Origin of the sequence: Pseudooceanicola nanhaiensis (assembly GCF_020171315.1) — a bacterium.
Classification (GTDB): Bacteria; Pseudomonadota; Alphaproteobacteria; order Rhodobacterales; family Rhodobacteraceae; genus Pseudooceanicola; species Pseudooceanicola nanhaiensis_A.
In genome coordinates, this window is record NZ_JAIUZP010000007.1 from 278,716 (window position 1) to 335,386 (window position 56,671).

General features: G+C 65.6%; 50 protein-coding genes and 1 tRNA gene (2 of these 51 running past the window's edge). 21 read left to right on the forward strand and 30 right to left on the reverse strand.

The window, feature by feature from the left end; all coding sequences use genetic code 11:
• The 5 genes from metH to LCM32_RS13755 all read left to right on the forward strand — a co-directional run.
• A protein-coding gene (gene metH / locus LCM32_RS13735) for a methionine synthase (RefSeq protein WP_224821644.1) crosses the window boundary here: on the forward strand, positions 1–415 show its 3' portion. The gene continues 2,306 nt to the left of window position 1, outside the view; only the last 415 of its 2,721 coding nucleotides appear in the window; the start codon falls outside the window, past its left edge; its stop codon occupies positions 413–415.
• Positions 416–845: 430 nt separating this feature from the next.
• A complete protein-coding gene (locus LCM32_RS13740; protein WP_224821645.1) occupies positions 846–1,148 on the forward strand; it encodes a hypothetical protein in 303 nt (100 codons plus the stop codon).
• An 843-nt stretch (positions 1,149–1,991) separates the two neighbouring features.
• A complete protein-coding gene (locus tag LCM32_RS13745) occupies positions 1,992–4,322 on the forward strand; it encodes an arylsulfatase (RefSeq protein WP_224821646.1) in 2,331 nt (776 codons plus the stop codon).
• A 622-nt stretch (positions 4,323–4,944) separates the two neighbouring features.
• A complete protein-coding gene (locus LCM32_RS13750) occupies positions 4,945–5,346 on the forward strand; it encodes a helix-turn-helix domain-containing protein (RefSeq protein WP_224821647.1) in 402 nt (133 codons plus the stop codon).
• Between the two features lie 799 nt (positions 5,347–6,145).
• Positions 6,146–6,913: a recombinase family protein gene (locus LCM32_RS13755; protein ID WP_224821648.1), complete on the forward strand. Its 768-nt coding sequence runs from the start codon at positions 6,146–6,148 to the stop codon at positions 6,911–6,913.
• 769 nt (positions 6,914–7,682) lie between these two features.
• Here LCM32_RS13755 and LCM32_RS13760 read toward each other — a convergent pair.
• The 9 genes from LCM32_RS13760 to LCM32_RS13800 all read right to left on the reverse strand — a co-directional run bounded on the left by LCM32_RS13760 (position 7,683) and on the right by LCM32_RS13800 (position 15,710).
• A complete protein-coding gene (locus LCM32_RS13760) occupies positions 7,683–8,969 on the reverse strand; it encodes an MFS transporter (RefSeq protein WP_224821649.1) in 1,287 nt (428 codons plus the stop codon).
• Between the two features lie 188 nt (positions 8,970–9,157).
• Positions 9,158–9,991 carry a Pnap_2097 family protein gene (locus tag LCM32_RS13765; RefSeq protein ID WP_224821650.1) on the reverse strand — a complete coding sequence of 278 codons (834 nt, stop codon included), beginning with the start codon at positions 9,989–9,991 and terminating at the stop codon, positions 9,158–9,160.
• Positions 9,988–11,256, reverse strand: coding sequence for an MSMEG_0569 family flavin-dependent oxidoreductase (locus LCM32_RS13770; RefSeq protein WP_224821651.1), 1,269 nt, complete (start codon positions 11,254–11,256; stop codon positions 9,988–9,990). The genes LCM32_RS13765 and LCM32_RS13770 overlap by 4 nt, the downstream gene beginning before the upstream one ends.
• Positions 11,257–11,267: 11 nt before the next feature.
• On the reverse strand, positions 11,268–11,555 hold the full coding sequence (locus LCM32_RS13775) for an MSMEG_0570 family nitrogen starvation response protein (RefSeq protein WP_224821652.1): 288 nt from the start codon (positions 11,553–11,555) through the stop codon (positions 11,268–11,270).
• A complete protein-coding gene (locus LCM32_RS13780) occupies positions 11,548–12,513 on the reverse strand; it encodes a sll0787 family AIR synthase-like protein (protein WP_224821653.1) in 966 nt (321 codons plus the stop codon). The genes LCM32_RS13775 and LCM32_RS13780 overlap by 8 nt, the downstream gene beginning before the upstream one ends.
• A complete protein-coding gene (locus tag LCM32_RS13785; protein WP_224821654.1) occupies positions 12,510–13,061 on the reverse strand; it encodes an MSMEG_0567/Sll0786 family nitrogen starvation N-acetyltransferase in 552 nt (183 codons plus the stop codon). The genes LCM32_RS13780 and LCM32_RS13785 overlap by 4 nt, the downstream gene beginning before the upstream one ends.
• Positions 13,058–14,176 (reverse strand): MSMEG_0568 family radical SAM protein, encoded by a 1,119-nt coding sequence (locus LCM32_RS13790; protein ID WP_224821655.1) that lies wholly within the window; start codon positions 14,174–14,176, stop codon positions 13,058–13,060. Before LCM32_RS13790 ends, LCM32_RS13785 begins: the two co-directional genes overlap by 4 nt.
• Positions 14,169–15,149, reverse strand: coding sequence for a Nit6803 family nitrilase (locus LCM32_RS13795; RefSeq protein ID WP_224821656.1), 981 nt, complete (start codon positions 15,147–15,149; stop codon positions 14,169–14,171). The genes LCM32_RS13790 and LCM32_RS13795 overlap by 8 nt, the downstream gene beginning before the upstream one ends.
• Positions 15,150–15,227: 78 nt before the next feature.
• The gene (locus LCM32_RS13800; protein ID WP_224821657.1) at positions 15,228–15,710 is read right to left on the reverse strand and encodes an MSMEG_0572/Sll0783 family nitrogen starvation response protein; all 483 of its coding nucleotides are present in this window, start codon (positions 15,708–15,710) and stop codon (positions 15,228–15,230) included.
• Between the two features lie 269 nt (positions 15,711–15,979).
• Here LCM32_RS13800 and LCM32_RS13805 point away from each other — a divergent pair, with 269 nt between their 5' ends.
• Positions 15,980–17,347, forward strand: coding sequence for a PLP-dependent aminotransferase family protein (locus LCM32_RS13805; protein WP_224821658.1), 1,368 nt, complete (start codon positions 15,980–15,982; stop codon positions 17,345–17,347).
• A 3-nt stretch (positions 17,348–17,350) separates the two neighbouring features.
• Here the strand turns inward: LCM32_RS13805 and LCM32_RS13810 are convergent, their stop codons facing one another.
• Complete coding sequence (locus LCM32_RS13810) at positions 17,351–18,244, reverse strand: LysR family transcriptional regulator (protein ID WP_224821659.1); 894 nt, start codon at positions 18,242–18,244, stop codon at positions 17,351–17,353.
• 128 nt (positions 18,245–18,372) lie between these two features.
• Between LCM32_RS13810 and LCM32_RS13815 the strand changes: the two genes are divergently transcribed.
• Positions 18,373–19,530 (forward strand): MFS transporter, encoded by a 1,158-nt coding sequence (locus LCM32_RS13815; RefSeq protein ID WP_224821660.1) that lies wholly within the window; start codon positions 18,373–18,375, stop codon positions 19,528–19,530.
• A gap of 71 nt (positions 19,531–19,601) precedes the next feature.
• Here LCM32_RS13815 and LCM32_RS13820 read toward each other — a convergent pair whose 3' ends face one another.
• Genes LCM32_RS13820 through LCM32_RS13840 form a run of 5 tightly spaced genes read right to left on the reverse strand, consistent with a single transcriptional unit; the run spans position 19,602 to position 24,957 of the window.
• Positions 19,602–20,579, reverse strand: coding sequence for a sugar ABC transporter substrate-binding protein (locus LCM32_RS13820; RefSeq protein WP_224821661.1), 978 nt, complete (start codon positions 20,577–20,579; stop codon positions 19,602–19,604).
• Positions 20,580–20,615: 36 nt separating this feature from the next.
• On the reverse strand, positions 20,616–21,572 hold the full coding sequence (locus tag LCM32_RS13825; protein WP_224821662.1) for an ABC transporter permease: 957 nt from the start codon (positions 21,570–21,572) through the stop codon (positions 20,616–20,618).
• A gap of 15 nt (positions 21,573–21,587) precedes the next feature.
• Positions 21,588–22,562, reverse strand: coding sequence for an ABC transporter permease (locus LCM32_RS13830; RefSeq protein ID WP_224821663.1), 975 nt, complete (start codon positions 22,560–22,562; stop codon positions 21,588–21,590).
• Positions 22,559–24,076 carry a sugar ABC transporter ATP-binding protein gene (locus tag LCM32_RS13835; RefSeq protein ID WP_224821664.1) on the reverse strand — a complete coding sequence of 506 codons (1,518 nt, stop codon included), beginning with the start codon at positions 24,074–24,076 and terminating at the stop codon, positions 22,559–22,561. Before LCM32_RS13835 ends, LCM32_RS13830 begins: the two co-directional genes overlap by 4 nt.
• Entirely contained in the window at positions 24,073–24,957 is an 885-nt protein-coding gene (locus tag LCM32_RS13840; RefSeq protein ID WP_412070685.1) for an arginase family protein, read from the reverse strand. Before LCM32_RS13840 ends, LCM32_RS13835 begins: the two co-directional genes overlap by 4 nt.
• Before the next feature lie 297 nt (positions 24,958–25,254).
• Here LCM32_RS13840 and LCM32_RS13845 point away from each other — a divergent pair, with 297 nt between their 5' ends.
• From LCM32_RS13845 to LCM32_RS13860, 4 genes are all read left to right on the forward strand, one after another.
• On the forward strand, positions 25,255–26,181 hold the full coding sequence (locus tag LCM32_RS13845; protein WP_224821666.1) for a helix-turn-helix domain-containing protein: 927 nt from the start codon (positions 25,255–25,257) through the stop codon (positions 26,179–26,181).
• Positions 26,182–26,292: 111 nt separating this feature from the next.
• Positions 26,293–26,637, forward strand: a complete 345-nt coding sequence (locus tag LCM32_RS13850) for an EthD domain-containing protein (RefSeq protein ID WP_224821667.1) — start codon at positions 26,293–26,295, stop codon at positions 26,635–26,637.
• Positions 26,638–26,772: 135 nt separating this feature from the next.
• Positions 26,773–27,702, forward strand: a complete 930-nt coding sequence (locus LCM32_RS13855; RefSeq protein WP_224821668.1) for a LysR family transcriptional regulator — start codon at positions 26,773–26,775, stop codon at positions 27,700–27,702.
• 222 nt (positions 27,703–27,924) lie between these two features.
• Positions 27,925–29,184, forward strand: coding sequence for an alpha-hydroxy-acid oxidizing protein (locus LCM32_RS13860; protein WP_224821669.1), 1,260 nt, complete (start codon positions 27,925–27,927; stop codon positions 29,182–29,184).
• Between the two features lie 174 nt (positions 29,185–29,358).
• Here LCM32_RS13860 and LCM32_RS13865 read toward each other — a convergent pair whose 3' ends face one another.
• From LCM32_RS13865 to LCM32_RS13880, 4 genes are all read right to left on the reverse strand, one after another.
• Entirely contained in the window at positions 29,359–29,859 is a 501-nt protein-coding gene (locus LCM32_RS13865) for a MarR family transcriptional regulator (RefSeq protein WP_224821670.1), read from the reverse strand.
• Positions 29,860–29,931: 72 nt separating this feature from the next.
• Complete coding sequence (locus tag LCM32_RS13870; RefSeq protein WP_224821671.1) at positions 29,932–31,005, reverse strand: carbon-nitrogen hydrolase family protein; 1,074 nt, start codon at positions 31,003–31,005, stop codon at positions 29,932–29,934.
• Positions 31,006–31,138: 133 nt separating this feature from the next.
• The gene (locus LCM32_RS13875) at positions 31,139–32,134 is read right to left on the reverse strand and encodes a TAXI family TRAP transporter solute-binding subunit (protein WP_224821672.1); all 996 of its coding nucleotides are present in this window, start codon (positions 32,132–32,134) and stop codon (positions 31,139–31,141) included.
• A gap of 80 nt (positions 32,135–32,214) precedes the next feature.
• Positions 32,215–34,134 (reverse strand): TRAP transporter permease, encoded by a 1,920-nt coding sequence (locus tag LCM32_RS13880; RefSeq protein WP_224821673.1) that lies wholly within the window; start codon positions 34,132–34,134, stop codon positions 32,215–32,217.
• A 1,461-nt stretch (positions 34,135–35,595) separates the two neighbouring features.
• Here LCM32_RS13880 and LCM32_RS13885 point away from each other — a divergent pair.
• Complete coding sequence (locus tag LCM32_RS13885) at positions 35,596–36,636, forward strand: tyrosine-type recombinase/integrase (protein WP_224821674.1); 1,041 nt, start codon at positions 35,596–35,598, stop codon at positions 36,634–36,636.
• 55 nt (positions 36,637–36,691) lie between these two features.
• Here the strand turns inward: LCM32_RS13885 and LCM32_RS13890 are convergent.
• A tRNA-Met gene (locus LCM32_RS13890) sits at positions 36,692–36,768 on the reverse strand.
• A 137-nt stretch (positions 36,769–36,905) separates the two neighbouring features.
• On the opposite strand from LCM32_RS13890, the gene LCM32_RS13895 reads away from it, so the two are divergent.
• On the forward strand, positions 36,906–38,312 hold the full coding sequence (locus LCM32_RS13895) for an FAD-binding oxidoreductase (protein ID WP_224821675.1): 1,407 nt from the start codon (positions 36,906–36,908) through the stop codon (positions 38,310–38,312).
• A 708-nt stretch (positions 38,313–39,020) separates the two neighbouring features.
• On the opposite strand, the gene LCM32_RS13900 is transcribed toward LCM32_RS13895, so the two are convergent.
• Together LCM32_RS13900 and LCM32_RS13905 are read right to left on the reverse strand one after the other, a co-directional pair.
• Entirely contained in the window at positions 39,021–39,467 is a 447-nt protein-coding gene (locus tag LCM32_RS13900; RefSeq protein ID WP_224821676.1) for an ATP-binding protein, read from the reverse strand.
• A 31-nt stretch (positions 39,468–39,498) separates the two neighbouring features.
• A complete protein-coding gene (locus LCM32_RS13905; RefSeq protein ID WP_224821677.1) occupies positions 39,499–39,837 on the reverse strand; it encodes an STAS domain-containing protein in 339 nt (112 codons plus the stop codon).
• Between the two features lie 155 nt (positions 39,838–39,992).
• On the opposite strand from LCM32_RS13905, the gene LCM32_RS13910 reads away from it, so the two are divergent.
• Both LCM32_RS13910 and LCM32_RS13915 read left to right on the forward strand, forming a co-directional pair.
• Entirely contained in the window at positions 39,993–40,613 is a 621-nt protein-coding gene (locus LCM32_RS13910) for a LysE family translocator (protein WP_224821678.1), read from the forward strand.
• Positions 40,614–40,649: 36 nt separating this feature from the next.
• Entirely contained in the window at positions 40,650–41,333 is a 684-nt protein-coding gene (locus LCM32_RS13915; RefSeq protein WP_263618182.1) for an RluA family pseudouridine synthase, read from the forward strand.
• A gap of 46 nt (positions 41,334–41,379) precedes the next feature.
• Here the strand turns inward: LCM32_RS13915 and LCM32_RS13920 are convergent, their stop codons facing one another.
• Complete coding sequence (locus LCM32_RS13920) at positions 41,380–42,000, reverse strand: hypothetical protein (protein WP_224821679.1); 621 nt, start codon at positions 41,998–42,000, stop codon at positions 41,380–41,382.
• Positions 42,001–42,171: 171 nt separating this feature from the next.
• Positions 42,172–43,611 carry an aldehyde dehydrogenase family protein gene (locus tag LCM32_RS13925; RefSeq protein ID WP_224821680.1) on the reverse strand — a complete coding sequence of 480 codons (1,440 nt, stop codon included), beginning with the start codon at positions 43,609–43,611 and terminating at the stop codon, positions 42,172–42,174.
• Between the two features lie 283 nt (positions 43,612–43,894).
• Between LCM32_RS13925 and LCM32_RS13930 the strand changes: the two genes are divergently transcribed.
• The 3 genes from LCM32_RS13930 to LCM32_RS13940 are packed head-to-tail and all read left to right on the forward strand — an operon-like array spanning position 43,895 to position 46,602.
• Positions 43,895–44,548: a peroxiredoxin gene (locus tag LCM32_RS13930; protein ID WP_224821681.1), complete on the forward strand. Its 654-nt coding sequence runs from the start codon at positions 43,895–43,897 to the stop codon at positions 44,546–44,548.
• Between the two features lie 6 nt (positions 44,549–44,554).
• Positions 44,555–45,433, forward strand: a complete 879-nt coding sequence (locus LCM32_RS13935) for a glycosyl transferase (RefSeq protein ID WP_224821682.1) — start codon at positions 44,555–44,557, stop codon at positions 45,431–45,433.
• Entirely contained in the window at positions 45,430–46,602 is a 1,173-nt protein-coding gene (locus tag LCM32_RS13940; RefSeq protein WP_224821683.1) for a nitrogen fixation protein FixF, read from the forward strand. The genes LCM32_RS13935 and LCM32_RS13940 overlap by 4 nt, the downstream gene beginning before the upstream one ends.
• Before the next feature lie 124 nt (positions 46,603–46,726).
• On the opposite strand, the gene LCM32_RS13945 is transcribed toward LCM32_RS13940, so the two are convergent.
• From LCM32_RS13945 to LCM32_RS13955, 3 genes are all read right to left on the reverse strand, one after another.
• On the reverse strand, positions 46,727–47,929 hold the full coding sequence (locus tag LCM32_RS13945) for an MFS transporter (protein ID WP_224821684.1): 1,203 nt from the start codon (positions 47,927–47,929) through the stop codon (positions 46,727–46,729).
• A gap of 317 nt (positions 47,930–48,246) precedes the next feature.
• On the reverse strand, positions 48,247–48,846 hold the full coding sequence (locus LCM32_RS13950; RefSeq protein WP_224821685.1) for a DUF760 domain-containing protein: 600 nt from the start codon (positions 48,844–48,846) through the stop codon (positions 48,247–48,249).
• A 151-nt stretch (positions 48,847–48,997) separates the two neighbouring features.
• Positions 48,998–50,641: a long-chain fatty acid--CoA ligase gene (locus LCM32_RS13955; protein ID WP_224821686.1), complete on the reverse strand. Its 1,644-nt coding sequence runs from the start codon at positions 50,639–50,641 to the stop codon at positions 48,998–49,000.
• Between the two features lie 199 nt (positions 50,642–50,840).
• On the opposite strand from LCM32_RS13955, the gene LCM32_RS13960 reads away from it, so the two are divergent.
• Positions 50,841–51,809 carry an NADPH:quinone oxidoreductase family protein gene (locus tag LCM32_RS13960; RefSeq protein ID WP_224821687.1) on the forward strand — a complete coding sequence of 323 codons (969 nt, stop codon included), beginning with the start codon at positions 50,841–50,843 and terminating at the stop codon, positions 51,807–51,809.
• Positions 51,810–51,862: 53 nt separating this feature from the next.
• Here LCM32_RS13960 and LCM32_RS13965 read toward each other — a convergent pair whose 3' ends face one another.
• The 3 genes from LCM32_RS13965 to LCM32_RS13975 form a co-directional block, all read right to left on the reverse strand.
• Positions 51,863–52,684 carry an IclR family transcriptional regulator gene (locus LCM32_RS13965; protein ID WP_224821688.1) on the reverse strand — a complete coding sequence of 274 codons (822 nt, stop codon included), beginning with the start codon at positions 52,682–52,684 and terminating at the stop codon, positions 51,863–51,865.
• Positions 52,685–52,805: 121 nt separating this feature from the next.
• A complete protein-coding gene (locus LCM32_RS13970; RefSeq protein ID WP_224821689.1) occupies positions 52,806–53,585 on the reverse strand; it encodes an SDR family NAD(P)-dependent oxidoreductase in 780 nt (259 codons plus the stop codon).
• On the reverse strand, positions 53,582–55,129 hold the full coding sequence (locus LCM32_RS13975; protein WP_224821690.1) for a class I adenylate-forming enzyme family protein: 1,548 nt from the start codon (positions 55,127–55,129) through the stop codon (positions 53,582–53,584). The genes LCM32_RS13970 and LCM32_RS13975 overlap by 4 nt, the downstream gene beginning before the upstream one ends.
• A gap of 160 nt (positions 55,130–55,289) precedes the next feature.
• On the opposite strand from LCM32_RS13975, the gene LCM32_RS13980 reads away from it, so the two are divergent.
• Positions 55,290–56,507: an acyl-CoA dehydrogenase family protein gene (locus LCM32_RS13980; RefSeq protein WP_224821691.1), complete on the forward strand. Its 1,218-nt coding sequence runs from the start codon at positions 55,290–55,292 to the stop codon at positions 56,505–56,507.
• Positions 56,508–56,517: 10 nt separating this feature from the next.
• Positions 56,518–56,671, forward strand: the beginning of a protein-coding gene (locus LCM32_RS13985) for an SDR family NAD(P)-dependent oxidoreductase (protein WP_224821692.1). The gene runs 602 nt beyond the window's last position; 154 of the gene's 756 nt are visible here — the first part of the coding sequence; it begins with the start codon at positions 56,518–56,520; its stop codon lies beyond the right edge, outside the window.

Genomic DNA, 56,671 nt, shown 5'->3' on the forward strand with positions numbered 1-56,671 from the left:
CATGGCCGAGATGATGCACGAGCGGGTGCGCAAGGAGCACTGGGGCTATGCCGCGGACGAGACCTTTGCCCCGGACGAGCTGATCGGCGAACCCTACCGTGGCATCCGCCCGGCACCGGGCTATCCCGCGCAGCCCGATCACACCGAGAAGGTCACCCTGTTCAAGCTGCTGGATGCCGAGGCGAACACCGGTGTCGAACTGACCGAGAGCATGGCCATGTGGCCGGGCTCCTCCGTCTCCGGCATCTACATCGGCCATCCCGATGCCTACTACTTCGGCGTGGCGAAGGTGGAGCGCGACCAGGTCGAGGATTATGCCGCCCGCAAGGGCATGGCGGTCGAGGAGGTCGAGCGGTGGCTCGCCCCGATCCTCAATTACCGCCCCGGCGCGGCCAATGTGATCGCGGCGGAATGACAGAAGCGGCGGCCGATCACTGATCGGTCGCCGTTTTCCGTTCCGGCCAACGTGTCCTCAGCGCGCACGATAGCGGATGGCGCCTCGCGCACGCGCCAATGTGCCTGTGAAAGCGCAACGCGCCACAGAGGCAAACACCCCGCTGCGGGCACCACGAATTTCAGAGATGTGGGGGGGATTTGGTAGCGGAGGAGGGACTTGAACCCCCGACACGCGGATTATGATTCCTGTGGTGCCCTTTGAATTTATTGCGAAAGATGCCCAACCACATCGGTTTTGCCTCTATATCTTTCAATGGGTTAACTTATGTTTCCCAACCTTGTCTTTTCATGCGCCGCTCATTGCACACCCAGTCGAGTGAAAGTGACGCCACGGGCGAACATGCCGTGTTACCTTTGGTCATCGGAGAATGTTTCGGGAGGGTTAGGAGATGGAGCAACAACTCGCGCAGCGATTTCGCCTGCTCAAGATTACGATGTTGCGCTACGAGAGCGCCGACCGTGAGTGGCGGTCGCAACTCGCTTCAGCAAGTAGCTGGTTTCCTGCAGCGTTTCCCGCGAAGGCGCTGCCGATCGGCAACCCGGGATCGCGACTGCGTTTGGCCTACGAGAAACGTTCGCGTGCGCTGATGCAGTTCGAGGCCGCGCGTGACAAGCTGCATGTTGCGCGCAGACGCCTGGCAGGATCGAGACCCGAGCAGACGAGGGTGACGCTGCTTATCGCCCCGATCTGAGCCGTGCGTGGCGGCCTCGGTCGCATGGCGGGGCTGCCGCGCACGGCATCAGGCCTATCGCTCAGGATGACCACCCCTTGGTCTGTACCCACGGTGTAGCCGATCACCTCCATCCGAATGATCAACTTGGGATTGATGGAGGGGCGGCCAAGGTGGCTGAAGAACGGGCACAGCGCATCCCGAAGACTGTAACCGTCAAGAAACAGATCGATCTCTCGCAGCATGTGAGTGGCCGGGACGCGCCGCTCCAGATCGGACTAGTAGAACGGCTGCGCCGGTTGCTCCCTGCCTGCCCATCATCCCGAAATCCTCCCATCCCAGTATATTTGAGTGAATCGAAAGACCTGCCGCACTACAACACAGACTTTTTCAACGGTAGGAGCGGAGAGCGGCCGTTCGCTGCGACTGCGACGATCGGCAGCCATCCGCAGTGAAGCGGACATGGACACGCTGAGTTCGTTTCACAAAATCCGCCATTCAGGTTGATTGCAAAGACCCGCCGCTCCGACGCTCTCGCGACATCCAATCTCCCGGCGATTGCCGCATCGCAGCGTTTCGAATTTCTGGAACACGGGGCATTTGAATAGCGCTACGCGCTCTCAGGACATCCGGGAGGCTCCCCCTTGCAATGGCGCCCTCATCGATCGTCCGCCTATCCCATCTGATCTGCAAGCCGCGTTGCGACGCAGCGAAACGGCATGAAGGCCACTCTATGCACGCGTTGATTGTATGCTACGCTCTCCTCAAGATTTGAATCACTATTTCCCGTGGGAGGCCAATGGCTTCCCTGTGAGGACGGCAAAAATTGCAGGCCGTCCTGAATGCGATTAACGGAGGTATGAAATGCATCTATTCACATCCAGTTTCACCATAGCGGTCCTGCTCTCGACCGCGGCTTTCGCGCAGGACCGCACGCGCCTGCCGATGACGTCCCCAGATGTTCCCAAATACACCGAACTCGACGCGCGGGACGCGGAAGCGCCGCCGCCTTGGTCCATTGAAGCGCCCGAAGGCGCGCCGAACGTGGTCCTCGTGCTGATTGACGACATGGGGTTTGGCCACAGCAGCACCTTCGGTGGTCCGATCCCGATGGAGACAGCCGATGCACTCGCCGAGGAAGGGCTTCGCTTCACCCGGTTTCATACGACCGCGCTCTGCTCGCCCACCCGGGCCTCTCTGCTGACCGGTCGCAATCATCACAGCAACAACATGGGGAGCATCACGGAGTCGGCCACGGCCTTCCCGGGCAACACGGGCATCATTCCGGAGAGCAGCGCAACCATCGCGGAAGTGCTGAAGCTCAATGGCTACAACACGGCGCAATTCGGCAAGAACCACGAAACCGCGTCTTGGGAAGTCAGCAATTCCGGCCCCTTCACCCGCTGGCCGATTTACCGGGGCTTCGAGAAGTTCTTTGGCTTCATGGGGGGCGAGACCAACCAGTTCTATCCCGCGGTCTACGACGGAACCACCAAGATCGAAGTCGACTCCGAAGATCCGGATTACCACTTCACCGAAGACATGACGGATCAGGCGATCGCCTGGATGAAATCCCAGAAATCGCTGACCCCGGACAAGCCGTTCTTCATGTATTACGCGCCGGGCGCAACGCATGCCCCCCACCAGCCGCCGGCCTCCTACATCGACCGCTACAAGGGCAAGTTCGACGACGGCTGGGATGCCTATCGGGAGAAGACGCTGGCCCGGCAAATCGAGCTCGGCGTCGTGCCGGAAGGAACCCAGCTCCCCCCCAAGCCCGAGTTCATCAAGGACTGGGATACGTTGAGCGACCTCGAGAAAGAGATTTTCGCTCGTCAGATGGAGATTTTCGCCGCCTTCGCGGAACACACCGATGATCAGGTCGGACGTCTCTATGCGGCGATCGAAGACCTGGGCATCGCGGAGGATACGCTCTTCATCTATATCCTCGGGGATAACGGGGCGAGCCCCGAGGGCGTAGCCAACGGGCTGCTGAACGAGAACACCTATTTCAACAATGTCGAGGAAACCCTGGACGAAGTCGCGCAGCAGCTCGACAAGCTGGGGACGCGTGACTCCTTCAGTCACTTCGCGGCGGGTTGGGCCGTCGCGGGCAGCACGCCGTTCAAGTGGACCAAGCGCATCGCCAGCAATTTCGGCGGCACCCGGAACGGCATGATCGTGGTCTGGCCCGGGCATGTCACCGAGCCGGACGCAGTGCGCAGCCAGTTCTCCCACGTGATCGACATCGCCCCCACGATCTACGAAGCGGCAAAGGTTCCTGCGCCTGATGTCGTCAATGGCGTGACGCAGAAACCGCTCGAGGGTTTCAGCATGCTGGAGACCTTCACCAATCCGGCCACGCCCGAGTTCCACAAGACCCAGTACTTCGAGATCGTCGGGAACCGGGCGATCTATCACGACGGCTGGGTCGCGGCCACGGTGCATAGCGAACCCTGGGCAGACGCGCCCCGGACGACACTGGCCGACGATATCTGGGAGCTCTACAACGTCGACGAGGACTTCAGCCAAAGCAATGATCTGGCGACGGAGCAGCCCGAGAAGCTGGAAGAGCTGAAAGTGCTCTTCATGAGTGAGGCCGAGAAATACAACGTGCTGCCGATTGACGACCGCACGATCGAGCGTCTGGACGCCGCGACGGCCGGTCGGCCCAGCCTGATGGACGGGCGCAAATCGCTCACGGTCTATGAAGGCATGTATCGCATGATGGAGAATGCCTTCATCAACGTGAAGAACCAGAGCAGCACCTACACGGCCGAAGTGGAGGTCGACGAGGGGGCGAACGGTGTCATCCTGGCCATGGCCGGCAAGTTCGGCGGCTACAGCCTCTACATGATGGATGGCAAGCCGGCGTTCACCTACAACTGGGTCGGCAAGGAGCAGTACGACATCATCAGCGACACGGCCGTTCCGGCGGGTGAGCACACCCTTCGGTTCGAGTTCGCCTACGACGGGGGCGGCTTGGGCAAGGGCGGCACGCTGAGCATTTTCATCGACGATGAGAAGGCGGGCGAAGGCCGGATCGAGAACACGAACGGCTACATGTACTCGCTTGACGAAGGTGCTGACGTCGGCTTCGACGAAGGCACCAATGTCAGTGACAACTACGGCATTGCCGTCCACGACAACGCCTTCACCGGGACGATCAACTTCGTTCGCATTGACGTCGAATAGACCTTAAGGCGATCTTTGGCAGCCGCGCCCCGACTGAATTCGGTGGCGCGGCTGTCTGTTTGGTTTTCATCTCATCGCCGACATTCGACTGACGCAGCGGGGTGTGCGCTGTCCTGGATGCTATGTTCACGGCGCACAGGCTTTCGGTCTCCCAAATGGCGAAGGGATGCTTGTCACGTTGCAGCGAAAGGCAGCCCGGCATGCTCGGTGGTCGCCCAAGGGTCGCGGTGGGGCGGTCCGCTCCGATCTCGAGGACGGATCTGGACAGGGGTAAGGTTCAGGCTGACACCGACCATCTGTCACGCCTGACACGAAGGTCGGCTTTGGGCCGAAATCGACGTGGTTCCCAGGTTCGGATGCTCAAGGAAGGATGCCCCCTTCCCGGCCGTAGCGGCCTGCCCGGAGGCCTCGGCACGAGTGACAATCACTTCCGCGTAGCTGCCGCCCGAACCTGGCGCAAGCCTAGCGGCCCCAGACGAGCCGTCGGATTGGTTCTGCCCATAGCGATCGCGCGGCCGCCCAACCAGTGATGGTCGTTAGACTTCCCGCCACGCACCCCCATTGTCTCGCTCGCTATAGAGATGATGCGCGTCGCGCAGTTCTTGAAAATTCGAGGTAGCAAATGACCATCAAGCCCCACGCTGACAGTGCATTGGCGAAGTACGTCGATCGTCGTGTACTGGAATTGAAGACCAAAAAGTCACAGGCAGAAATCGCCGCAGAGGCCGGCTTCGTCAATCCGAATATGATCACGATGCTCAAACAGGGAAGTACCAAGCTCGCACTTGACCGGGTACCCTCCCTGGCCAAGGCACTCGACACCGACAAAGCCTACTTGATGCAGCTCGCGCTTGAGCAGGCAGTCGGAGGGACGGCGGCTCAGGCGATTATGGAAGCCTTCGGAGAGCCGGTCACTGCAAACGAACTCGGTTGGCTGGAGGCCATTCGCGACGCATCGTCCGGTTCCGACCCCCGTCTCACGAGCCGGGCGCGCACAGCCCTCTTCGCGATCTTCGGTCGCTAGGGCTTCACGACGTAGAGATGCGGAAGAGCGACGGCCGCCAAGGGTTGTCATGGGGTTTACTCGGGTTGACATAGCGCCGCCCCATGTAAACCCCGTACACCCAAAAGAGGGCATTTTGACCCCGAAAATGGCCTCTAGGGTTTACCTAAAGTTTACCTAAAGTTGACAGATCCGACCCGAAAATCCCGTTTTTCCGGATTCATGTAAACCCTGCGCAACCCAGAACACCAAGAAAACAAGGATTTCGTGTAGCAGCGCACCAGAACAGAACCCCAAGAGCGATAGAACACCGACAGCAAAGAGACAGAGGATCGCATCGAGAGAGCAGCACAGCGCGCCCTAGAGCGCAGAGACAGCACAGACATAGGCCAGGTAAGCGCAGATGCGTCAGTGCGACGAGCGTTGCGACCACGCAGGGGACAAGGCCGCAGCTGGGAAGGGGTTCGAGAGGTGCACGGTGGGGCAACACACAACGCATGCCGCTGTTCGTCCACAGGAGCGCTTGTTGCCGCTAAGCGGTATGCCCGGTTCTCCTGACCCGGCGCGCAGCCTCCGCAACTGCCCGAGTCTGACGGAAAGGGAGGCGTACTAGCCAGCCCAACCTCCGCGAAGGGTCGCATGGCGCGCCTTGGTTTCTGCGTGTGCGTCGACGGACATCGAACGAAAGCAAGGGAGAGCCTAGACCCGGTCGATGAGTTCCTTGGGGGGGTCGGATAGGAAATCTCACCCCCTTGCACGCATCCCGACGCACAACTTGCTATAAGGACATGTGGCACTAGAGAATGAGGAACAGGCCACGATGAACATCACCCAGCAGCAGGCACACGACGACCAGCAGCCGCACAAGCTCGCAGTCGGCTACGTGCGCGTCTCAACTGAAGGTCAGCAGCAGAACGGCATCAGCCTGGACGCACAGCGGAAGGCCATCGAAGAGTTCGCGGAGAAGGCTGGCTTCAGCCTGATCGAAATCTATGAGGACGCGGCCTCCGGCGTCGGCGAGCGCAACCTTCATCGCCGTGTAGGGCTGCAGCGCGCTCTGGAGCACGTTGTGGCGTGTGACGGCCATCTTCTCGTCTGGAGCTGGGACCGCCTGTCTCGCTACTCCGCTTTCGAGAAACAGGTCGCCAAGTCTCTTCGCATCATCAGCGTCGCGGATGAGGAACGGATTTCCTCCGCAGCACGCGCGGCGCATCTTAAGCGTGCTGAAGCTCTCGCCGAAGGGATTTCCAAGGCGACCAAGAAGGGCATGGCTCAGAAGAAAGCAGAAGGCGCGGTCTTCGGCAATTCAGAGATACGCAAAGTACAGCTCCTGGGCACAGCTGCGAACGCCCGTGCTGCCGAAGCCCTGCAGCAGCAGATCATGGAAGTGCTTCGCGAACTTGGCAATCTCTCGTCGGCGACACGTCGTACAATGGCCCGCCTCCTGAATGAGAAGGGCATCCGGACACTGCACGGAAAGCCCTGGACTGAGTCTCGAGTGACAATCCCGCTGCGTAAAGCGAAAGCCCGTCTCAAGGGTGAAGGGCCGGGAGACTACTCCGATCACCCGAATTTCGGGATATTCTGATACCCGGCGAGGAATGGCTCTGCTCACGCGGAGAGCTGTACGGGTTCACCATGGTCGAAGAGAAGTCCTAGGTAACCCCGCACAACGCGAAGGGGATCGTGCCATTCTGCGGCGCGATCCCGGAACCAGACCTCCTGTAGCCGTCCCTCATACAGTCCGCATCGGTCTTGTCGATGCGTTCTGGCGCACCACCCCTCCTGAGGAAGAGCCCATACCTGTGTACTAGCCGCCTGTTGGGTTGCGCCTGTGCGCGCCGAGCATAGAGACAGATCGCAATCGCCTTTCTGGGGCTGACACCCATCCTGCAAACAAGAATGCGCTTGGGAGTCGGCATGGAAAAAAATGGTACGAAGACTGCTTGCATATGAAACCAGAGAAGCTCCTCGGAGAAGTTCGAACTCGCGGCCAGGAATGGGAGCAAGAGCGGGCTGAGACGCGTCGGCTGATCGCCGAGGCCTCTCGCCTGCGGCTCAGCACGATCCTATTGCCAGCTGTGATTGCCGTAGGCCTCATGGTGGTGACTGCCACGTTGACTCTGCTCGTCGTGTGATCAGACCGAAACGACCGATCCGGCGGATGGAACGCCGGAGTAGATGATCCGGAACGCCAGGGGGGCTAGCGGGTATTCGAGGGCTGCAATCTAAGCCAGCGTGAGACCACAGCGGTACGCCGACTGCATGACGTTGGAAGGAAGGCCGCAGGATCATCCTTGCGGGGCAGTCTGTCCGTCCGTTCTGTTCTGCCTTCAGGGTTTGATCTACCGGAGTAGCTATGCACGCAGGCAGTCGTTGGTGCAGCTGTCGGGTTCCGTGAAGCCCCGCCCGATCCGCGACCACGCGAAGGCCGTCAACAAGAGGGTTCCGGCACCCGCGACGATAAAGGGCAGTTGAAGCGCAAGCGGACGGCCGATCACCGGCTCGCCCATGCGCACCAATAGGCCCGAGAGCGCCAGGCCAACCGGCATCATGCCCCAGGTTGTGAGCCGGTAGAGCGACGTGACCCGCCCAAGGATCGCATCGGGGATCATCCGTTGCCGGAACGCGACCGAGACGGAATCCCAGGTCACGCCGAATAGCGCAAAGGCGGCCATCAGCACCGTGAGGCTGATCGCTCCGGGCATCAGCGGGATCAGCGCAAAGCAAAGGGAGCTGAGCAGCAGCGCCCATTGCGCGGTGACACCACGCCCGAAGCGCGCGGCAGCCGGCCCGCCAAGCAGACCGCCAGCCACACCGCCCACCGCGCCCATGGCCAGGATCAGGCCGTAGGTCCTCGGTCCGGCATTCAGGTTTTCCTGCACGTGCAGGACAAGCGCCATGACGACCATCTGGTGGCACATGTTCCACAGCCCGGTCAGCACGGCCAGCATCCGCAGCATCGGCCGCTGGATCAGGAAATCGAGGCCTTGGCGGAACTCTCGTTTCCAGTCCCGCTGTACCCGGTTCGGATCGCGGGCCTTCAGGTTCAGCCCGGATACCAGGATCACGGCAAGACCATAGGCCAGAACGTTGAAGGCAAAGGGCAGCATCAGCGCCTCGGCGATCAGGAAGGCCCCGACGGCTGGACCGGCAAGGGCGTTGGCCGTCAGCTCGGCGCTCCAGAGCTGGCCATTCGCGCTTTCGAGTTTGTCCGAGCGCACCAGTGAGGGCAGGACGGTCTGAGCGGCATTGTCGCGAAAGACCTCGGCCGCGCCGATCAGCAGCGCGCAGAGGCCAAGCGCGATGAAAAGTCCGGCGTCGGCCACCCCGGCATCCGGCGCAGGGGGCAGGGGGGTCGCCAGGTGAATGGCGATCGTCGCGCCGACAAAGGCGACGGCGCGGAGAGTGTCGGCGCTCAGGATCAGGGCCTTGCGGCTCACCCGATCGGTGATGATGCCTGCGGGGATGGCAAAGATTGCCCACGGCAGGCGCAACGCGATGGGGATCAGGGCCACCAAGAGCGGATCGCGTGTCAGCAGGGTTGCCACCCAGGCCCAGGCCACCACCGCGATCCCGTCGCCAAGGTTGGTCGAGGCGCTGGCGGCAATGAACCGGGGCAGCGGATGGTCTTTGGAAAACAACGGCATGGGTCAAACCTCGTGACACGATGGTCCCGCAGTGGGGGCGCGGGAGCGGTGGCAGTGTAGGGGGTGGCGCGCGGGCGCGACAAGGGTGCGGGGCCGTACGCTGCCCGCAGACCTGACGTCACGGCCAAAAGGCGCCCGCGCCGGGGCGGTGGGCCGGACCGGGACGCGGACCCGGGGTGCGGTCAGCTATCGCCCCGGGCGGTGGGATGATGGGCTGTCCGCACAAGTGCCAGCCTGTGGGGCCCCGCGCTGAGGCTCAGGCATGCGGCGGGGTCCGGGTACGGGGCAGCCGGGGCGTCGTGCACGGTGATCTCCTGTCCCGGATCGAGATTGCCAAGGTAGACAACGTCGCGCATCGCGAGCGCTCCGCTCCCGGGCCGGGCGCGTTCCGCGATGGCCGAGAAGGTCGGAAAATAGAGCAGCCCAACCGCGTTGAAGTCGAGCGCCGGCACCGGCTGGTAGTGCAGCCGCAGGGGCCCGGTCATGGGCGCCTGTCTCGCATGGCGCGCCATGGTGCGCGCCGCGCCATGCTGGCGCAGCAGGCCCGGTGTGGCCGGCGCAAGCGATCCCAGCCCGGACAGGGTACTGCGCAGCAATCGCCGGTTCGACCCGCTGCCATCATGGCGCAGAAAGCACGAGATCATGCGCAGGCTGCCAAGCGGCCCCTCTGCGCCCTGAAAGACATGTTCCGATCCCAGCCGGTTCGGGCCGATCTGATGCAGGCTCGACGTCACCTCGAACGTCGTGCCCAGAAGCGGGCCGCGCGGCGGGGCCAGGCGCAGCTCGGTCGCGCAGAAGGCGGCGTAGACGGGGTGCCCTTCGGCGTCGTGAAAGGCGATGCCCTGCTGGTTCCGCGCCTTGGCGATCAGCGCCCAATGTCGGTCGCCGGCGTCGCGCAGCAGCCACTGCTCGGACAGGCCATAGGGCGCAAGCTGCTGCATCCCCAGCAACAGGCGATCCCGCAGCACGATGGCGCGCTGCGGGGGATGGGCCTCAAGGCGCGCGCAGGCGTTCATGGCGCCCCGACCGGCGCCAGTTGCGCGGCGATCTGCTCGGCCAGGTGGCGGCTGTCTTCCTCGATGCCCAGGAACCGGCCCGAGCCCCAGGTGTTCAGCCAGCCAAGCCCGATGAAGTGCAGCCCCTTCTGGGCCGTCACCCCGCGGTCAAAGACGGGTTTGCCCCGCGCGTCAAAGACATCTGCTTCGATCCAGCGATAGTCCGGCCGGAACCCGATTGCCCAGAGGATCGAGGTGATCCCGGCCTCGGCCAGATCTAGCCGGGTACGCTCTTCTGCGGGTTCCCACAGCTTGGCAAAGGGCGGCTCCTGCGGGGCGTCGATGCCTTCGCGCGCGATATAGGCGTCGATCTGGGTGCGGATCCCGACGTAGGACTTGTCGGCATCGTCCAGGTTCTTGGCCAGGTCGGGCAGGAAGGACACCGTCGTGCCGTCCATATCGGCAAGCGAGCCGTAAAGCTCCACACCCTGCTCGACATGGAAGCGGCGCAGGTCGATCTCTTTCCCGCCATCGCGGCCGGACATGTAGTGGTTGGTCTGCGTCAGCGCCTTTACTGGGTCGGGGTGGGTGGCGATGGTGATGTCGTAGTGGCCGGCATCATAAAGCCAGTCCGTCGCATCCCGTCCGCGATACTTGCGCGGCGAGCGCGGGGAGGGGCCAACGGCCAGATGCACCTCGCGACCGGCACGGGTGAAATCCTCCATCAACTGCACGCCGGACTGGCCGGTGCCCACGATCAGCACGCCGCCCGCGGGGAACTGCTCCACGTTGCGATAGTCGACAGAGTGCATCTGGAAGATCTCGGGCGACAGGTTCTGCGCATAGGCGGGTTCGATCGGGGTGTCATAGCCACCCGTGGCGATCACCACCTGGTCGCAGGTCCAGGTGCCGATCGAGGTTTCGACGACAAAGCCCTGCGCCACCGGGGCCACGCGGGTGACGGTGACGTTCTCGCGCAGGTCAGGCGCGGTCTTGTCGGCAAAGGCATCGAGGTAGTCGGTGATCTCATCCTTCAGCATGAAGCCGTCGGGATCGGTGCCGCCGTAGTCCCTGTCGTAGTGGAAGTCAGGCAGGCGGCATTGCCAGTTCGGCGTCACGAGGCAGAAGCTGTCCCAGCGGTTCAGGCGCCAGGAATGGAACTTCTGGTGCCGTTCGAAGACGATGCTGTCGATCCCCTTCTGCTTAAGGCACCAGGCGGTCGACAGGCCGGCCTGGCCGCCGCCCACGATCACGACAGGAATATGCGGGGTCTGGGTGTCTTTCATCGTCTTCGTCCTCATTGCGAGATGTCCAGGCAGGTCACGGTGCTGCCCTCCTTGTCCGGGAGGGCCGCCACGCGCGCCTCGATCCGGTCGAGCTGACCCATGGCTGAGCTGCAGGCAAATCCGTACTTCCGCTCGACTCGGTTCGAGGCGCGTTCAAGCGCCACGCGCGCGCGTTGCAGGAAGTCGGCGGTGGGATAGCTCTGGCCCGGCTCGAAAACCTCGGCCACCACGCTGGAGGGGGAATAAAGCCGCTCGGTTTCGCCGTCGGGCCAACGGACGGTCCAGTATGTTTCAGGCATGGTCTGCTCCGAGGTCGAGGTAGGGTGTCAGGGCGTGGTCCCAGAAGGGGGCGGTTTCACCGTCCCGGTTCATCGTGATGGCGCTGCCGCCGGTGATCCGGCCGATGGCCCCGGCCTCGATCCCGCGCGCGGCGAACCGGGCGCAGACGGCATGGGCGTCATCGGGGGCGACCGACAGCAGGAAGCCAAAGCTGGGAAAACTGCGCAGCCAGCGCTCCATCTCCACACCGGGCGGCAGCGTCAGGCGGTCGAGGTCGATCTCGATCCCGACGCGGGAACATTCCGCCAGCATCAGCGCCGTGCCGACGATGCCACCCTGGCTGATGTCCTTGCCCGCGCGCACCAGTCCGTCCTCGGCCAGGGCGGGCAGCAGGGCCAGATCGCGGCACAGCCGGTCGTGGGGCGCGTCGAGCGCGGCGCAGAAGTTGTCAAAGTTGCGATAGCTGCCACGATGGTCGATGGCGGCGATCAGCACGTCGCCCGGACGCGCGTCAAAGCTGGTGATCAGCCTTTGCGCCTGTCCCAGGACCGAGGCCGCCAGCCCCAGCGCAGGTGCCGCCAAGTTGGTGTGCCCGCCCACCAGCGGAACGTCATAGGCGGCAGAGGCATCGCGCAGACCCTGCAACAACGGGCGCGCCGCGTCCGCATCCGGGGCCCAGACCTGATCGATGATCGCGCTGGCGCGCCCGCCCATGGCGGCGATGTCGGACAGGTTGACCATGACAGCACACCAACCGGCGAACCACGGATCATCGCCGATGAAGGCGGGGATGAACCCCTCGCCGGCCAGCAGGTCATAGCCCCCGGCCCGTGGTAGGGCAGCGGCGTCGTCACCGGGGCGCCCGTCGCTGTGCGCCGTCAGGCCCAGTATCCGTGTCGCCTGCGCGATGCCCAGCTTCGAACGGATCGAGGGGTGGCTTTGCAGCCGCGCCGTCATCTCTGTCAGGGGCGTGCTCATCTGCGGGCCTCGCGCCGCGTCGGGCGGTGATACCAGCCCGCGACGGGATCGGTGCAGGGCGGATAATGGGCTAGGTCGGCCTGCATCCGCATGTGGGGGGTGCCGTGAATCGTCACCTGCTCCAGCGGGGACCAGCGCAGGCGGCGGAACAGGGGGACGTTCTGCATCTGGACATGGGCCAGGAAGCGGGCGCAGTCGCGCGCGTTCGCGGTGCAGACGGCCAGGCGGATCAGCTCGGCCCCCAGCCGGCCAACGGCGCGAAAGTCGCTGTCCACCGCCAGGCGCGATCCCCACCAGAGACCGGGTGACTCTTCGTGGATGCGCACGGTGCCGACCACCTGATCAGCCTCGTGGGCATAGGTCGACAAGGCCACCAGGTGGGTGGCGATCAGGTCGATTTCGTCCCGGTCGTGGGTGGGAAAGATCCCCTGTTCTTCGACGAAAACCCGGTGGCGCAGCCGGGCCGCGCCCTCCGCCTCGAAGCGTTTCGAGGCGGCGCGGATGTAGTATCCGGGGCTCTGGAACTGGCGCTGCTCAAGCTCGATCATGCGGGCAGCCCCTTGAGCGTTTTCAGCGTCTCGTAGGACGAGAGTGCCGAGCAGGCGCCGCATTTCCCGCAACCGGCCTTCATCTCGGACGAGCGGATGCCGGCCCGGGCGATCATCTGCCCAAGGGGGTGCAGGATCGAGGCCATGAAGGCGGCCGAGGGCGCGGGGTGACTTTCCAGCGGCGTGCCTGAAATCGGGACGAAGGGCACGACGAAGGGATAGACCCCCATCGCGCACAGCTTTTCACCCATCTCGAGGATCGCCTCGCGCGTGTCGCCAAGACCGGCGAGGATATAGGTCGACACCTGGCCGCGGCCAAAGACCTTTACCGCCGCCTCGAAGCTGGAAAAGTATTTCTCCAGCGGGACCGATGCCTTGCCCGGCATGATGCGTTCGCGCACCTCGGGCGTCACCGCCTCCAGGTGCATCCCCAGCGTGTCGATGCCGGCATCGAACATGCGTTGGTGCCAGATGTCGTCCTCGGGCGGTTCGCACTGGCCCTGCAGCGGCAGATCGACGGCGGCCTTGATCGCGGCGGCGCTTTCGCACAGCACATGGGCGCCCCGGTCCTTGCCGGCAGGCGTGCCGGTCGTCAGCACCATGTGGGTCACGCCGTCCAGTTCCACCGCGGCCTTGGCGACTTCGGCCAGTTGCTGCGGCGTCTTGTGCGCGATGGTGCGCCCCGCCGCCAGGCTTTGCCCGATCGAGCAGAACTGGCAGGTCTTCTTGCGGCTTTCGTAGCGGATGCAGGTCTGCAGGACGGTCGTTGCCAGCACGTCCTTGGAATGCAGCGCCGCGATATGGCTGTAGGGAATGCCGTCGGCGGTCTTGAGTTGGTAGAACTTCGCGCGGGTCGGGAAACGCACCAGCGCCACCTCGGCCCCGTCGCGGGTGACGCGGGCCTGGCCGGTGTCATCCGGCGCCTCGACCAGGTAGGGGCTGTCAAAGCTGGGGGCCGTGTGCACCGGGATCATCACCGTACGGTCCCCGATGGTGATTGCCTTGTGGTCGGACGGACCGGCGCCGCCCCGGCGGCTTTCGTGACCGGCGCTGGGGTCCACCAGGCGCATTCCGTGGGTCTGCAGTTCGTTGATCAGTGCAGCGGTATCAAGCATCGGCGGCGTCCTCCTCTGGCTGGGGCTCGGGGGTGGCGAGTGGGGCAAGGGTATGGCGGGTCAGTGCGGGGCGCGTGTCATGCAGCAGCGACAGCAACTCGGGGCGGGCATAGTGGCCGACGCTGTCCATCATGCGCTTGCGCTTGGCGACAAGGCGCATGTCGAGGTCGGCGATCAGGATGCCCTCGCCCTCGGTCAGCGGCTCTGCCAGGTGGCGGCCTTCGGGCGAAATGATGCAGGTCATGCAGCCCGAGCGCATGGCCTTCTGCAACTTGGGGTCCGGGTGGATCTGGTTGATCTGTTCCTCGGTCAGCCAGCCGGTGGCATTGACGACGAAACAGCCGGATTCCAGCGCATGGTGGCGCATGGTCACCTCGATCTGGTCGCGAAAGATGTCGCCCACCAGCGAACCGGGATAATGCCCGGCGTGGATTTCCTCGTGTTGGGTCATCAGCGCATAGCGGGCGAGCGGATTGTAGTGTTCCCAGCAGGCCAGCGCGCCGACGCGCCCTACCTTGGTATCGACGACCTTGAGCCCGGCGCCGTCGCCCTGACCCCAGACCATGCGCTCGTGGTACGTCGGGGTGATCTTGCGCCGCTTCAGCGCCAGCGTGCCGTCGGCGTCAAAGATCAGCTGCGCATTGTAGAGAGAGCCGTGGTCGCGTTCGTTCACGCCCAGCACGACCACCACGCCCCGCTTGCGCGCCGCATCGGCCACCGCCTGGGTTTCTGGCGAGGGAACGACGACCGCCTCGGTCATCAACTCCAGGTGCGGGGCGCCCTGCTGAACGGGGGGCAGGACGAAGCTGAAGTAGGGGTAATAGGGCACGAAGGTTTCGGGAAAGACGATGAATTGCGCCCCCTTGTCCGCGGCGTCAGTGATGGCGTTCAGGACCCGTTCGATCGTGCCCGCGCGGCCCGAAAGATCCGGTGCGATCTGCACTGCGGCGGCGCGGATGGTGTCTGTTCTCATGTGTCACCTCTTGGGGTTGCTCTGACGCGGGTCGAAAAATCCGGGCCGGGGAGGGGAGGGACCCCGGCCCGGCAGGGATCACACCGTCCAGGTGTCCAGGATGACGGCGTTGGCCTTCTTGTGCAGAAGGATGCAGTCCAGCACGTCCTGCGGTGCGATCGGGGTGATGCCCGGCAGCAGCGAGGGTTCGCCGTGGCCGTAGAGCGCCTGCAGCGCAAAGCGGCAGGCGTAGACCTTGCCGCCCTCGGCCATGAACTTCTTGAGGTTCACGGCAAAGTTCTGGTGGCCGGGGAAGGCCTCGTCGCCCAGCGTCGGGAAGCCGCGCTGGATGCCCAGGGTCACGCCGGGTCCGTAGAGCAGGATCGACGTCTCATAGCCCTTACGATTGAGGCGGATTGCATTGAGAATGTTGACCAGACCGATGGAGCCTTCGAAGGCCACCGTATGGAAGGTGACAAGGGCCTTTTCGCCTTCGTCCGCCTTTACGTCCTCGAACACTTTCTCTTCGTAGTTGACGAAAAAGTCCCCGTCCTTGTGCGCTTCCTTGGTAACAGCCGGCATCTTGCCCTCCGTGTTGCTGTGTTGTGGTGCGTGTGGGGACAGGATGTTTGCGTGTCATTGAGTGAATCAATCAGCAGTGCAAAGTGCATACAATATAAGTTGTATTGCGGATGCGTTTTGCGAGAAATTTGAGCATTGGGCCGGTGGAATCGCGGTGTTCCGCCGGTGGGGCTGGCGACTCATCCGTGAAAATACGCCGAAATACATACAATCCCCCTTCAATTGAGGGAATCAATTCGCTAAGGGGAATGTGACAGGAGTGCTTGCAAATGATTGATTGGTCGCCCGAGGGGATCGACACCGGGAAACCCCGCTACCTCGCGATTGCGGATGCCATCGCGCGTGACATCCAGTCGGGACAGCTGGGCAGCGGCGACCGGTTGCCGCCGCAACGCCGGCTGGCGACCACCTTGGGGATCGACTTCACGACCGTCTCGCGCGCCTATTCCGAAGCGCAGGCGCGCGGCCTGGTCACCAGCCACGTCGGGCGCGGCACTTTCGTCAGCGAACGCGCCGGCGCCCCGGCAGAGGATCCCGAGCGCAAGCGCGCCGAGGATCTGTCGATGAACATGCCGCCCGAGCCGACCGACCCCGAGCTGGTGGGGCGTATGAAGGGCGGGCTCGACTATGTCTCGGCCAACCTGATCGACCTGCTGCGCTACCAGGCGCCCATCGGCACGGAACGGGATCGTACGGCCGCGTCCAGCTGGCTCAGCATGCGTGGCATGGTCCCCTCGATGGAGCGGGTGGCCGTGACGCCCGGCGCCCATGCCACCATGGCCGCCATCCTGTCGATCATCACCAAGCCTGGCGATACCGTGCTGTGCGAAAGCGTGACCTATCCCGGTATCCGCAATATCGCGGCACGCTTCCGGGTGAACCTTGTCGGGCTCGAGATGGATGAACACGGGGTCACGCCCGCGGCGCTGGACACTTCGATCCGAGAGCATTCCCCCAAGGCACTGTACCTGAACCCGACCCTGCAGAACCCCACGACGCTGACCATTCCGGTCGAGCGGCGGCTGGAGCTTGCGGATGTGCTGCGGACCCATGAGTTGACGCTGATCGAGGATGACGCCTATGGCTTCATCCCCGCCAAGGCGCCGGCGCCGATCGCGCTGTCCGCCCCGGACCTGACCTGGCACATCGGCGGGCTGGCGAAATGCATCGGGGCCGGGCTGCGGCTCGCCTTTACCATCGCGCCCTCGCCGCGCTGTGCCCTGCGGCTGGCGCAGGCGATCCGGACGCTGTCGGTCATGCCCTCGCCACTGTCCATGGCGCTGACGACCCAGTGGATCGAGGATGGCACCGCCGACGGCATCCGCCGCTTCATTCGGTCCGAAAGCGCCGCCCGTCAGGCCATCGCACGCGAGGCGCTGGAGGGGGTCGACTATGTGACGGCCGAGAACGCGTTTAACATCTGGCTGACCCTGCCGCCGGGCGTGGGGCGCGCCGATGTGGTGGCGCGGATGGCGGGCCGGTCGCTGGGGTTGATGCCCTCGGACGCCTTTACCGTCGCCGGTCAGCCGGGGGAAAAGCTGCGGGTCTGCCTTGGTGGATCGGTCACCCGTGAAGGCCTGCGGGACAACCTCTACCTGCTGGCCAACACGCTGTCGCCGCATGCCTTCATGGGCTGAGCGCTAGCCAAGCCGTTCCGCCAGAAAGTCGACCAGCGCCCGCACGCGCGCGGGCAACGGCGGCTCGCCGACAAAGACGGCGTGCACCGGATGCGCCTCGCCGGCGGCGTGGCTGGCAAGCACCTCGCGCAGGCGACCGGCCTGCAGGTCTTCCTCGACCGCAAACCGGGCGACACGCGCGATGCCAAGCCCGGCAACCGCCATCATCCCCAGGGCTTCGCCGCTGTTGGCCTGATAGCTGCCGTTGACCAGCACCTCGTGCGGCTGCCCGTTCGTGCAAAAGGGCCAGCGGGCGCGGGACGGATCGAAGTTGAACAGCAGGCACTGATGCTGGCGAAGATCGCCCGGCTGGCGTGGCGTCCCCCAGCGGGCCAGGTAACTGGGCGCGGCGACGATCACCATCGGCTCGTCCGCCAGCTTGCGCGCCATGAGGGCGCTGTCGCGCAGCGGGCCAAAGCGGATGGCCACATCGGTGGCGCCCTGGGCCGGGTCCTCCATCAGGTCGGTCAGGGTCAGGTCGATCTGCACATCGGGATAGAGCCGGGCAAAGGGTTCCAGCAGCGGCACGATCCTGAGCCTCCCGTGGGAGACCGCAGCCGACAGTCGCAGCAGGCCCGAGGGCCCCTTGTCCGCGCTGATCTCCTCCTCCGCGGTGTCGAGATCGGCCAGGATGCGGCGCGCGATCAGGCCATAGCGCTGGCCTTCCTGCGTCAGCTTCAGCGCGCGGGTCGAGCGGGTCAGCAGGCGCACGCCAAGGCGCGCCTCGGTCCGGTCCAGGGTCCGGCTGACGCCGGAAGGGGTCATGCCAAGGCGGCGCGCCGCGGCCGAAAAGCTGCCTTCGTCCTGCACGGCGACAAAGACCTCCATCGCACGCAACCGATCGGGGGAGGGGATCATCTTTGACTCCAGATCACAGATGGATTGCCTGGTGGGGTTCTAAACGCGGGGTCGGATTTCGTCCATAGCGGGGCCAACGCCCCCGATGCCCTGCATGCGGGGCCTTGTCCGTATGAAAGGCTGCACAGATGAAACTGAACCCGGCGCTTGCCGCGCTTTCCCTTGGATCTTTTGCCATCGGCCTGACCGAGTTCTCGCCGATGGGCCTGTTGCCAACGATTGCGGGGGACCTGGCTGTATCCATCCCCGATGCGGGGCTGATCGTGACCGCCTATGCCTTTGGGGTGATGATCTTTGCCCCGGTGGTCACGCTGGCCGGCGCACGCATGGCGCGCAACCGCCTGTTGATCCTGCTGGCGCTGGTGCTGGCGGCGGGCAACCTGCTGTCCGCGGCCGCGCCATCCTTTGCCGTTCTGCTGGTGGCGCGCGTGTTGTCTGCGCTGTGTCAGGGCACCTTCTTTGGCGTGGGGGCCATCGTGGCGGCCGGGCTGGTGGCGCTGGGCCGTCAGGCGGGGGCCGTGGCGGCGGTCTTCATGGGGCTGACCGTGGCCAATGTCATCGGTGTCCCCGCCATGACCTGGCTGGGCGAAGCGACCGCGTGGCGGCTGCCCTTTGTCGTGATCGCCGCATTGGGGGTCCTGACCGCGCTGGCGCTGAGCCGCGCCTTGCCGTCGATCCCCGCGCCTGAAGGGGCGGACGTGCGCAAGGAAATCGGCGTCATGCTGAGCCGCCCGGTCCTGTTCGCGCTGGGGATGACGGTGCTGACCTCGACGGGGCAGTTCACGGTGTTCACCTATGTCGCGCCCATCCTGCAGGATGCCACGGGCGCCTCGGGCGGGCTGGTGACGCTGGCGCTGGTGGTGATCGGCCTGGGGATGAGCGTGGGCAACGTGCTGGGCGGGCGCGCGGCGGACAGGTCGCTGCGGGCGACGCTGATCGGCACGCTGGTCGGGCTGATCGTCCTGCTGGCGATCCTGCCGCTGGCATTGCCTCACGTGGTGCCGACGCTTGCGCTGCTGTTCATCTGGGGCGGGCTCTGCTTTGCGCTGGTGCCGACGATGCAGATGCGCGTGATGGGGGCGGCGGGCGACGCGCCCAGCCTGGCGTCCTCGGTCAACATCGGGGCGTTCAACCTGGGCAACGGTCTGGGCGCGCTGGTCGGCGGCATGGTGATCCGCCTGGGCCTTGGCTATCCCGACATCGCGCTGGCGAGCGCGGTCGTCTTCGCGATCCCGCTGGGGATCGTCCTGCTGCAGGGTCGGGGCCGCGCGCAAGCGACGGTGTGATCCTTCCGTACCCCGTGAACAGGAAAGGCAGCGCCGTGGCGCTGCCTTTGTCGTCTAGGCCGTGAGGTCGATCACTTGGTCGGCCAGGGTTGGCAGACCTCATCCACGTTTTCGGCGGTGACCATGGGGTGGGGGACGTAGACCGATTTCGGCATCTCCGCGCCGGTGAACAGGTCGACCATGGATTGCACGGCAAAGGTCGCCTCATCCACGGGCGATTGCAGGACGGTCCCGTATTGCAGGCCGGCCTTGATGTTCTTGATGCCCACCGGTTCGCAGCCGTCGCCGATCATCGCCATCTGGGTCGGGTCGAGGCCGGCGCGCTCGGCCGCGATCAGCACGCCCTGCATCATGATGTCCTCGGCCGCGTAGACGCCCTTGATCTGGTCGCCGTACTTGGTGAAGAGGCCCGCCGCGGCCTGGGTCGAGGTGCCGGTGTCCCAGTTGCCGGGCTGCGCGCCGAGGATTTCCATCTCGGGGGCCAGTTTCGCCAGCGTCTCGGTAAAGCCCTTGGTCATCGAAATCGTCTGGGCCTGGCCCACCATCCCGGTGATCATGATCACGCCGCCGGTCTTTTCCATGCCCTTGGCGTCCAGCGCCTGCACCATCAGCTGCGCCGCTTTCGAGCCACGCTCTTCGTAGTTGCCGCCCGAGTATTGCACCCAGAGGTCCTCGCGCGCCTGATCGGGCTGCACGTCGATCAGCAACAGGGGGATGCCTGCGCGCTGCACCTTGCGCATGGCGGGGAACAGGGCGGTGCCGTCGATGGTCCACATGAGGATCGCGTCGGGCTTCTTGGCGATGGCCTGATCGACCTGCGTGGCCTGCTGGGCGGCGTCGAACTTGTTGGTTACGACCTCCAGATTGATGCCCTTGTCGGCGGCCATCTTGCGGATCTGGTCGTTGTAGACGGCGCAGTATTCGCAGATGTCGTCAGCGCCGAGGAAGATCACGCTCTTGCCGTCCTGCGCCCCGTCGGCGGCCATGCCGGCCGTGGCAAGGAACGATCCGGCGAGCAGCGCGCCGAGGGTGGTCCGAAGTTTCGTCATGTCTTAGTCCTTCCTGTTGATATGTGTTTGAGGGGATTAGGCGAGCCGGGCCCGCAGCCAGGCGGCAGGCGCGCCGCCGGCCAGAACCGCGATCAGCAGAACGGCACCGTTCAGCAGCAGGATCGCCGGAGAGCTGGCACCGATCAGCCCCAGCCCGTTGTTGAGAACCGCCAGCACCAGCACGCCGATGGCGACGCCGAAGGGTCGCCCGACGCCGCCGGACAGGGCCACACCGCCCAGGATCGCGGCCGAGGCCGCCTGGAGCAGCAGGTTGGCCCCGAAGGTCGACGAGGCGCGCCCCAGCGTGATCGCCAGCAGGGCGCCCGCCAGGGCGGCGAACAGCCCGCTGAGCACGAAAGAGGTGATGATGGCGCCGGGTACGTTGGCGCCCGCCATGGTGGCGGCCTTGCGGTGACTGCCGGCGGCGATGATGTCGCGCCCCATCCGGGTGAAGGCCAGCATCAAGCCCGTTGCCACGAAGAGCGCGATGGTCAGGGTCGAGCGCGGCGAGAGCACGGCGAACCAATCCATGTTGAACGCATCGGTCAGGTCGTAGTTGGCAAAGCTGACGGCCTGTCCGCCTTCCAGCCAGACGGCGAAGCCGGACAGCAGGATCATCACGCCCAGCGTCGTCACAAGGGACGAGACGTTCAGTTTCAGTGTCACCAGGCCGTTGAACAGCCCGACCAGCGCGCCAAAGCCCAGGGCGGCCAGAAGGCCGAAAAGGGCGCTCTCGGTTCCGCATTTCAGCATGATGAGGCCGGCCACGGCGACCATCGCGCCGCCTGACAGGTCAAATTCGCCGGCCAGCATGGTCAGGGCCAATCCCAGGGCGACGAGGCCGAGCAGGGCAAAGGTTTCGCCCAGGGCATAGAGGTTGCCGGGGGCCAGGAAATAGGCGTTCGCCAGCGTGAATAGGGTGCCCATGGCCAGCAGCAGCAGCCAGCGCAGGGCCAGAAGCGGGTTTTCGGCGATGTGTTTCAGCAGGGTCATGTCTCGGTCCCTTTCTCAGCGCGACTTGCGGGCCAGCAGGGCGCCGGCGGTCACGGCCACCAGCACAGCCAGGCCCTTGACCATGAGCTGCACCTCGTAGGCGAAGTTGTTGACGAGCAGGATGTTGGTGAGCACGGCCAGGAACAGCGTCCCCGAGGCGACGTCGATGATCCGTCCGCGTCCGCCGCCGATGGCGATCCCGCCCACGAGCATTGCGGCGATGGCGCTGAAGTCGAGGTCGGCCCCGACCCGCAGGTTGCCCGTGCCGGATTGCGCAGCGATCAGCGCGCCGGCGATGGCGGCGCCGGCCCCGGCCAGCACATAGGACAGGATCACCATCCGCGTGACGCGCAGCCCGGCCAGTTCGGCGGCATCGGGATTGGTGCCCCGCAGGCGCAGCTCCCACCCGGCGCGGGTACGTTGCATCAGAACCTCGCCCACGATGACGATGGCGGCGAACAGCACGGCCTGCCACGGGACGCCCGGCACGATGGTGCCGCTGCCCAGCCAGGTGGGGCCGCCCTCTGCCAGCACGGTCCGGCCGTCTGAAACCCAGGTCGCCAGACCCGCGATCAGCGATCCCGCCGCGATGGTCGAGATGATGGCGTTGCAGCGCAGCCAGCCGACAACCAGCCCCTGTAGCGCCCCGAAGGCCACGCCCAGCAACAGGCTGGCGGCAAGGGCCGGCCAGACGCCGAGGCCGGAGGCCATGATGAAGACAATCGAGGAAAAGGCCGCCGTCGCGCCCAGCGACAGTGCGAAGAGGTTGCCGCTGATCGTGACCGAGGCGAGGCCCACCGCCGCGATCCCCACGGTCGAGGCTGCGTAGAGGATCGACGAGAGGTTGGCGGCGCTGGCAAAGTTGTCGATGCTGACGCAGGCCAGCAGGAACATCACGACCGTGGCGATCTGGATCACCGTGGCCTGAACGCGGGCGGGGGCGAACAGCCCCGACAGGCGCGAAGAGGGGGCGAGGGTGGCGGTGCTCATGCGGCTGCCTCCGTGTCTGGGGTGTCGGGACCGTGAAGGATGTCGTGCAGGATCGCGTCCGCATCCATGTCGGGGCGCAGTGCATCGCGCACGCGCGTCCCGCGATAGAAGGTCACGATCCGGTCGGAGGCATCGAGAACCTCTTCGAGGTCGGTCGAGTAGAAGAGGATGGTCAGGCCCTCGGCCTTCGCGAGGCTGCGCAGCTGGTCATAGATCTCGGCCCGCGCGCCGATGTCGACGCCGCGCGTCGGCTCGTTCAACGCCAGCAGGCGTGGCCCCAGCGCCGCCGCCTTGCCCAGCGAAACCTTCTGCTGGTTGCCCCCCGACAGGGTCGAGACATCATGGGGCAGGCGGGCCGGATCAAGGGCAAAGCCGCGCGCCAGTTCCGCGGCGCGCGCGCGGACGGTGGCCGGCATCATCCAGCCCCGGCGCGACACACGGCCGAGGATCTGGCTGACCAGGTTGGTTCCGATCGGCGCCTCGAGGAAGACGCCGCGCTTTGCGCGATCTTCCGAGACATAGGCGATCCCGGCGGCATAGGCCTCGGCTACCGTGCGCGGCGTGCTGGCGGCCCCGTCGAGCGACAGCGTGCCACGTGCAGGATGCAGGCCAACGAGGCTTTCCAGAAGCGTATCCGCACCCGAGCCCAGCTGCCCGACAAGCGAGACGATCTGGCCGGGCTGCACGTCGAGGTCCAGGGGCGCAAAGCGACCCGGAAGCGTCCAGCCCCGCAGCGACAGGCGCGGCGACACGCCATTGCGGGCATGGCTGGGGGCGATCTCGCCGGTGTGGATTTCATGGCCGATCATCGCCTCGACCAGCCGGGCGTTGGTCAGATCGGCCGTGTTGGCGGTCATCACGTGCTGCCCCGAGCGCAGGACGGTGACCCGGTCGGTCAGCGCAAAGATCTCGTTCAGCCGGTGCGAGATGATGACGATGGTCGTGCCCTTTTCGGCCTTGAGACGGCGCAGCACGGCAAAGACCTTTTCGATCTCGCCATCGGACAGGGTCGCCGTCGGTTCGTCGAGCAGCAGCACGCGGGCGCCGCGTGCGATGCCCCGCGCGATCTCGATCAGCTGGCGTTCGGCCAGCGGCAGGGTGTCGGCCAGCGCATCCAGCGGAACATGGGCAAGGCCGACAGAGTCGAGCACCTCGCGCACATGCGCCCGGAAGGGGCCGCGACGGTACAGCGCGCCGACCTCGCGTGCGCCTAGCATCACGTTGTCGAGCACGCTCAGGTGCGGGATGATCGACAGCTCCTGGTGCACGATCGACAGCAGAGCAGGATCGACGGGCGTGCCCAGCGTGACACGCATGCCGCCAATGCCTAACTCGCCCTCGTCCGGCATGACAAAACCGCCGAGGATCTTCACCAGCGTGCTTTTGCCTGCGCCGTTTTCGCCGCACAGGCCGTGGATTTCACCCTCGGCCAGGTCGATGTCCATGCCGCGCAGGGCGCGGACGCCGCCGTAACTTTTCTTCAGCCCACGGGCGCTGAGGATCGGGGCGCTCATGGCTCTTCGCCCCCTGCGAGGGGCAGCGCGGCCAGCGCCCTGGAAAGGTCGATCATGCCCCAGGGCAGAAACTCGGTGATTGCCAGCCCGACGATGTCGAGGGTCGCGCCGACGTCGCGCAGCAGGGTCAGGATTTCATCCAGCTCCAGCTTGCCGGTGGCGATGCCGTCAAAGGCGCCGGCGGGGGCGTGGGGGTTGTTGAACAGCAGGTAGTCGCGCCCCGCGGGCGACAGCACGTCGAGGTCGAAGTGCACGGCAACCTTCGTCGCGCCCGAGGCCTTAAGCCATGCGGTGACCGCGCCGGTATCAGCACGCAGTGCGGCGGGGTCGATATTGGTCATGCCGCGGTCGGCCAGATAGGCGGCTTCGCCCTCCATCATGTCGTTCACCCCGACGTAGAGAACGCGTGCCGGGTCGATGGTGCGGGTGACGCATTTGGTGAAATCGGCGTCGCCGTCGCCCAGCAGCATGGCCAGCACATGGGCGTGGGCATGGCTGAACTGGCTCTTGTTCATCACGTCCGGGTGCGCATCGATCCAGAGAACCGCAAGGTCATCCCCGTAGGTCTCGGAGAGGTAGGCGATGGGCGCCAGATCGACGAGGCAATCGCCGCCGACGGTCAGGATCGCCTCGGGGGCGTGGTCCGCGATCGCGGCAACGGCGGCATCCAGCTGTGCCACGAGGGCCACGCGGGACTTGATCCCGTCCACCGGCGCCCGATCGGCCGTCGCCGCCAGCGGGACGGGGATGGTGGCGACGGGCCCGGTTGCATCGGGCAGCAGGGCCTCAAGCACCTTGGCGCCGACGCGGTAGGCGGGTTCATCGCCACCCTGCCATTGCGGCATCACGAGGCGCAGGGTGTTCGCGGGAGTGCGGGTCATGGGGACCTCCGTCGTCAAAGTCATTCGTTGGCTCTGAAACTGGAGAAAACTGGGCCCGACCGCTCGACCGGGGCCGTCAGATTCTCGGACTCCCCGGCCAATCCGTGGGGCGGTTCTGTCGGGTCTGTCCGTTTCGGGGCTCTCGTTTTGCCTGTTTATTGGGCGATCTTGGCGCCGATCCGGGGTCTGCTTCAGGGAAAACAGGGGAATCCGACCGGTTTGGGGCGGCGGCCCCTCGTGCGGTCGGGTGAAATGCTGCATGACATTGCGATCCTTCCGAAGCCCCGGAGAGAGCCCATGCAACGTCTGAGCACTGCCGACGTCGCGCCCCATGCGCAGTACGATTTCTGGCACAACATCGTCGAAACCTCCTTTGCCCATTGCGACGGGATCGCCCCGAACCGACGTGCCTTTCACGCCGAGATCGAGATCGCGTCCTGCGGTGACAGCGAGCTGACGGCGCTGACGTCGGACGCCGTGCGCTACGTTCGGGACGCGCGCCATGTGCGCCGCTCGGGAACGGATGCGTTCTTTGTTTCGGTCATGCTCGAAGGAGGCGGGTACTTTCGCCAGAATGACCGGGCCGTGCACCATGGCGCGGGCACCGTGCTGATCTACGACTCGGCGCGGCCTTATCAGTATGACTATCCGGGGGCCTACCGGACGGCGCTGCTAAGGGTGCCGCGCCCGATGATGGATGCGCGCATGCTGGGCGTGCGCGATCTGGGCGGAACCCTGCTGGGCGCGGACCGGCCGCAGGCCGCGCTGATCCGCGGACTGATCACCAACCTGATGGACACGGCGCGCGACAGCGACCTGCCCGAGCAGTTCATCGCCCCGACGCTGGACCTGATTGCTGGTGCCTTCGGGCAGGGTGCCGGGTGCAGCGAGGCGGCAGGGCGCAATCCGGCACTGAACCGCATCAAGCGCTTCATGGTCGAGAACATGGGCAACGAGGACCTCGGCGTTGCCGACATCGTGGCCACGCAGAACATCTCGGCGCGCTCGCTTGGCCGGGCCTTTGCCGCCGAGGGCACCACGCCGATGAGCTGGCTGCGCGACCGCCGTCTGGCCGAGGCGCATGCGATGTTGTCCGAGGGCCGGGCCCGCTCGGTCACCGAGGCGGCCTATGACTGCGGCTTCCGCGACCTGTCCTATTTCGGCCGGGCCTTCAAAAAGGCCTATGGTAAGACCCCGCGACAGGCCTTTGTCGTCCGTCACTGATATGGAGCCTGCCAGGGGCGGGCCGTCTGGGTCGACTCTCTGGCCGTCAGGGACGAGACGCCCATGCGCCGTGCTGGCATCTTCACCGTACCAACAGATACGGAGACCGCTATGTACACCGTCGCCTTCATCATGAAGCGCAAGCCCGGCATGTCGCTTGAAGATTTCCTTGCCTACTACCGGGACCGCCACGGCCCGCGCATGGTCGAGCTGATCAAGGACAAGGGCCTGATCTCGTACGAGCATTTCCCGGTCGCCGTGCAGGAAAAGGGCCGCTACCTGGCAGAGGGCGGTCCGGCCTTTGATGCGGTCTCCGTCTACAGCTTCGAGACCGAGGCGCAGGCCGAGACATGCTGGGAGATGCCCGAGGTGATCGAGGACAGCGCCGCCTTCATCGATTTCGACACGATGGTGACCTTGCCGACGAACCGGCGCACCGTGTTCATGTTCGGCTGACCGCTGCCGGCTGCCTGTCTGGCCGTGCCGCAACAGGCCGCGCTGTGGTCGGCCTGGGCTGGTCGTCTGTGATTGTCGCAGCCTTTTCGGGGGTGTGACATTGCCTCTCCGCCCGCGGTGCGGAAACATGGTGCCATGAAGGACCTCAACCTTATCCGTGTGATCCTGGCCATTGTCGATGCCGGGTCAGTCACCGCTGCTGCGGCGCGGCTGAACATGTCGCAACCCGCTGTGTCCCAGGCGCTGGCACGCCTTAGGGACCTGACCGGGGATGCCCTGTTCACGCGCGGCCCGCAGGGGATGGTGCCCACGGCGCACGCGATGCAGCTATATGCCGAAGGGCGTCCTGCACTTGCCCGGCTGGAACAGGCGTTGAGCCCGCGATCGGGGTTTGATCCCACCCATTCGCGCGAACGGTTCACCTTCGCCTTATCCGATCTGGGTGATGTCACCTTCCTGCCGCCGATCATCCGCCGCCTGTCCGAGGTCGCCCCTCTGGTTGGCCTCGACGTCCTGCCCCTGGTCGTACAGGAGGCCGAGGCACAGTTGATGGCGGGGCGGGTCGATTTCGCCATCGGTAACCTTTTCCCGCGCACCTCCGAGGTGACCCAGACCACGGTTTTCAGGGATTGTTATGTCTGCATCCTGCGGCCCGATCATCCGGTGATCGGTGCCCGGATGACGGAGGAGCAATTCTGGCAGACGGGCCACGCCATCGTCGCCGGCAGCAAGGAGCACTGGCAGGCGATCACGCCCGCTGGCGCGCTGGCCGCGCGCGCGATCGACGTGCGTGTGAGTGTGCCTCACTACTCGGCCCTGCCCTGGGTCATTGGCGAAAGCGACATGATCGCTGTCGTGCCGATGCTGACCGCGCGCTTGTTCGAAGAGCGCTGCGGATTACGCTGGCTGCCGCTGCCCTTCCATGTGCCCGAGATCCAGGTGCGTATGTTGCGCCATGCCTGTGAAACAACGCGCAGCGCGGCGCGCGACTGGATGGCTGAGCTGGTGACGGATGTCATGGGGCAGCTCGAACTGCCGATGCCGGAACTGCTGCGCTCGACATAAGGCCAGCTTATGGAGCGGGCGAAACTACTCTGATTGGCGCTTTGGTATTCAGCGGTATACCTCCCATGCGACGCTGCGCCGCATGGTGACTAATCGTGACCCTAAAGGGTTGCCCTAACATTCATTCTCGCGGCGCTGACTCATTTCCCTGTCTGCTGACCCTTCGGGGGGGCAGCACCGATGTCGTGGCCTTGCGCTGCGCCCAAAGTATTGGAAAATCGAATGTCTATATCCCGCAGAGAGGCGCTGATCGGTGTCGGCGGCGCCGTCGTCGGTGGTCTCGCAACCAAGTTCGCCCCGACCTCCATCTATCACTCCGCACCGTTGAACGTCGCCGAATATCGCGAAGCCGCACGCCGCCGTTTGCCCAAGATCGTCTTCGACTACCTGGATGGCGGGGCAGGGGATGAACTGGCCCTGCGGCGCAATACAGAAATCTTCGACCGGATCGAGTTTCGCCCCGCGCGGCTCAAGGACATCTCCAAGCGGGACATCTCGACCGAGCTGTTCGGCAAGACCCAGGCAGCGCCGATCATGGTCGCGCCGACCGGCCTGAACGGCTCGTTCTGGCCGGATGGGGACATCGCGCTTGCCAAGGCTGCCGAAGAGGTGGGCGTGCCCTTTGCCCTGTCCACGGCCTCGACCACGTCGATGGAGGACGTGGCCGCCAATGCCGGGGGCGACAAGTGGTTCCAGCTCTACGTGCTGAGCCGGGGCATCGCGGAAAGCCTTGTCGAGCGCGCGTTGAAGGCCGGCTACACCAAGCTCATCCTGACGACCGACGTCGGCATCAACGGCATGCGCTACCGGGATGCGCGCAACGGGTTCAAGATCCCGCTGCCGATCAGTCCGGGGCTGGTCTGGGACGGGATGACCCACCCGGCGTGGTCACTGGATTTCGTGTTGAACGGCATGCCCGAGATGGGCAACTTTGCCAGTGCCGACGCCAGCAACACCGAACAGCAGGCCGTCCTGATGAGCCGTAGCATGGATGCGACGTTTGACTGGGCCGCACTGCGCTGGCTGCGTGAGCTTTGGCCGCATGAGCTGCTGGTCAAGGGCATCCTGCGGGCAGACGATGCCGTGCGCTGCATCGACAACGGCGCCGACGCCGTGATCCTGTCCAACCACGGCGGCCGCCAGCTGGGGGATGCCCCGGCGCCGATCCAGGTCCTGGCTGAGACGCGCGCGCGCATCTCGGCGCCGATCCTGATCGACAGTGGCTATCGCCGCGGGGAGGACATCGTCAAGGCGCTGGCGCTGGGTGCCGATACGGTACTGCTCGGCAAGGCCGTGCTGTACGGGCTGTCCGCGAACGGGCAGGCAGGCGCAACCGACGTGCTGAAGATCCTGATGAAGGAAATCGACAACACGCTGGCCCAGATCCAATGTCCGAACGTGCGAGACCTGACCCCGGAATATGTGGCGGCCGTCGATCGCTCGCTGATGGGGCCGCAGGGTAGCGACAGTTCGACCAGCTGATCTCTGGACGCGCGCCCTCGTGCGCAGGCCGAAAAGAGAGATACCCTCGCCGGTCTCCGGCGAGGGTGTTTGTCATGAGATGGGCCACGGGGGCGAAGGACAGGATGAAACCCGGCACGGCTCATCACCAGCGAGCGCAGAAGATGTCGTGCGCGCGCAAACGTCCCTGTCCGGTCAATCCGTGTCGTTGATCCTGGACAGCTTGTCGAGCAAGGCAAGAAGCTGCGCAGTTTCTTCCTTGCCGAAATCCGCAGCGATCCCGTCGTAGATCTCTTCGGCGATGGGTGTCATGCGTGACATCTTTTGCCGGCCCAGGTCGGTCAGCATAATCTCGAAGGCCTTCGAGTTGCCCTCCTGAAAGCGCCGCTCGACCAGGTCCTTGGCTTCGAGCGTCTTGACGATGCGGGTCATCGACACCTTGTGGATGCAGGTCCGGTGGCAAAGAAGGGTCATCGCGATCGGTTCAAAGTCGAACAGGATCCGCATCACGCGCCACTGCTGCTCGGTAAAATTCTCCTGCGCGAGCAGGAAGGTAAAGCGTCGGACCACCGCTTCCCGTCCGCGCGTGCAGGCAATCGCGATCGACTGATCCGTGTGGGAACTTCTCTGTTCGGCTGGGCCGCTGACGCGGGCGGGCAGGGGTAGGGCTGAAAGCGCGTGCGGTGTCTGGGGCACGGGGCCTCCTATCATCTGTTGCAGGGCAGTGGGTGGGCGCGAGGGGGTGCCCCCTCCGCCCGTTCCGGGCCTTCAGAGGGTCTCATCCGGGGCGAGATCGTCATACCGGATCACGTCTTGCGCCTGTGCGCCGGGCCCGTCGTCGCACAGGGCGGCGCGCCGGCGGTTCAATCGGATGCTCATCACCTGCGGGGCCGCGTAGTGGCCGCCGGTGTCGCAGAGGTATTTGGACGATACGACCCGGTCGAGGCCGATGTCCGCATAGATAAGGCCCTCGGTTTCCGGCGGCAGGATCGTCCCGATGGTGGCGCCGTCGGGGTTGATGATCCGCGATGTGCCGCAACCGGGGCGGAACCGGGCGCGCATCGCCTCGTCGCCGCCCGCGACGTGGTCGATGTATTCCTGGGTCAGTACGTGGGTCGCGGCAACGACATAGCTTTGCGTGGCCATCGCGTAAGAGCGGTTGATCACCTCGAAGACCGAGGCTTCGTCCGGCTGGGCGCGGGGGCTTTCGACCGAGGTATGACCGGCGTCCTGTGGGCGCGACAGGCCGCCCTGGGTGAAGGCCGCGACCGGCGGCCACGAGGCGACATGCACCTGCTCGTTCTGCGCCGCCATCACGGCGGCGGCCAGGGGAACCCGGTGCTCCCAGCACAGCAGCCCGCCCAGGTTGCCAAGCGGTGTCTTGAAGACGGAAAGGGTGCTGCCGTCGCCCTCGCCCCAGATATAGCGCTCGGGGCCCGTGGGCTTCAGCTTGCGGTGCTTGCCGATGATGTTGCCACCGTCGTCGAACCACAGCTGGGTCAGGTACAGCGTCGCCTGATCCCGCTCGGTGATCCCGAGGCAGACATAGATCGCGTTGCGGCGGGCGGCCTGGGCGATGCGGCGTACCGCCTCGCCGGGGATTTCGACGGCATTGTCGAACAACTGGGTGAACAGGGCGGCGGCGCGCCCGAAGGGGCCGCTTTCGAAGACCCAGACAGGAAAGCCGGGCAGAAAAGATTCGGGGAAGGCGATCAGCTTGGCCCCGTTCGCCGCGGCTTCCTCGATCAGGGCGCAGCATTTGTCGACGGTGGCCGAGATGTCGAAGACGGCCGGGGATGCCTGAACCGCGGCCACCTTGTAGGCCGGATGCTGAAGGCGCATGGAGCGTTCCTTTGTCTTGATGCGCAGGGTTGGCGCGAAGGGGCCTGCGCGGCGCGTGGCCCGTCCCTGGATGTGGGGGCACCCCTTTAGGGATGCCCGTTGCTGTCGTGGGGCGGGCGCGCCGCCCGAGGTCTCAGAACTTGGCCTGGTTCGCTTCGGCGGCGTCGGTCCAAAGGCCGACTTCCTTGTAAAAGCGCACGGCACCCGGGTGATAGGGCACCGGCGAGTCCGGAAGCACAAGCCGGTCCAGCGGGACGCTGCGCATCGGGCCGATGTCCTGCTGCAGGTTCGACCAGTTTTCATACATCGTCTTCGTCAGCGTGTAAGCATCGTCGTCGCTGAGCGCGTCGCTGGCCATCAGGATCGTGTCGTAGGACACGATGGGCGTATCCCCCATGACGAAGGGCTGTTTGTCATTGGCCATGGCGATGCCTTCGGTCAGGCCCTTCAGCTGCTCCTCGAAGAACTCGTGGGAGCCGAGGCTGCCGTTGGCGACGATGCGCAGCCCGCCGGGCACCGAGGTGTTGGCCTCCAGCAGCACGGGCATCGAGGGGGCGACCGGCGCCGCATCGGCGCGCCCTTCCACGACGGCGGCGATGCCGTCCATCAGGCCGCCGCTGCTGAGAAAGTCGACGTCACCGGTCGACAGGCCGCCCGAGGCCAGCATCGCCTCGCTGATCGCGGTCAGGGCGCGGGCGGTGGGCAGTTCGCCCATGACGCGCTTGCCGCGCAGGTCTTCCATGGTTTCGATGCCGGAGTCTGCCCGTGCGATGAAGGCGTGGGGGATATGCCAGACATTCGCCAGTGCGCGTTGGTTGGTCAGCGGCTGGGGATAGCCAGCCTTACCCTCCCAGGCCAGCCCGGCCAAGATGGTGGTGATCAGGCCCATGTTGATGTCGCCGATCGAGATGGCGGGCAGGTAGACGGATTCACCCGCATAGGGCTGCGCGGTCGAGCGGATGCCAAGCTCTTCCTGAAAGGTCTTGGCCAGGCCGCTGCCGATCAGGTTGTAGACCGATCCTGACGGGTTCGTCCCGATCGAGATGTTGCGCAGCTCGGCATGCGCCGGCTGGGTGAGGCTGGTCAGCCCGAGTGCAAGGCAGGCCGCGAATTTCCAAGAGTTGAGCATTGAACCTTCCTGTTTCTGGTTTTTCGATGTGTTGGAGGGGTGAGGGGAGGGGGTCGGCGCCGCCTGCGCGGATCGGGCGCTCATTGCGGGGTGACCTGGGGATATGCCGCCTCGCCCTGGCCCGCCTGCCGGCGGCGCAGGGCGCGGGCGAACAGTGTCGCCACCGCCGCCGCCGCGACCGATGCGGCCACCGCCCAGGGGCTGGTCGGCCCGGTCAGGGCGGTGGCGCCCATCGTGAGGAGGGCAAGCACTGTCAGGGCGGCAGAGCACAGCCAGCCGGGCACTTGCCGGACCGGCGAGCCGAGCATGGACTGCTTGAGAAGCAGGGAGGCCACCAACCCGTTGGACAGCACGATGGCGATTTCCAGCGCTGTGCCATCCAGGAGGGCGGCAGGGTTGTAGACCCAGACAAAGGGCAGCACGAAGGCCGGCAGGCTGATGCGCATGGCCAGGAAGCCGGTCCGCCACATGTTGGCCTGCGCCAAGCGTGCGGCGACGATACTGCCGAACGCGATCGGCGGGGTCACCATGCTCATCAGTCCGAAGTAGAGCAGGAACAGGTGAGCGCCCATCGGGGCCACGCCAAGCTTTACCATGGTCGGGGCGACGACGGTGGCCAGTACGATGTAGACCGCGGCCGTGGGCATTCCCATGCCCAGGACAATCGCAACCAGACCCGAGAGCAGCAGCAGCGCAAACAGCCCGTATTCGGTGGCGAGGTGGGTCAGGGTGACCGACAGTTGAAAGGCAAAGCCGGTCGAGTTCAGCAGGCCGATGATGACGCCGGCCGCGCCACCGATCAGGACGAGGGGCACGACCTCTTCGCCCAGTGAACGCACGGCCGCCAGGAGTTCCGGTCCGTCAAAGCGGAAGCGGATGCGGATGCCGTAGATCACCAGCATCGATGCCGAGGCGATCAGCGCGCAGAGCCCCGGATTATAGCCGGTCGCGAACAGCAGGTAGAGAAGGACACCGATCGAGATCAGGATTTCTCCGCCCTCTTTCATGGTTTCCTTAAACGAGGGGATTTCGTGCTCTTCCAGGCCCTTCAGGCCGTTGGTAACGGCCATGGCGTCGGCATTGAAGAACAGCACGAGGTAGTAGAGCGCGGCCGGCACAGCGGCGGCGACGAGGATGGAGGAATAGGGAACCTGCAGAACTTCAGCCATGATGAAGGCTGTTGCGCCCATGATCGGCGGGGCGACCTGCCCCCCGTTCGAGGCGACCGCCTCGATGGCTGCGGCCTGGGTGCGGGTCATGCCGGTACGGATCATCATCGGGATCGTGAAGATGCCGGTGGACATGATGTTGGCCACGGTGGACCCGGACATCATGCCGAAGAAGCCCGAGGCGACAATGGCGACCTTTGCCGGTCCGCCGCGACGGCGACCGACGGCTGCCAGCGCCAGCCCGTTGAAGAAGCTCATGCCTTGGGCGACTTCCATCACCTTGCCGAAGACCATGAAGGGCAGCACGATGGTGATGATCACGGTGATGACCAGCCCCGGCACGCCGTTGCTGTCGGCATAAAGGTAGATGACGGTGCGCGTCGGTGCGAAGACCGAGGCCTGCAGCATCCCGGGCACGAGGTCGCCGAAGAACCCATAGACCGTAACCAGCCAGACAAGAATCGCGATCGCGATCCCCATCGACTTCCTCAGGGCTTCGGCCAGCAGCAAGAGCGCGAAGATGCCCGGCACCCAGATCTCTGGTGGGCGGAAGGCCATGGTGACCATCCATTCCTTGAAGTTGAGCGCGTACCAGAACCAGCAGGCCGCGCCCGCCAGAGCCAGTATCAGGTCCAGACCGGCGCTTTTCTCGCAATAGGGGTGGTGGAGAAAGGCAACCGCGACGGCAAAGCCCAGCATCAGCCCGACGATTTGCTGGGTGACCAGGGCAAAGCCCAGAAGTTGCGGAACGTTCAGGATCCACAGGACCCCGATCACCGGCAGCATCAGCACCGAGATGCCGAGCACGAATTTCCTCAGTCGACGCATCATATCCTCTTCGAGGGCCGCCGCCTGTCGGGGCGGCGGTCAAACATGTGTCCTCCCTATGGCGCGGCATGTAGCCGCCCGCCGTCCTCCACGGCGGTGATGTCTTTCTCGGATGCGAGCGGGCGCAAGCGGAGTCTGACCGGGGCCGCGGTTGGCGGCCTTATCAATGAAGGTGCTGGCGTGGGGGGCTTTGATCGCCTTGGCGCGTGATTTGCGCCTTGGCTCAAGCGAGCCGCCGTCGGTCCTGCGCACACCCTCATTTAGTAAACATGTTTACCAAATGAAGCGAGTCTGCTGCGATGTACATGGGAAACTGCAAGGCGCCGATCTGGAGAGTGCCATGTGAGTTTTTTTTGGGCGTTTCGCGGGGCTTCGCTTGGGCGCTGTCGGGACAGCGTGGTGTTATGCGTCTGGTTCGGGTCCGCCGTGCGCGGCTGCTTTTCTCGACGGTGCGATCTGATCCCGAGGGTCCCTCGTTGGCCAGTGCGTATCATTTGGGGTGGATAGGCATTGTATGCAGTATGTACCTATAATGATGGGTATGTGAGTCTGTCTCCGCAGTCGGCGCGAAGCTGCGCGCATCGTTTGATGCGGGAGTTCAATCGCGATCTCACATCCGGTTTCAGCGTTTCAGGGGGAAAGTGCGCCAAGATGACACGCTTGCGCCGGAAGTGACTCAGGCATATTGCATTCCTCATGATGTAATCAATAATTAGCTATTGATTGCAGTCTTTCCCGGGGTTCACCGCGCGCGGCCCTTGCTGCAGCTAAGGTGGGAGCCCCCGGGATCATCTGCGAGCCAATGACATAGGCAGAGGAAAAGCGATGATATGGGTTCCAATAGCCTTGGGCATCTTCAAGTTTTCTGTACTCGGGACGACCATCTTCCTGTCGATCAAGTCGCACCGTGAAGGGGAAAAGGAGGAGCGGCGGCGACAAGAAGCGGCCGGTCAGAATGCGCCCGATGGGCATCGCATCTCAAACTGAAGGCCGTGGCTTGGTCTCCCATGGGACTGCTCTCTTGAGCGCGACCCTCTCAGGTTTGCTGCGGGCCGGACAGCCCAGTTCTGATCCTTCTGCATGAGTTACTCCGCTGAGGCATCTGCCAGGGGCCTAAATCGCTGCTAATCAAGGTTGGGAAGGGGCGATGTCGCATCGGCCGTGGCTGTGATCGGCAGATCGCCATAGGTCCCCTCCCGGCAGGGTGCTCCTGAAGTGCTTGTAGGCCGTTGAGAAGGTGCTCGATCGACGGTTCGACGTGACTGTGCCGGACGCAATCAGCCCGGCCTACAACACCCAAAACCCGCACATCGGTGTGTTCGCCCATCTCGTTGTGGTCGTCATCAGTACCGACGGAAGTATCAGGATCGATACCGCAGCCAACAGCGAGCCCACGACCGGTGCAACAGCCGGGAGCCCGTTTGAGCAGTGGAAGGCAGGGCGCGGCAGGCTGGGTGGAGAGTAATGCGGGTCAACATGAAGGGGATCAATTCGGTTCGGAAGAAGCTCAGCGACGGTACTGTGCGTGTTTACTACTATGCTTGGAAGGGTGGGCCCCGGCTACCGGGTAAGCCCGGCGATCCGGCTTTTGTCGCGGCGTATCAGGCGGCTATCAGCAAAATGAATAGTCAGCCTGAAGGGGCGCTTCAGGCGATTGTGAATGCCTACCAGCAAAGCTTGAAGTTCAAAGATCTCGCTCCGCGCACTCAGCGCGACTACGTGCGGCATATCCGGAAGATTGAAATGGAGTACTCCGACTTCCCTCTTGCTGCCCTGTCGGACAGAGCGGCAAGAGGTGAGTTCCTCGCATGGCGGGACAAAATGGCGAAGGTATCTCGGCGGCAGGCGGACTACACCTTTGCTGTGCTGGCGTTGATCTTGGCGTGGGCATATGAGCGTCGGCTCGTGTCGGCTAATCCCTGCGAGCGGCCCGGTAAGGTCTATAAATCTCAGCGCATCGACAAAATCTGGACGATGGAAGACGAGGCCGCCTTCATGCGTGCTGCGCCTCCACACATCGGTCTTGCATTCATGCTGGCGCTCTGGACCGGACAGCGACAGGGGGATCTCCTGAGGCTCACTTGGAGCGCTTACGATGGTGCGAAAATTCGTCTGCGGCAGCGCAAGACCGGCGCACGTGTCGAAATTCCCGTCGGTGGTCCTCTTGGGGCTCAGCTCGACCGCGCGCCACGCACTGCGGTGACAATCTTGGCGACAAGTCGCCAGACGTCTTGGACCGAGTCAGGATTTAGGGCCTCATGGGCCAAGGCTTGTAAGTCTGCTGGTGTTCATGGGGTAACGTTTCACGATCTGCGCGGAACGGCTGTCACAAGGCTGGCGATCGCTGGGTGCAGCGTGCCGGAAATCGCATCGATCTCCGGGCATAGCCTCAAGCAAGTCACTTCCATCCTCGACGCTCACTACTTGAGCCGGGATTCGCATCTGGGTGTGTCGGCGATCAAGAAGCTTGAGGCATACGAAGCGGGAACAAAATCTCCCAACTGAGCGCCCAACCGAGGAAACGCTTCCAGCTCTATCGCGTCTAAATGTTTGGAAAATTTGGTAGCGGAGGAGGGACTTGAACCCCCGACACGCGGATTATGATTCCGCTGCTCTAACCAACTGAGCTACTCCGCCAAACCGTGGCGCTGAGTAGGCGATGGGCCGGGGGAGGTCAAGACAGAATTTTCCGCTTTTTGCGCTTAACGCAGGGTGACTTGCCTCTGCGGTGTAGAGGGGCCAATAGTACGGCGCGTTTCAAGGAAGGACCCGTCATGATTGACCGCCTCGCCGCCATTGTCGGCCCGAACCATGTGCTTACCGGACCGGCGGCAGAGCCCTGGGCCGAGGACTGGACCGGGGCGCAGCGGGCCGAGCCTCTGGCGGTCGTGCGGGCGGGCTCGACCGAGGAGGTCGCCGCCGTTCTGAAGCTGGCGAACGAGACCGGCACGCCGGTCGTTCCGATTGCCGGGCGCACCGGTCTGGCGGGCGGCGGCATGGGCGAGGGGGCAATCATCCTGTCGGTCGAACGGATGAACCGGATCCGCGCGATCCGTACCGACGCCCGCATCGCCGTGGTCGAGGCCGGGGTGATCCTCGAGGACCTGCACAACGCCGTCGAGGAGCTTGGGCTGAGCTTCCCGCTGTTCTTCGGCGCGCGGGGATCGGCACGGATCGGCGGGGCGCTGGCGACGAATGCGGGCGGCTCGAACGTCCTGCGCTATGGCAATACCCGCGACCTCGTGCTCGGGATCGAGGCGGTGCTGCCGACCGGCGAGGTGGTGAACCTCATGCATGAACTGCACAAGAACAATTCCGGCTACGATCTTCGCCACCTCCTGATCGGGTCCGAAGGCACGCTGGGCGTGATCACGGCGGCCGTGGTGAAACTGGTGCCCAAGCCCCGCGCCCATATCACCGCCATGGTCGGCATGGCCGAACTGTCGGATACGCTTCCGATGCTGAACCGCCTGCGCGAGGCCACGGGCGGCGCGGTCGAGGCTTTCGAGTTCATGCCCGATGCCTATGTCACCGATTACCTTGCCCATTTCACGGATGCGCGCGCGCCCTTCGAGGCCACCTGGCCGGTCAATATCCTGATCGAACTGGGGGCTGTTGCCGAGCGGGACGCGACCCCGGGCCCCGACGGGGAGATCCCGATGCGGGCGCTGCTGGAGGAGGTTCTGGCCGCGGAAATGGAGGCCGGGCATGTCGGTGACGCAGTCATCGCCGCGAACGAAAGCCAGCGGCGCGGTCTCTGGGCCATGCGCGAGGCCGCGGCCGAGATGGCGACGAGCTTTGGCCCGGTCGTCGTGCTCGACGTTGCGGTGCCGCTGGATCGTGTGGAGGACTTCCTCGCGCGGGCTGACGCGGCGCGGCTCAAGCTCGACCCCACATCGCGGACGTCGATCGTGGCGCATCTTGGCGATGGGAACGTCCATTACAGCGTGATCGGTGGCGCGCTGGACAAGAAGGGCCTTGATGCGGTGACGGAGGCGGTCGAGGAGATCGTGCTGGACCTCGGCGGGTCCTTCTCGGCCGAGCACGGGATCGGAACGTTCAAGCTGACCTCGATGGAGCGCCGCAAGGATCCGGCCTCGTTGATGGCGATGCGGGCGATCAAGGCGGCGCTGGACCCGGCGAATATCCTCAACCCCGGAAAACTGCTGCCCTCCGCCTGATTGGGGGAGCTCCGAGCAGGGCAATCTGGGTGGGGTGAACACACAGGGCCGGCTCTTTGCAAGAGGCGGCCTTTGCCCAATGTAACTGACTGAAAAGAAGTGCCCCGCCAGCGGTTTGCGCGGACGGGGCGGTCTTCACCCCTTGCGGGGTAGTGCCCCGGCGCCGCGTACTGGGTGGGGGCTTGAAACACGCGGCGCCGAGGGAAGCTATATGCAGCTACAGGTTCATATATGACCTGTGTTTCTGACCGCATTGGGGGGCGATTGGGGCAATTCTGTGTTCGGCGGCGACCTAAAGTCATCTGCGCACACGCATTGGTTTAGATCCTAGTAAAATCATATATTTATTGTGCGGTTTCTTGCGCGTTCTCCGTCGTTCCCGGGCGCGCAGGGCGCTGGAGGCGGCGCGAATCGGACCTGTATACTCCCCCGGAATGCCGGGCCGGGCGCGACAGTCTGGAGACGAAGTGTCCCCGAAGCCGGGAATCAGTCCGGCCTTCCGGTCTGAGGGACTGCGAGTCGGTAGATTGGTGAGATGTCGGCTGGACCGGGGAGCGGGGGCCAAGACAGGCTCGCCCTACCAAGGGTTGGCCCATTGTTCGCCGTTCCGCTGGAAGGTGCCGTCAGCGAGGCCCGGTCTGGCGGGGTCAATCCGGGCTCATCGCGGTCAGATCATGGCGGCGCATGGTCCTGCGCTGATCTGCCAGCCTAGTGCAGGCGCCGCGTCAACCCGACGGCGATCCTGAAGCGCAGGACATTGCTGTCCCCGATGCGCTCATACTGCATGTCGCGGGCGAGGTCGCGGATCAGGAACCAGCCAAACCCGCCTTCGGGCAAGGGGTCCAGCGCGGCAGGGTGAACACGGTCTGCCGCAAGGGGAAGCTGGCTGGCCGGCAGTGGCTTGCCCTCGTCCCGGATGGTCACGTGTAGCCCGTCCGGCAGGTGGCAGCAGGTCAGCTCCACCCAGCCGCGCTGAGAGCCGACGTAGGCATGTTCGATGACATTGTTGAGCGCCTCGGCCAGCACCAGTTCCACCACGCCGGTTTCATCGGAGCCGAGCCCGATCGGGGCGAGTTCGACAAGAATCCCGCGCAGGGCGCGGCGGACGGCGAGGGCGCTGGCCGGGAAGGACAGCCGCACCTCCTGCGGGGGCATCGTGCCGGAAAGGGGAGAGCTGCCGCGCATTTCAGTGTGCATGGGTCCTGAGCGCCTCCTCGCGCGAGGGGTAGATGATGAAGACGCTGTCCATCCGCGTCAGTCGGAAGACACGCTCCACGTTGGGCTGCAGCGACGCGAGGTCCAGACGCCGTTCGGGCGCGAGACATTTCATCACGCCGACAATGGCCCCGAGGCCGGAGCTGTCGATGAAGTCCACCTGCGAGAGGTCGAGCAGAACCTTGGGGCTGCTGCCCTCTGCGGCGACCCGCATCTTGTCCTTGAACTGGATCGCGGCGGCGGCGTCGATACGGGCGCTCTGCACCGTGACGACCATCCGGTCGCCGATCATCTCGCTGGCGAGGTCCATCCGACCCTCCTCTGCGCAGGGGTGATTGCCTAACGCTAGGGCGAAATCCTTACCAAGCGGTGTCGCGCGCCGGGATTGCGCTCCTCTACACTGGAAAGTCGGGCGGGGCCGGGCATTGCTTGACGCATCTGGATCATATCGGAGGGCAGACGGGAATGAGTTTCGACGGGTGGACGGTTTTCGCGTTGTTCTGGGTGCTCTTCGTGACCTCGCCGGGGCCAAACGCGGTCAACTGCATCACCAACGGCATGACGCTTGGCCTTCCGAAGGCGCTCTGGGGCGTGGCCGGCATCCTGACCCAGTCGCTGCTCTTCCTGTTCCTCTCCGCCGCGGGGATCACGGCGCTGATCGCGGCCTCGCCCACGGGCTTCCTGATCGCGAAATACATGGGCGCGGGCTTCCTCGTCTGGACTGGCGTGCGGGGCTGGCTGCGGGCGCGCAAACCGGCCGACATCGGCCCGGTGAACGCGGGCTCCGTCTATGGCCGCGCCTTCATGATTGCCACGATCAACCCGAAGTCGGTGGCGGGCTACCTCGCCGCCTTCTCGCAGTTCGTGCAGCCGGATGTGCCGATCTGGTCCCAGATGGCGGTCATCGTGCCGACGGCGCTGACCATCACCTCGCTCAGCTACCTGACCTATACGCTGCTGGGGGTCTACATCGGGCGCGCGGCCCTTGGCGTGGCCTTCAACACATGGTTCCGGCGCGGGCTGGCGGCCTGCTTCGTGCTCTATGGCGTGCTGCTGGCGGGCGCGGCGGTGCCACAGCGCGCGTGATGGACAGGGGGCCGCGACCACGGTATCACGCGCGCCATGTCAGACAGCAGCCAGACCTCCGCCGCCGGGCCGATCCAGACGCCCTACAACCCGCCTGAAGGGCCGCTCGAGATCCTGCACGAGGATCACGAGATCCTCGTGGTGGACAAGCCGACGGGCCTGCTCTCGGTGCCGGGACGGGGCGAGCATCTTGCCGATTGCCTGCTGAGCCGGGTGCAGAAGGTCTTTCCCACGGCGCTGCTGGTGCACCGTCTGGACCGCGACACCTCGGGCGTGATGATCTTTGGCCTGACGCCCCATGCGCAGCGCCACCTTGGCCTGCAGTTCGAGAAGCGGCAGACCAAGAAGACCTACATCGCGCGGGTCTCCGGCAAGCTGGAGCCCAAGACCGGCCGGGTGGACCTGCCGTTGATCGTGGACTGGCCGAACCGGCCGCTGCAGATGGTGGACCACGAGAACGGCAAGCCCGCGCAGACCGACTGGCGCGTGCTGCGCCAGAGCGAGGAGGAGAGCCGCGTGCGGCTGACCCCGCTCACCGGGCGCAGTCACCAGCTGCGGGTGCATATGCTGGCGCTTGGCCACCCGATCCTGGGCGATCCCTTTTATGCGACGGGGGCGGCGCGGGATCACGAGCGGCTGATGCTCCATTCGGAGGAGCTGCGCCTGAACCACCCGGACGGTGGCCGGGGTGTAACCTTCCGGGCCAAGGCGCCGTTCTGAAGGAGCGAGACCCCGGGCGCCGTGTCAGTACTGTGAGAGGTTCGGATCAGGCCTCGTAGGGTCCGTCGAAACCGTCATCCAGCGCTTCATGGTCCTCGTCCGTCATGAGCAACCCGGCGAAGGCGATGCAGAAGAGCATGGCCGTCGGCAGTGACATGGCGGCGAAGAAGCCGATTTCGTAGAGGAATTCGGCATGCAGCACGTGGCCGCCCACGACGGCCAGTGCGGTGGAGAGCCCGACCAGCCCCACGTAATCGGCCACTTCATGCAGGGCCGCGTCGTCGCTGAGGCGCAGCAGCAGCGTGACCGCCGCAAGCAGGAAACAGGTGATCGTGCAGAGCGAGACGCCATCGCCGGGATTCAGCGCCAGAAACGCCGGATCGAGCCCCGCCGTCCCGAGCCATGCATAGGCCAACAGGTTGGCCGTGGCGAGACCGCCGAGGGCCTTGGCAAAGAGCCCGGCGTGATCCTGTCCTGCGCGACGCGCGAACAAGGCGACCCCGAGAAGGATGAACGCCACAGCCGTACTGGGCACCATGGCCGCGAAACCGGGGTGCACGCGTGTGAGCAGGGTGGAGCCAAGCGGCCAGCCTGCCAGCGACGTGGCGGCGAGGACAACGAGAGCCCCGGCCAGATGTCCGCTGTGGAGCGCATAGCAACGTTTCATGAAGTCTTCCCAAACCGATGCGGTTCTTGAAATGCCGCGTTGATCTTCTACCGATCCAGATCATGATTCGGATGAGTTTTTTCCGGTCAGGCAAGAAAACGCGGGCGCCCGTGGGACGCCCGCGTCTTTTGGTCAGGGCTTTGGCAGCTCAGCTGAGCCGCTGGGCGAAGGTCACTCGGCCGCCCAGCCGGAGATTGCCTTCACTTCCATGAAGTCCTCCAGCCCCCAGACGCCGGCCTCGCGGCCGTTGCCCGAGGCTTTCATGCCGCCGAAGGGCGCCCCGGCGCCGCGCGACTGGCCGTTCATCTCGACCATGCCGGAGCGCAGGGCGCGCGCCATGCGGTTGCGCCGTTCGCCGTCCTGCGACTGCACGTAGTTGGTCAGGCCATAGATCGTGTCGTTCGCGATCTCGATGGCCTCTTCCTCGGTCTCGAAGGGGATGATCGTCAGCACGGGGCCAAAGATCTCCTCGCGGGCGATGGTCATCTGGTTGTTCACGTCGGCAAAGACCGTGGGCCGCACGAAGAAGCCGCGGTTCAGCCCCTCGGGACGGCCCGTGCCGCCGGCGACAAGGCGCGCGCCTTCGTCGATGCCCTTCTGGATCAGGCCCTGGATCTTCTCGTACTGGGTCGCGTTCACGACCGGGCCGATGTGGTTGCCCTCTTCCGAGGCGGGCGCGACCTTGACCGCGCTGGCCACTTCCGCGGCGGTTTCCACGGCCTTGTCGTAGACGCCCTTCTGCACCAGCATCCGCGACGGCGCGTTACAGGACTGGCCCGAGTTGTTCATCATGTGCAGCACGCCGCGCTTGACCGCCGCATCATCCGCGTCGGCAAAGATCACGTTGGCGCCCTTGCCGCCCAGTTCGAGGTGCACGCGCTTGAGCGTGTCGGCCGCCGCCTTGGAGATCGCGATGCCCGCGCGGGTCGAGCCGGTGAAGGACACCATGTCCACGTCAGGGTGGCTGGAGAGCACCGAGCCCACGCCCACACCGTCGCCGTTCACGAGGTTGAAGACACCCTTGGGGAAGCCCGCCGCATCCATCATCTCGGCGAAGAGCAGGGCGTCGAGGGGGCTTTCCTCGGAGGGTTTCAGCACCATGGTGCAGCCCGCGATGGCCGCCGCGATCACCTTCAGGGTGATCTGGTTCATCGGCCAGTTCCAGGGCGTGATCAGCGCGCAGACGCCGATCGGCTCATAGGCGATGCGGTCGTTCGGGGCGTGGTCGCCCAGCGGACGGATGAACTTGAAGTCCTTGGCCGCGGTCAGGAAGTTCTTGGTGTGGCTGTAGCCTGCGCCCCACTGGGACTTGCGGGCCAGATCGATCGGCGCGCCCATCTCGATGGAGATCGCCTGCGCCATCTCCTCCTGACGCTCCTTGTAGATTTCGAGGAACTTCTCGACCAGCGCGATGCGCTCTTCGGGCGGGGTGGCGGCCCAGGCCGGGAAGGCGGCCTTGGCGGCGGCCACGGCATCATTGGCATCGGCTTCAGAGCCGATCGAAATGATCGCGCAGGGTTCCTCGGTCGAGGGGTTGATCACCTCGAGATCGCGCGGCTCGGCAGGGTCGACCCAGGCACCGTTGATGTAGAACTGGCGTTTCTCGATCATAGTCGTCTCCTTCAAGGATTCTCCGCGGAAGGAATGGGGGCATTCCGCCAGACGGGCGGCGGTTCCGCTGGAGTCGCCGGGCACTCTGTCACTCCGCCCCCGTTGGCGCAAGAGATCAGCCCGGGCCACGGATGCGGCATCTATGGGGCCAGCGGACAGGCGCGCGCCGCGCGCTCGCGAGACCGTGCGCCCCTGCCGCGTGCGGGGGTGTCGCAGGGGGGTGTAAATGATCTCGGGCGGGGTCTATGTAGAAGTCAGCCACGCCAGACCACAGGAGGAATTCATGGCTCTGCGTATCAACGATACTGTCCCGAACTTCACTGCCGAAACCGATCAGGGCACCATCACCTTCCACGACTGGATCGGTGACAGCTGGGCGATCCTCTTCTCCCACCCGAAGGATTTCACCCCGGTCTGCACCACCGAATTCGGCGCCGTGGCGCAGCTGGCCGATGAATGGGCCAAGCGCGGCACCAAGGTGATCGGCCTGTCGGTCGACGGCGTGGACGAGCACAAGGAATGGAAGGGCGACATCGAGAGCTTTGCCACGGCGCCCGCCGGTTTCCCGATCATCGCGGACAAGGGCCTCGAGGTTTCCAAGGCCTTCGACATGCTGCCCGCCGATGCCTACCTGCCCGATGGCCGCACCCCGGCCGACAGCGCCACGGTGCGCGCGGTCTTCATCATCTCGCCGGACAAGAAGCTCCAGCTTGCGATGATCTATCCGATGTCCGTGGGCCGCAACTTCGCCGAGGTGCTGCGCGCCCTCGACGGTCTGCAGCGCACCTACCAGCAGCCGCTGGCGACGCCCGCCAACTGGCAGACCGGCCAGGACGTGATCGTGGCCCTGTCGCTGGATGACGCCGCCGCAGAGGCCAAGTACGGCGCGCTGGACAAGAAGCTGCCCTACCTGCGCTTCGCCAAGAACCCGGCCTGATCGCCCATGTCTGACCGTCCGCTGTCACGGCGGATCCTCCGCCCCGCCTTCCGTCTTCTGCGCGGAGGGCGGGGCGCGCATTTCGAGGAGACGTGGCCCGGGCTGCGGCTCTCCCGCCCCGAGGCGGGCGGAGAGATCCTTTGGCGCGGCCATGCACTCAACCGCCTGCGGCCCCATGCAGAGGTTCTGCCGGGGCTCGACCGCGCGGTGATCCTCGGCTCCGGCCCCTCGCTGGCCGATCAGCGGATCGAGGGGTTCGATGCGCCCGCGCTGATGCTGAACGGTGCGCTTTGCCTGCTGCCGCGCCTGCCGCGGCCTGCCGCGCTGGTGGTGGAGGACGAACGCTTCGTCTGGCGCCACCTTGCCATGCTGCGCCGCGACCTGCCCGAGGACCTGCCCTGTTTCTTCGCGCCCTCCGTGATCCGCGCTATCGCCAGCCGCGACCGGGGGATCCTGCGCGACCGGCCCATCGGCCTTGTCGATGACCTGCGCAAGCCTTTCGATGCGCCCCGGCAGGCGCTGGAGGGCTCATCCGATGTGGTGACGACGCAGAGCGCCGCCATCTCCCTGCGGCCCGACCGCGGCATCGTCAAATGCGGCACCGTGGCCTTTTCCGCGTTGCAGATCGCCATGGGGCTGGGTGCGCGCGACATCTGCCTTGCGGGGATCGACCTGAAGAACGCCGATGCGCCCCGCTTCTACGAGGAGAAGGGGCAGGTGGCGTGGTCGGGGATCGTGAAGGGGCAGGCGCGCATCCTTGCGCATTTCGCCCTTGCCCGCGATGTGGCCTCGGGGCGGGGCATCCGCCTGACCTGCGCCTCGCCGGTTTCCGCGCTGCTGGATATCGGCTATCCCGCGGCGGAACTGACCGAGGGGGCCGCATGACAGCGCGTTTCGTGAAGCTGGATACGAAGCTGATTGCCGCCTTCGATGCGGTGCTGGCGCCCGAGGTGGTGACCTATGCTACCGGCACGGGCGCGGCGCTGTCGATGCTCTCTAGCCGGCGGGGGCTGTCGGGGGTGCTGACGGCGATCCTGCGGGCGCTTGTCAGCGGCCCCTCGGCCGGGCCGCTGGTCGAGGGGAACCTGACCCGCAAGGCGATGCGCCTGCCGTGGCTCTATGGCAACCCGGTGGTGAGGGGCGTCTATGGCGCGATCAAGCGGTTCGAGGCGGCGCTGCTGCGCGACGCGCTGGAGGCCGAGCTGACGGGGCGCGACGATCTGGCGATCATCTACAACGGGTCGAACTACCCGGAATCGGTGCTGAAGGATGTCTCGGGCCGGCTGGGGATGCGCCGGGTCTTCATCGAGAACGGTTTCTTCCCGCGGACCATGCAGTTCGATCCCGTGGGGCTGAACGGCGGCAATTCCATGCCGCGCGATCCGGGCTTCTACCTCGACACGGAGGCGGATTTCGCCGCCGAAGGCCTGCCGCAGGCGGTGAACAACCGCGCCGCCAAGAAGGCCGGGATGGAGGAAGTGCCGCTGGAGCCCGGCTTTGTCTTCGTGCCGTTCCAGGTGCCCTCGGACATGCAGGTCACGCTGCACTCGCCGTGGATCCGCGACATGAGCCAGTTTCTCGACGCGATCATCGCGGCGGCGGAGCGGAACCCGGACGAGGTCTTCGTGATCAAGGAACATCCGAGCTACAAACGCTCGGTCAAGGGCACGCGGCCCGCCCATCCGCGGGTGATCTTTGCAAACGGCAATGTCACCTCCGAGATGATTGGGCAGGCGCGGGCGGTGATCACGCTGAATTCCACCGTGGGGATCGAGGCGCTGCTGCTGGACAAGCCGGTGATCACGCTGGGCCGGGCCTGCTACAACATCGAGGGGCTGGTACAGCATGCGCCGGACCCTGAGGCGCTGGACCGGGCGCTGGCGGTGACCCGCGACTGGCGGCCCGATCCGCGGCTCAGGCGGCAGGTGATCGGCTGGCTCTGGAATCGCTACCTCGTGCAGGGGCCGAAGAACGAGCCGCCCGCCGACCTCGGCGCGCGCATCCTCGCCCGCGTGGGCGGGCCGGAGGCGATCCGCGCCCTGCCGCCCCGCTAGCGCCACAGGCGCGGCCGGACCAAATTGAAAACGGCGCGGTCCCCTGCGGGGACCGCGCCGTTTGCGTCTTTCAGGGGGCCGTGACGGGAGCGGGCCGGATGGACCCGGGACGGCGGTGATCGCGTCAGGTGGGGCCGGTGCCGTTGCGCTTGGCGTCGAGGACGGTGATCGTGAAGAGCACGATCCCGATGGCCGTCAGCAGCGCGCCGACATAGCCGGTGGCCGGCAGGCCCCAGCCCAGCGTCAGCGCCGCGGCGGCCACGGCCGGGCCGATGGCATTGGCGGTGTTGAAGGCCGAGTGGTTCAGCGCCGCCGCCAGTTCCTGCGCATCGCCGGCCACGTCCATCAGCCGGGCCTGGATCGCCGTGCCGGTGGAGGAGGTCATGCCGATGCAGAAGCCCACCAGCGCCATGGACCAGCCCGCGCCGGTCGCCATCGGGTAGCACAGCAGCGCCAGCACGTTGGCGCCCATGATGCCGTAGATCGACAGGGTCTGGTTCCGGTCCGCGGCCCAGCCGAGCAGGATCGTCCCCACGGTCATGCCGAGGCCGAAGATCATCAGCAGGCCGGGGACGACGGCCTCGGGCACATGGGTCACCTCCATCGCGGTCAGCGTGAAGTAGGTGTAGACGGCGAAGAACCCGCCGAAGCCGATCGCCGCCGTGGCGAGCGTCAGCAGCACCTGCCGGTTCTTCAGCGCCGAGAGCTGGCGCAGGGCGTTGCCGCCCGCCGTGCCGGTGCCGCGCGGGGCGAAGATGTGGACGGCCGCCGCGGTGATCAGGGACAGAACGCCCACGAGGGCAAAGCCCCAGCGCCAGCCGATCGTCTGGCCGAGGAAGTTCGCCAGCGGCACGCCCAGTGTCGTGGCCACGGTCAGGCCGACCATGAGCATCGCCACGGCCTGTGTCCGCTTCTTGGGCGAGACGACCGAGGCCGCCATCAGCGCGCCGACGCCGAAGTAGGCGCCGTGCGGCAGGCCCGAGAGGAAGCGGAAGACGAGCATCGTGCCGAAGTTGTGCGCGAGGCCCGAGGCGGTGTTGAAGACGGCGAAGGCCAGCATCAGCCAGACGAGGAACCGGCGGCGGGGCAGCCGGGCGCCGAGCACGGCCAGCAGCGGCGCGCCGATCACGACACCGAGGGCATAGGCGCTGATGGCCTGAGCAGCCTGTGCTTCGCTCACGCCGAGTTCGGGGGCGAAATAGGGCAGCAGGGCCATGGAGGCGAATTCGGTCGTGCCGATGGCAAAACCACCGAGCGCGAGCGAGAAAATGACGATAGCGGCCGAGGCCTCGGCCGCCGAAGCGGGGGCAATCGTGGATGTAGACAAGGCGAGGCTTTCGTTTGAGGGCGGTCAGGGGGTCCTCTCCCTCCCTCTCAGATGCGACGAAGCGGCAGCTATCGCAAGTCCCCCGGGAGGGATACCGGCGCAAGACCGGGGTAGAGGAGGATGTAATCCCTCACTGTGACAGGTTTCTGACGCCGGATCGGGGCAAAGCGGCGGCTTTCCACCGATTGTACGGTCCGACGCCAGCCCATCGGCGCACCGGCGTCTTGCCTGTGAAACCGCGCGCGGGGGGACGATGCGTGTTCGGGAGAGGCCGCCCGGATCGGTCGTCCCCCGTGCGGGCAGCTTGCAGTGTCAGGTCAGTTCCCGGCCCGGCGCATCATCCTCTCGTGCACGGCCTGCATCCCGCGCGCGGCCATGTCCGAGACCTCGGCGGCATGGACATGCAGCGCTTCGACCAGATCGGGATCGGTCGAGGTCTGTGTCACCACGATGCCCTCGTCCGTCACGTCGATCTCGGTCTCGATCCGGTCGGAGCGCTCGAAGAAGATGTCGAGGGTCGGGCTCTGGATGACAATCTGCGGATCGTCCTGCGCCTCGACCCGGCCGATCATCCCGGTGACATGGCTGATCAGCACCTCCATCACCTCCGGGTCGGAGGAGCGGGTCACGGTGCGGATGCCATCAGGCAGGTTCGTCACCTCGCGGGTGAACGTGGGGAAGTTGCGGAACATGACGGCCAGTTCCGCGCTTTCCTCCGGCGTGGCGTTGCGGCCCTGAAGGCCGGGCATCGTCACCTCGTCGTGCCCGGTGCCATCGGCGCCGTGGCCATGCATCCCGGCCCCCGGGCCATGGCCCATCATCTGGGCCTGCACGGCGGGGGCGGCGCACAGCAGGGCAACGGCAAGCGCGAGGCGTGCAGCGGGATGGCGGGCAGGACGGTGCAGGGTGGATGGCATCAGGCTCTCCCAAGATATGCGAGAACCACGATACATGCGGCTGGGGCGGCCCGGAAAGCGCTTTCTCGCGGCGTGGGCCGAGATGCAGACGGGCCGCAGCATGGACGGGCCGCTGCCGGGGGCGGTATCCTGCGGCCCCCCGGTGGCCAATCTACTCCGCCAGCACGCGCAGCTCGGGATGCTCGTACTCCGCCAGCTGTTTGCGCAGTGTCAGCTTGCTGACCTTGCCGGTCGCGGTCAGCGGCAGGGCCTCGACCCAGAGAAGATCGTCGGGCAGCTGCCACTTGGCGAAATGCTCCGACAGGTGGTCGTGCATCTCCTCCAGCGTCGGACGCGCCTCGCCAGCGGCAACGGCCACAAGGATCGGGCGTTCGTCCCATTTGGGGTGGGCCACGCCGATGGCCGCGCAGCTGGCAATCGCAGGATGGGCCATGGCGGCATTTTCGAGGTCGATGGAGCTGATCCACTCGCCGCCCGACTTGATCAGGTCCTTGGCCCGGTCCTGGATCACCAGGAAGCCCTTCGGGTCGATCGAGGCGACATCGCCGGTGCCGAACCAGCCCTCGCTGTCCATCGCGGCCTCGGTCGCCTCCTCGTTGCGGAAGTAGCCCGAGACGACGGTGTTGCCGCGCACGAAGAGCTCCCCCACCGCCTTGCCGTCATGGGGCTGGCGCTGTCCATCCTCGTTCACGATCTTGAAGTCCACGCCAAAGCAGCGCCGGCCCTGTTTCGCCTTGGCGGCCATCTGCTCCTCGAAGGGGGCATCGGCGAGGTAGGCTGGCAGGGCACCATGGCTGCCGACGGGGCTCATCTCGGTCATGCCCCAGGCGTGGCCCACGGTGGCGCCGCGGCTCTCGAACGCCTCGATCATCGAACGCGGCGCGGCAGAGCCGCCGACGACGACATCCGCGAATTCCCGCGGCATCCGCCCCTGCGCCTTGATCTCGGCCAGCAGGCCCTGCCAGACGGTGGGCACGCCCCAGGCGGAATAGACGCCCTCGTCATCCATCAGCTTGAAGAGGCTGGGCCCGTCGAGCGCAGGCCCCGGCATCACCAGCGACAGACCGCAGAGCAGCGCGGAATAGGGCAGACCCCAGGCGTTCACGTGGAACAGAGGCACCACCGGCAGCACCTTGCGCCCCTCCTGGAAGGAATGGCTCTGCATCAGGCCGATCATCATCGCGTGCAGTACGGTGGAGCGGTGGCTGTAGAGCGCGCCCTTGGGATTTCCCGTGGTGCCCGAGGTGTAGCAGAGCCCGGCGGCGGTCTCCTCGGGGAACTCCGGCCAGTCGATCGCGGTCGGCTGGTGCTCCAGCAACTCCTCGTAGCAGAGCGCCGGGAACGGCGTGTCGGGCATATGCGCCCGGTCCGTCATGATCACGAACCGCATGTCCTCGGGCAGCTGGTCCCGTACGGCGGCGATGACCGGCACGAAGGTGGTGTCGAGAAACAGCAGCCGGTCCTCGGCGTGGGACACGATATAGAGCAGTTGCTCGGCCGACAGCCGGGGATTGATCGTGTGGCAGACCGCCCCGATGCCCGAGATCGCGTAGTAAAGCTCAAGGTGGCGATGGCCGTTCCACGCCAGCGTCGCGACACGGTCGCCCGACTCGATCCCCTCGGCGCGCAGGGCATGGGCCGTCTGGGCCGCCCGGTCGCGCAGCTCTGGAAAGGTCTCGCGGTGGATGTCGCCCTCTGTCCGGACCGAGACGACCTCGGCCGTCGGATAGGCCTCTGCCCCGTATTCGAGAATCTCCGAAATCAGCAGCGGACGCTGCATCATCATGCCTTTCATGAGGCACCTCCTCCCTATTCCTCCACTCAGAAGGGTAGCGCTGCGAAGGTGCTTGCGAAACTCATTTCCGCACTTTGTGACCTCAGGGTTCCGCTGTGCGGAACGCTGTTCGAATTTCGGCGGAAATCCCCTGTTTCCAATGGTATCCCGTGGCGGCTGGTCCTAGTCTCGGCGCCGGAGGATTGAGAGGAGGACCACCATGAAAGCCATCGTCTGCCACGGGTTCGGCCCGCTGGACACGCTCGCCTACGAAGAGATCGCGGCGCCTGCGCCCGGCGCGGGCGAGGTGCTGGTGCGCACCGAAGCGGCCGGGGTGAATTTCCCCGACGGGCTGCTGGTGCAGGGGCTCTACCAGATGAAGCCCGAGGCGCCCTTTACCCCCGGCATGGAGGTCGCGGGCGTGGTCGAGGCGGTGGGTGCGGGCGTCACCGATCTGGCCCCGGGCGACCGGGTGGCCGGTGTCACCTCGCTGGGCGGCTATGCCGAGCAGGTGATCTGCCCGGCGGAGCAGACCTTCCCGCTGCCCGCAGGCATGGACGCGGCCGAGGCGACGGCCCTGCTGGTCGCCTATGGCACTTCGCACCACGCGCTGAAGCAGCGCGCCAACCTGCGACCGGGCGAGGTGCTGGTGGTCTTCGGGGCCTCCGGCTCCACGGGCGTGGCGGCGGTGCAGATCGGCAAGATCATGGGCGCCACCGTGATCGGCGTCTGCTCCTCCGAGGCGAAGCGCAAGATCGCGGCAGAGGCCGGGGCGGATCACGTCATCGGCTACGACAGCCTCAAGGACGACGTGAAGCGGCTGACCGGCGGGCGCGGTGCCGACGTGGTCTATGACGTGGTGGGGGGAGAGCCCTTCAAGGCCGCCACCCGTTTCATGGCGCGCGAAGGGCGGTTGCTGGTGATCGGTTTCGCCAGCGGCGAGATCCCGCAGTTCCCGGTGAACCTCGCGCTGGTGAAGGAATATGCCGTCGTCGGTGTCTTCTGGGGCAACTGGCGGCGCAACGATCCGGCCGCCTACCGCGCCAACATGGCAGAGCTCATGGGCTGGTGGGCCGAGGGCAAGGTCAAGCCGCTGGTCGAGGGCCGCTACCCGATGGCCGAGGCCGCGCAGGTGCTGGAGAGGGTGCTGGCCCGCGGTGCCGTGGGCAAGCTGGCGCTGATCCCCTGAGGTGACACGCACGCGGTCCCGATGCGTTCGGGGCCGCGTCGGTCAGTCGGTGATCACTCGGCGCGGCTGACCTTGCGGGCCAGTTCGACCAGCTTGGGACCAAGCTCGTTTTCCAGCCGCTCCTTGGGCAGCGAATAGGCATAGCCGCCGAGGTTGAAGGCCAACATCGGCGTATCGGGCTGCTGCGAGCGGAACGGGACCGACACGGCGTTCACGTCCTTCTGCCAGGCGCCGACGCTGGTATAGAACCCCTTGGTGCGGATCTGCTCTGCGGCGTCCTCGATCCCGTCGAGGATCTCCTGCGCCTGTTCCGGCGGATAGCGATCCTGCACCCGGGCGAGGATCTCGGCCCGCTCGGCCTCGGAGGTGCCGGCGATATAGGCCCGCCCCATCGCAGAACGCGCCAGCGAGATCCGCGACCCCACGGAGAGCTGCAGCGAGATCACGCCGGTGGACCGGGCACAGGCGATGTAGGTGATCGTCATGTCGTCGCGCCCGCCAAGCGCCAGCAGGATGCCGTCGCCACACTCGTTGGCGAGTTGCTGCATGTAGACCTGCGCCGTCTCGCGCACATGCAGCCCGGCGAGGCAGGCATAGCCCAGCGAGAGCACCGGCACGCCCATGCGGTAGCGGCCCGTGGCCTCGTCATAGACGAGGTAGCCGGACTTCAGCAGCGTGAAGGTCAGCCGCGAGACGGTGGAATTCGGCAGGCCGGTGCGGTCCGCCAGCTCCGAGTTGCCAAGCCCCGCCTTGTCCGTGGGGCGGAAGGCCCGCAGGATCTGGAGGCCCCGGTTCAGGGCGGTGACGAACTGGCGGTCGTTCTCGTACCCGGTTTCCTCGGGCGTTGCCGCGGTTTCTGTGACCCGTTTGCGCAAGATCTGTTCCCGTTCTCTACCCATGTCCCGCAATGCGGAAATTGAAATCCCTGCTAGCGCCCCGTCTTCCCCGCGGTCAAGCCTGCCCGCGCTGCATTTCGTGTCAGGGCACCCGCTGTGCTCATACCTTCATCCCCGGCAGGTTCAGCGAAGCGGTGTTCCCGCCGTCCACCGGCAGCGCCTGCCCTGTGATGAAGGAGGCGTCGTCCGAGGCGAGGAAGGCGATGGCCGCGGCGATCTCCTCCGGCCGGCCATAGCGGCGCAGCTCGCAGCGCGAGCCGAGCTTGCCCTCCTTGCCCGCCCCGCGCGCATAGTCGAAGACCGGCCTGGTCATCCCCGTCTCGATCAGACCGGGGCAGACCGCGTTCACCCGGATGCGGTGCTGGCCGAGGTCGCAGGCCGCCGTCTGGGTGAGGTTGATCACCCCCGCCTTGGAGGCGGAGTAGATGTTGCCACCCGCACCAGACCGGATGCCCGCCACCGAGGCGGTGTTGACGAAAGCCCCGCCCTCGCCCTGTTCGATCATCGCGCGGCCCGCGTATTTCAGGAACAACGACGGCCCCACGAGGTTCACGCCTATGACCCTTTGCCACTGGGTCATGTCCACGTCCGTGATCGGCGCGTGGGAGCAGAGGATGCCCGCGTTGTTGCAGACCACGTCGATGCGGCCCATGCGGTTCCGGATGGTCTCGACGGCTGCCGCGACCGAGGCCTCGTCCGAGACATCGCAGGGCAGGGCGAGGTGATCGCCCCGGGGCATCGCGGCCTCGAGCGCCTCGGCCGAGAGGTCGATCAGCACCACGCGGGCCCCTTCCGAGGCCAGTCGAGCGGCAGTGGCGCGGCCGATCCCGCTGGCCGCGCCGGTGACGATCGCCACCTTGCCGTCGAACCGTCCGGTCATGCCGGGGTCTTCTCCCAGTAGGGCGCACGCAACTCGCGCTTCAGCACCTTGCCGATCTCGCTGCGGGGCAGGTCCTCGCGCAGTTCGATGGCCGAGAGGCGCTGGATCTTGCCCAGCCTCTCGTTGGCCCATTGGCGCAGCGCCTCCGGGTCCGGCGCACTGCCCGCGCGCGGCACCACGAAGCCGAGCGGCGTCTCGCCCCAGTCGCGGCTGGGGATCGCGATCACCGCCACGTCGGCCACATCGGGATGGCCGCGCAGCACGGCCTCCAGATCGGCGGCAAAGATGTTGAACCCACCCGAGATGATCATGTCCTTGCGCCGGTCGAGCAGGTGGACGAAGCCGTCCTCGTCGATGCGGCCCATGTCGCCGGTGCGGATGTAGTGATCGCCCGCCGCGTCGACCCAGAGCAATTCGCGCGTCTTTTCCTCGTCGCCGTAGTAGCCGGGCATCATGGTGATGGAGCGGCCGACGATCTCGCCGTAGGAGCCGGGCGGCAGCTGCTGGCCCGCCTCGTCGATGACGTGGAGCGTGCAGCCCGGATTGGCCTTGCCGACGGTATCCCACTTCTCGGGGAAGGCGCCGCAGTCGAGCGAGGTGGTCGGCCCGCCCTCGGTCATGCCGTAGTATTCCACGAGGTTCCCGGGCCAGCGGTCCATGATCTGCTGGATCAGGCTGCCCGGTAGCGGGGCCGAGGTGCTGGTTTTGCAGCGATAGCTGCTCAGGTCGTAGCTGTCGAAATCGGGGTGATCCATCAGCCGCATGTACTGCACCGGCACCAGCATCGAATGGGTCACCCGGTGGGTTTGCGACAGCTCGAGGAACTTCGTCGCGTCGAACTTGCCCATCACCACCAGCGTGGCGCCCTTCACCTGCGCGTTCAGGGTCGAGACCAGCGTGGTGTTGGAATAGAGCGGCGTGGACATCAGCACCACGCTGTCGCCGTCCATGCCGTGTTCCGTCATGCGGTTCAGCTGCCGGGTGCGGAAGCGGTGGTCATGGGCGATGCCCTTGGGCGCGCCCGTGGTGCCCGAGGAATAGATCATGTCGAAGAGATCATCGGGGCCGACATGGGCCGGCTCTGCCGGGGCGGCGTCCCCGATGAAGGCGTCAAGCTCCGACAGGCGCACCATCAGCGGCGAGCGCAGGGCCGCGGCGGTTTTCGCATAGGTGTCGGAGGCAAAGAGCAGCCGGGGGCGGCAGTTCTCCAGCATCTTCTGAAGCGCGGCCTCGCTGGCGCTGAAGGGCAGCGGCACCATGCAGGCCCCGGACCACAGCACGGCGGTGTAGAGCGCGACATGGGCGGCGGAGTTCTCCGACAGGCTCGCCACCATGTCGCCGCGGCCGATCCCCCGCGCCGCCAGGGCCCCGGCCAGACGGGCCACGAGGTCCGTGAACTCGGCCCAGGTCCAGTGCCTGTCTCCTTCGATCACTGCGATATGGTCGGGGCGGTTGCGGCCATGGGCGGCCACCAGCTCTCCGAAACATGCGAGTTCCTCACCCTCGATCTGGGGTGCGTTCAGGCGGAATGCCGCGGCGGTCATCAAAGCCCTCCTCCAAGCTCTGTCTGTCCTGCAATGTCCGGCCAGCCTGCACCGGACGGGACGTGCCGTCAACATGTTCCGCACAACGAAATATCATTCCGCAAAGTTGACAGGCCCGGGAATCGGGTGTCACTTGTGCCCATCGGAGGAGGAGGCACCGATGTCATCACTGTTTGCGATTTCCGATCGCGCCAAGGCGATCCGGGAACAGGTCATCCGTTTCATGGAGGACCATGTCTATCCGGCCGAGCCGGTCTTCGAAGAGCAGAAGGCGCAGGGCGATCCCTGGAAAACACCGCCGATCATGGCCGAGCTGAAGCAGAAGGCAAAGGCGGCGGGGCTGTGGAACCTGTTCCATCCCCATGCGGGGGAGTATGGCGGCGCGGGCCTGTCGAACCTCGACTACGCGCAGCTCTGCGAGGTCATGGGCCGGTCCCATATCGGGTCGGAGCCGTTCAACTGCTCGGCCCCGGACACGGGCAACATGGAAACGCTCTACCTCTATGGGACCGAGGCACAGAAGGCCCGGTGGCTGACGCCGCTGCTGGCGGGCGAGATCCGCTCCTGCTTCTCGATGACGGAGCCCGCGGTGGCCTCGTCGGATGCCACGAACATCGAGACGGAGATCCGCCGCGACGGCGATGACTACGTGATCAACGGGCGCAAATGGTGGTCGTCCGGCGCGATGGACCACGCCTGCAAGATCGCCATCGTCATGGGCAAGACCGACCCCACGGCGGAGAAGCACAAGCAGCAGTCGATGATCCTCGTGCCGCTGGACACGCCGGGGGTGAAGATCGAGCGGCCGCTCACCGTCTTTGGCTATGACCACGCGCCCCACGGCCATGCCGAGATACACTATGACAACGTCCGGGTGTCGGCCTCGAACATCCTGCTGGGCGAGGGGCGCGGCTTCGAGATCGCGCAGGGGCGGCTCGGGCCGGGGCGCATCCATCACTGCATGCGCGCCATCGGTCAGGCTGAACGCGCGCTGGAGACCATGTGCCGACGGGCCATGGCGCGGGAGGCCTTCGGCAAGACGATGGCCGACATGGGCGTGACCAAGCACTGGATCGCCGAGAGCCGCTGCGAGATCGACCAGGCCCGCCTGCTGACCATGCATGCGGCGCATATGATGGACACGGTGGGCAACAAGGCCGCCCGCAAGGAGATCGCGATGATCAAGGTCGTGGCCCCGAACATGGTCCAGAAGGTCATCGACCGCGCGATCCAGCTGCACGGCGCCATGGGCGTCAGCCAGGATACGCATCTCGCCTCGGCCTATGCCCATGCCCGTACCCTGCGGCTGGTGGATGGCCCCGACGAGGTGCACCGCGAGGCAATCGCCAAGCTCGAACTGAAACCCTACCGGAACTGAGGAGGCGAGGATGTTTGACCTGACAGACAAGGTGGCGATCGTCACCGGCTCCTCCCGTGGGATCGGGCGGGCAATTGCCGAGCTTTTCGCGCAGGCGGGGGCGAAAGTCGTCGTCTCCTCCCGCACGGAGGAGGCCTGCGCCCCGGTGGTCGCGGCCATCGAGG

Excerpts from the sequence above, each read along its gene's own strand:
- LCM32_RS13940 (WP_224821683.1), top strand. The coding sequence starts at position 45,430 with ATGACAGCGCGTTTCGTGAAGCTGGATACGAAGCTGATTGCCGCCTTC.
- LCM32_RS13875 (WP_224821672.1), bottom strand. The coding sequence starts at position 32,134 with ATGCTCAACTCTTGGAAATTCGCGGCCTGCCTTGCACTCGGGCTGACC.
- LCM32_RS13765 (WP_224821650.1), bottom strand. The coding sequence starts at position 9,991 with ATGAACGCCTGCGCGCGCCTTGAGGCCCATCCCCCGCAGCGCGCCATC.
- LCM32_RS13935 (WP_224821682.1), top strand. The coding sequence starts at position 44,555 with ATGTCTGACCGTCCGCTGTCACGGCGGATCCTCCGCCCCGCCTTCCGT.
- LCM32_RS13830 (WP_224821663.1), bottom strand. The coding sequence starts at position 22,562 with ATGAGCACCGCCACCCTCGCCCCCTCTTCGCGCCTGTCGGGGCTGTTC.
- LCM32_RS13905 (WP_224821677.1), bottom strand. The coding sequence starts at position 39,837 with ATGGACCTCGCCAGCGAGATGATCGGCGACCGGATGGTCGTCACGGTG.
- LCM32_RS13870 (WP_224821671.1), bottom strand. The coding sequence starts at position 31,005 with ATGCGCCTTCAGCATCCGGCCTACAAGGTGGCCGCGGTTCAGGCATCC.
- LCM32_RS13850 (WP_224821667.1), top strand. The coding sequence starts at position 26,293 with ATGTACACCGTCGCCTTCATCATGAAGCGCAAGCCCGGCATGTCGCTT.
- LCM32_RS13950 (WP_224821685.1), bottom strand. The coding sequence starts at position 48,846 with ATGCCATCCACCCTGCACCGTCCTGCCCGCCATCCCGCTGCACGCCTC.
- LCM32_RS13770 (WP_224821651.1), bottom strand. The coding sequence starts at position 11,256 with ATGAAAGACACCCAGACCCCGCATATTCCTGTCGTGATCGTGGGCGGC.
- LCM32_RS13845 (WP_224821666.1), top strand. The coding sequence starts at position 25,255 with ATGCAACGTCTGAGCACTGCCGACGTCGCGCCCCATGCGCAGTACGAT.
- LCM32_RS13975 (WP_224821690.1), bottom strand. The coding sequence starts at position 55,129 with ATGACCGCCGCGGCATTCCGCCTGAACGCACCCCAGATCGAGGGTGAG.
- LCM32_RS13840 (WP_412070685.1), bottom strand. The coding sequence starts at position 24,957 with ATGACCCGCACTCCCGCGAACACCCTGCGCCTCGTGATGCCGCAATGG.
- LCM32_RS13860 (WP_224821669.1), top strand. The coding sequence starts at position 27,925 with ATGTCTATATCCCGCAGAGAGGCGCTGATCGGTGTCGGCGGCGCCGTC.
- LCM32_RS13820 (WP_224821661.1), bottom strand. The coding sequence starts at position 20,579 with ATGACGAAACTTCGGACCACCCTCGGCGCGCTGCTCGCCGGATCGTTC.
- LCM32_RS13855 (WP_224821668.1), top strand. The coding sequence starts at position 26,773 with ATGAAGGACCTCAACCTTATCCGTGTGATCCTGGCCATTGTCGATGCC.
- LCM32_RS13750 (WP_224821647.1), top strand. The coding sequence starts at position 4,945 with ATGACCATCAAGCCCCACGCTGACAGTGCATTGGCGAAGTACGTCGAT.
- LCM32_RS13885 (WP_224821674.1), top strand. The coding sequence starts at position 35,596 with ATGCGGGTCAACATGAAGGGGATCAATTCGGTTCGGAAGAAGCTCAGC.
- LCM32_RS13780 (WP_224821653.1), bottom strand. The coding sequence starts at position 12,513 with ATGAGCACGCCCCTGACAGAGATGACGGCGCGGCTGCAAAGCCACCCC.
- LCM32_RS13755 (WP_224821648.1), top strand. The coding sequence starts at position 6,146 with ATGAACATCACCCAGCAGCAGGCACACGACGACCAGCAGCCGCACAAG.
- LCM32_RS13980 (WP_224821691.1), top strand. The coding sequence starts at position 55,290 with ATGTCATCACTGTTTGCGATTTCCGATCGCGCCAAGGCGATCCGGGAA.
- LCM32_RS13740 (WP_224821645.1), top strand. The coding sequence starts at position 846 with ATGGAGCAACAACTCGCGCAGCGATTTCGCCTGCTCAAGATTACGATG.
- LCM32_RS13915 (WP_263618182.1), top strand. The coding sequence starts at position 40,650 with ATGTCAGACAGCAGCCAGACCTCCGCCGCCGGGCCGATCCAGACGCCC.
- LCM32_RS13800 (WP_224821657.1), bottom strand. The coding sequence starts at position 15,710 with ATGCCGGCTGTTACCAAGGAAGCGCACAAGGACGGGGACTTTTTCGTC.
- LCM32_RS13795 (WP_224821656.1), bottom strand. The coding sequence starts at position 15,149 with ATGAGAACAGACACCATCCGCGCCGCCGCAGTGCAGATCGCACCGGAT.
- LCM32_RS13785 (WP_224821654.1), bottom strand. The coding sequence starts at position 13,061 with ATGATCGAGCTTGAGCAGCGCCAGTTCCAGAGCCCCGGATACTACATC.
- LCM32_RS13790 (WP_224821655.1), bottom strand. The coding sequence starts at position 14,176 with ATGCTTGATACCGCTGCACTGATCAACGAACTGCAGACCCACGGAATG.
- LCM32_RS13910 (WP_224821678.1), top strand. The coding sequence starts at position 39,993 with ATGAGTTTCGACGGGTGGACGGTTTTCGCGTTGTTCTGGGTGCTCTTC.
- LCM32_RS13835 (WP_224821664.1), bottom strand. The coding sequence starts at position 24,076 with ATGAGCGCCCCGATCCTCAGCGCCCGTGGGCTGAAGAAAAGTTACGGC.
- LCM32_RS13805 (WP_224821658.1), top strand. The coding sequence starts at position 15,980 with ATGATTGATTGGTCGCCCGAGGGGATCGACACCGGGAAACCCCGCTAC.
- LCM32_RS13920 (WP_224821679.1), bottom strand. The coding sequence starts at position 42,000 with ATGAAACGTTGCTATGCGCTCCACAGCGGACATCTGGCCGGGGCTCTC.
- LCM32_RS13955 (WP_224821686.1), bottom strand. The coding sequence starts at position 50,641 with ATGAAAGGCATGATGATGCAGCGTCCGCTGCTGATTTCGGAGATTCTC.
- LCM32_RS13960 (WP_224821687.1), top strand. The coding sequence starts at position 50,841 with ATGAAAGCCATCGTCTGCCACGGGTTCGGCCCGCTGGACACGCTCGCC.
- LCM32_RS13930 (WP_224821681.1), top strand. The coding sequence starts at position 43,895 with ATGGCTCTGCGTATCAACGATACTGTCCCGAACTTCACTGCCGAAACC.
- LCM32_RS13895 (WP_224821675.1), top strand. The coding sequence starts at position 36,906 with ATGATTGACCGCCTCGCCGCCATTGTCGGCCCGAACCATGTGCTTACC.
- LCM32_RS13815 (WP_224821660.1), top strand. The coding sequence starts at position 18,373 with ATGAAACTGAACCCGGCGCTTGCCGCGCTTTCCCTTGGATCTTTTGCC.
- LCM32_RS13745 (WP_224821646.1), top strand. The coding sequence starts at position 1,992 with ATGCATCTATTCACATCCAGTTTCACCATAGCGGTCCTGCTCTCGACC.
- LCM32_RS13925 (WP_224821680.1), bottom strand. The coding sequence starts at position 43,611 with ATGATCGAGAAACGCCAGTTCTACATCAACGGTGCCTGGGTCGACCCT.
- LCM32_RS13970 (WP_224821689.1), bottom strand. The coding sequence starts at position 53,585 with ATGACCGGACGGTTCGACGGCAAGGTGGCGATCGTCACCGGCGCGGCC.
- LCM32_RS13900 (WP_224821676.1), bottom strand. The coding sequence starts at position 39,467 with ATGCCCCCGCAGGAGGTGCGGCTGTCCTTCCCGGCCAGCGCCCTCGCC.
- LCM32_RS13825 (WP_224821662.1), bottom strand. The coding sequence starts at position 21,572 with ATGACCCTGCTGAAACACATCGCCGAAAACCCGCTTCTGGCCCTGCGC.
- LCM32_RS13810 (WP_224821659.1), bottom strand. The coding sequence starts at position 18,244 with ATGATCCCCTCCCCCGATCGGTTGCGTGCGATGGAGGTCTTTGTCGCC.
- LCM32_RS13880 (WP_224821673.1), bottom strand. The coding sequence starts at position 34,134 with ATGATGCGTCGACTGAGGAAATTCGTGCTCGGCATCTCGGTGCTGATG.
- LCM32_RS13775 (WP_224821652.1), bottom strand. The coding sequence starts at position 11,555 with ATGCCTGAAACATACTGGACCGTCCGTTGGCCCGACGGCGAAACCGAG.